The organism is Ancylobacter sp., assembly GCF_965249975.1.
Classification (GTDB): Bacteria; Pseudomonadota; Alphaproteobacteria; order Rhizobiales; family Xanthobacteraceae; genus Ancylobacter.
The window spans coordinates 1-56571 of record NZ_CBDFNE010000020.1; the positions used below are offsets into that span (position 1 = coordinate 1).

The window sequence follows — 56571 nt, forward strand, 5'->3', positions numbered from 1 at the left end:
TTCAATGAATGCAAAATCTAGTAGGGTAAGCCTGCCCAGTATAGTGCGCTCTAACAATATAAGTAAATAGATTTCAAGGAGTTCATGTATTTCATCACTTGAATAAATGACACTTCCTAGTACAACAGATCTTGATTCAAGGATTGTTGTTCAAATTTAAAGAAAATTAAATCTCGAAAATACAAACTATAACTAATATTCTGAGTGTGGTAAATTGATGAATTCATAATAAAAGGTATACTTACATAAATATTTATAGATAAATCAAGATTATTTGGCATCATTAATTTAGGAAATGTTTCAAATTCACATTGTTTGTGATGGTCATGGCTAGTTTGGACATATGGTATCAAAGTTTGTTTCAGAATCCATTTTATGTATACTTTTCAACATTATATCAAGAATATTTGGATCGAGCTTTCACTAATAATGCATAATTATTGCTATATCATACGCTTTTATATAAAACACTAATGCGTCATTCATTTGCACAGGCTGCAAAATCTCTCGAAATGTCAACAATTCCAACATATAGATCAGGAACTACTTGCAATATGGTAGTTCTTGTAAATTAATCTATACTTAGTGAAAATGATGATGATGAGCAAGAAACAGTTCTCTATTGCCTGAATGTTGGTGATTCAAGATCAATACTTATTTCAAACTCAGAATTTGACGATTTCAATATCACTTAACTTTCAATTGATCATAGACCTGATGATTCAGATGAAAAAAGAAGAATTATTTCAAAAGGTGGGATTATTGAAGCTATACCCTAAAATGGTCCTTTGAGAGTATGGGTTGAAGATAAATGTGGACCTGGTTTGGCTATGACTCGTTCATTCGGTGATAGACTTGGTTAGCACGCTGGAATTATATCAGATCCAAGTAAATTTTTTTATTTAAATCATCAATAGCGATATATGAATAAAGATTAACAGGAAATGATTTGTTTATTGTACAGGCTAGTGATGGTATTTGGGATTGTATGACTAATTAAGAAGTTGCTTAATTTGTTATGAATAATCACAATTCATAAGAACTTATTTAATTTGCTCGATTAAGATGGGAGGATAGAGGCACCCACATAGATGATATCTCATGTACAATCATTAAATTAAATTCTTGACCTTTTTGTTTATTTGTGTGTTTTACTGATTATATAATTACCAAAAAAAATTTAGAAAATTATGTTGCCATCTAGATCTCATAGGAGAGGATTGAATATAAAATAGTCCGCTCCTTCAAATACTTTGAGGAAGCTAACATTATCATCAATAGATACTAAGTTTAAGACCTTAAATTCAACAATGCCCTAGGCTCCACTCACAATGAGTCGATTTGGTTTGCATAAACTACCAAATATTAATCTTCAAAAATAAAGCTCTCTCCAAATTTCTAGAACATCGAGAATAGGGTCAAATTTTGGATCCCAACCTGTAATTAAAATAAAAACAGAATCGAATTCTCCACTTTTAGGATCTCCTAATAAAGAGACTATCTTACTGGATCCTTCAAAGATTGTTGTACATTTCCATACTGAGACAGGATGCCATAATAATATAAAAAAGTAACAGAATTAAGACTCTCTACTGTTATAATAAACGGATTAGTTTTAAATGTTCAATGTCTGCGATGGTCATGGATAAAATGGCCATCTTGTATCGCAGTATATTGCTCGACGTTTAGTAGGTATTAATTTAATAAATATAAGAGAAAAAATGAATTAAGCTCTAATTAGCAATCAATTTATGTTATAATTTAATCCACATCTCTATCAAAGTTTGATTAGAAATACTTTCTTAAAAGTGGATTAAGAATTAGAGAAATAGAATTTCTCAATTTTCAGAAGTGGTTCTACTGCCAATCTAGTACTATTAGTTCAATAAACGTTCATTAAAGATTATAATGATTAGTAAAATCAAGATAAGTATTCTACAATATTTTGTGCTAATGTTGGAGATAGTAGAGCCATTTTGGTGTCAAAATCATAGAACGATCTAAATTATTAAATAATTCAGTTATCATTTGATCATCGGCCAGATATTTAGGAAGAAAGAAATCGCATTGTATAAAAAGGTGGAATAATTGATACCTATACAGATTAAAAAGGATGCAAAATTGGACCAGCTAGAGTATGGTTAGAAGATATGAGTGGTCCTGGATTAGCTATGTCGAGATCTTTTGGAGATAGATAGGGTCATTCTGTTGGTGTAATATCTGAACCAAGTAATTATAATAAAATAACAAAAAATAGCAATTATTGAGCACAAAGTAAGAGCAAATGATAAATTTGTTATTATTTGTTCTGATGGAGTTTGGCAATATTTATCTAATAGTAAGGTGGCTCATATAGTTTGGCAATGTTATCAATAAAAATAATATGAAAAAGCGCCAAAATTAATAGTTGAAGTGGCAACACAAATGTGGAAAAGTAATGATGTTAGTATTGATGATATTTCATGTATGATTATCTATTTAAATTGATAATATATTCATTATTGATTTATTTCTGTGTGATAATAATTCAGGCTTGGATTCATATAAAAATCTAAAAGAATTTATCTCATTTATTCTTGTGTTCTTTCAGTAGGCAATTTAATTGCTAAATATTATTGAAAGTATTCTTAATTTATTTAATCATATTCTTCTTAGTTATTTTCTAAAAAAAAAATAAAAAACATAAAAATAAATATATTACTATTATCATTTATTATTTTTCCTCTTTCTTATTTATATATTTAGATAGCTTCTTCCTTAGATAAACGAATAAGGTTTATCAATAATTATTTTAATAAAAATCTCTTCTTATTTACTAAACATCTTGGAAATAATCTAAGTTTATCAATACTATCATATTCCTTTGTTATTCATAAATAATACTTCAATCTTATCAACAATATAAGTAGTATTATTTAAAAATGATTCTGCATATTCTAATAAAAAAACACCACAATCCACATAATTTACTTATCTAGGTACTAATGGCTAAAATGCCTAAATATTTTTAATAGGGGAATCATAGAATGATGATTATTCTTATGAATTTTAACACCACATTCTATGAAGATACCTAAAATCATCATAATACTTTTTACAGTTTTATCATTAATATAATTTTCTAATCAATAATCCCAAATGAATCCATATATATAATATAACATGGTTATTTCTTAAAAACATTGCCTGGTTTATAAACTATCTAATAATTAAAAAATAAAATTATAAATTAATTTTTTTTACAATTAATGACCAATGTTCAGGTAAATTGAGCGGGAACAATAAATAATCTTTAGCAAATAAATCTTCCTTGACCCATTTCTTAATTTATTCAAAACAATGATTAAATAGATCAGTTAATCTATTTATTTCTGATTTATCAATATTTGTGACTTTATCTTGTGGACATAATTTTTCCATAAAGTATGTATTAAATATGTATGTTTTCTCTCTCTTAATTCTTGATTAATAAGCTCATTTTCGAGAAATCTATATTGATTTTTTTTGATATGAATACTTTAAATAAAAGTTTATGATACTATCATTCAAATAGTTTGGAGGGTTTAATTTAAGTACATCAACGTATTTTACTTATATTGTCTTTCGTTTTCCATCTGCAGTATAGGATAAAGTGTATTCATATTTTTCATCAAGCAATTTATCTAACTCAAATATTTCCTCTTTTAATTGTTCGTCATTATATCTACTAAATTTCTCTTTTTAACTTATTCTAACTTAATCCCACATAATTTATGAGCTTATTACTCCTTTTTTTTTAGTTTTTTCTCCAATTAATTCTTGAATACTACATATATGAAAAATAATTTTACTAAGGCGCGGTGCGGTCATAGGCATGGGCCGCCGCCAGCGAATAGGCCGGCAACGACAGGCCGCCATAGAGCATGCCGAGCAGGCAGAGCCCGAGCAGGTCGAAGGGCAGCGCGCCCAGCGCCAGCCCGGCGAGTAGCGCCCCGACCAGCAGCGTGGCGAGGATGCGCCGGCGGTCCATGCGGTCCGAGAGATAGCCCACCGGCCACTGCGCCAGCGCCCCCGCCACCACCACGGCGCTCATGAAGGTCGCGGCGCCGTCGGAGGTGAGGCCGCGCCCGATGCCGAAGATCGGCCCCAGCGACCACAGCGAGCCATTGGTGAGGCCGATGGCGAAGCACCCGACCATCGCCACCGGCGCCGCCTTGAACAGGCGCGGCAGGCGGATACGGGCGGTTTCGATCGGCGCCGGCTGGGTGCTGGAGCCGATCGCCACCGGCAGCACCGCGAGCGAGAACAGAATGGCGGCGATGGCGAACAGATCGAAGGCCCGCACGGGATAGAGCGTGATCATCATCTGGCCGGCGGTGAGCGCGGCATAGTCGACGATGACATAGGCGCTCATGACGAAGCCGCGCGTCTGGTTGGTGGCGCGGTCGTTGAGCCAGCTTTCGATCACCAGATAGAGCCCGGCGAAGCAGAAGCCGGTGATGGTGCGCAGTCCGAACCAGGTGAACGGCTCGATGAACAAAGGATGCGCCATCATCGCCGCCACCACGCCCGAGGTGAGGGCGGCGAAGGCTCGGATATGGCCGGTGCGGCGCACCAGATGCGGCACGGCGAGGCAGCCGACCACGAAGCCGAGATAATAGCTCGACCCCAATATGCCGAGATTGATGGCGCTGAAGCCCTCGAAGGCACCGCGCAGCGGCAGAAGCGTGTTCTGCAGGCCGCTCCCGGTTACCAGAAAGAACACGCCGAGCAGGAGCGCGGCGACAGGGCCGAGAGTCTGGGCCATGATGGGAACCGGACGGTGAGGGTGGCGGGCGCGCGGAATCCTTGTTCCGCAAGGTCCGGTTAGACCTGATCTTTGGCGAAGTCGAGACGGGGATTGGTATGAGTGACGGTGCGGTACGGCTGAAGTCGGACTTCCTCGAAGTGGACATTTCGCCTCAGGGCGCGGAGATGGTGGCGCTGAGGGACCGGCACGGGCATGACCTGCTGTGGAATGGCGACCCGGCCTTCTGGACCGGCCGCGCGCCGCTGCTGTTTCCCATCGTCGGGCGCCTGCCCAACGACCAGCTTGTCCATGACGGCAAGGTCTACCCGATGGCGCAGCACGGCTTCGCCCGCCGCCGCGCCTTCACGCTGGAGGAGGCGACGGATCAGGCGGTGCGTCTGGCGCTGCATGACGATGAGGAGACGCGCAAGCAGTACCCGTTCCCGTTCTCGCTCACCGTCACCTACCGGCTGGAAGAGGCGACGCTGACCATCGAGGCCGAGGTGGCGAACACGGGCGCGGGCGTTTTGCCGGCGAGCTTCGGCTTCCACCCGGCCTTCCGCTGGCCGCTGCCCTATGGCGGCACGCGCGCCGACCACCGGCTGGTGTTCGAGAAGGCGGAAGCCGAAGCCATCCACCGGCCGGTGGGCGGGCTGCTCTCCGCCGCCACCGAGCCGAATCCGGCGGTGGACGCGATCCTTGAGCCGACCGATGCGCTGTTCGCGCGCGACGCGCTGATCCTCCTCGATCTGCGCTCGCACCATGTGCGCTTCGGCGTGCCGGGCGAGCCGGGGCTGGAAGTGGCCTTCCCGGACATGCCGCATCTCGGCATCTGGTCGAAGCCCGGCGCGCCCTTCCTGTGCATCGAGCCCTGGGCCGGCTATGCCTCGCCCGAGGAGGGGCCGGCCGAATTCATCGACAAGCCGGGCCTGTCGCTGCTGGCGCCGGGCGCCACCAAGCGCTTCGCCATGTCGGTCCGCTGGCTGCCCGATGTCGGCCGGCTGATCGGTTCGCATGAGGTGGAGGGGTAGCGATGCGCGGCGCGCCGATGCGGGGAGGAGCGGGCCGGAAGACCGTCTCGATGCTCGACCTGTTGCGTGGGGAGAACCTCCTTGGCATCAGCGTCGATGACAGCCGTGAGAAAGTATTAGCTGAACTTGGAGAGCCGAATACGCAAGATATCTATCTCGCATCTGGCAGCATTTTTTATCAATACAATGATGTTGAAATTACATTTTACGATGATAATGATAAGTTATGTTACGTTGTATTTTATGGAAAGGGGCAAAGAGGAAAGTTTCGCCTCCCGTGGTTTATTACGGATAAATATAGAATTAGGAGGGGTATAACCTATGAAAATATGATCCGTCTTCTTGAGAAAAACAATATCTGGTATGCACTCAGAGCGAGCGTTGGTGATGACGATAAGCGACTTTACGTCAAAAACGGAGAGATGTCATTCTACGATGCGTATGATGATGGAAATTTTATTCTATATGCATTGTTTCTTCACCACATATGACGAGAAAATACTCGGCTGAGGGCATCAATGCGTCGCGCTCAGCCGCCTCTGCGGGCTGCGGAGCGGCTGCCGGACGAGGGCCCCCCGCGTCGTCATTGCCTCCCGCACGGTGTTCTGAGACCATCGCCGCGCACGAAGGTTCGATGGTGAAGATGGCGCGTTACGGCCTTTATCGTCTCAAACTCCTGGCCGGTCTCGCCGTAGCGCTGGCCGGCTTAATCCTGCCGGTCCTTGCCCAGGCCGGGCCGCCGCCCTCGGCGCCCAGGCCCGTCATCGTCTGGGACGTTCCCGCCTTCAATGCCCTGCCGGACGATGAACAGGGTCGGCTCGCCCGCTATGGCCGCTCGGTCGTCGAGGCGACCTATGCCCATATCGGCCCGGCCGTCGCCGATCCTGCCGCCCGCTTCGCCGGCAATAATCTGGCGTGCGCGAACTGCCATTTGCAGGCGGGCCTGAAGAAATTCGGCCTGCCGCTGGTCGCCGCTTCCGCCGACTACCCCACCTATAGCAGCCGCTCCGGCGCGGTGAGTTCGCTGTTCGACCGCGTCAACCAGTGCCTGAAGCGCAGCATGAACGGCCGGCCGATGGGAGAAGACGACCGGCCGATGCAGGCGATCCTCGCCTATCTCGACGTTCTCGCGACCAACATCCCGCCCGATGCGACGATTGTCGGCGCCGGGGCGGGGGCGATCCCCGAATTGGACCGCGCGGCCGATCCGGTGCGGGGCGCGCCGATCTATGCTGCCAATTGCGCGGAGTGCCACCGCCGCGACGGGCTCGGCGTGCGGCGCAACGAGGCGCAGCCGGATATGGGGTATGCCTTCCCGCCGCTCTGGGGGCCGGACAGTTTCAATGACGGCGCGGGCACGGCGCGGCTGATCACGCTGGCCAATTTCGTCCATGACAACATGCCCAACGGCACCTCCTGGGTGGCGCCGACGCTCGCGCCGCAAGACGCCTGGGACGTGGCGGCCTTCGTGCTGTCGCAGAAGCGGCCACAACTGGCCGGCATCGACCGGGATTTTCCCGATCTGCTGCTGAAGCCGGTGGACGCGGCCTATCCGCCTTTCGCCGACAGCTTCCCGGCCGAGCAGCACCGCTACGGCCCCTTCGCCCCGATCCGCGCCGAGATCGCCCGCCTGAAGCAGGCGCGCGGGGCGATCCCCAATCCCAACACGCCCTGACACGACATGCCGGGCGCGGCGCGCCGTCAGAGCGGCCGGGCGCCGGCGCGCGGGTCGGCCGTCTCGCCGAACGTGTCGCCGATATGAGTCAGTTCGTCGATGAAGCGTTGGCACCAATGGTGGATGGTGTTGGTCTCCACCGTGTCCATATTGGTGCGCCAGCGCTCCTGACGTTCCTCGCGCGGCATGGTCAGCGCCCGGTCCATCGCCGCCGCCATGCCCTCGATGTCATAGGGGTTGACCAGCAGCGAACCTTTCAGTTCGTCCGCCGCGCCGGCGAAGCGCGAGAGCACCAGCACGCCGGGGTCTTCCGGGTCTTGCGCCGCGACATATTCCTTGGCGACGAGGTTCATGCCGTCCCGCAGCGGCGTCACCACGCCGACTCGCGCGCGACGGTAGATGGCGGCGAGCGTGGCGCGCTGGAACGGGCGGTTGAGATAGCGCAGCGGCACCCAGTCGAACTCGGCGAACTCGCCATTGATCGCGCCGCCCAGTTCCTCCAGTTCGCGACGCAGTGCCTGATACTCGGCCACCTCGCTGCGCGAGAGCGGCGCCACCTGCATCATCGTCACCTTGGAGCGATGTTCGGGATAGCTGCGCAGCAGCTCGCCAAAGGCCGCGAACTTGCCGGGCAGTCCCTTGGAATAGTCCAGCCGGTCGACGCCGACGGCGAGTGCACGGCCTGCCAGGCTCTCGTTCAGCCGCCGCTCGTCCTCGCTGCCGACCGACTTCCTGGCGTCCTTGACGAAGGCGTCGGCGTCGATGCCGATGGGGTAGGCGGCGACGCGGAAGCGCCGGTCTTTCAGCCCCACCGTGCCGCCCGGCGCGATCCAGCCGCGCACTTCGGAGGAGATGTAGGTCAGCAGCGCGCGGACATCGTTCTCGGTCTGCAGGCCGACGAGATCGTAGCGCGAGAGATCGTCGACCAGCGCCGCATGCGAGGGCAGGCTGAGATAGACCTCCGGCGTCGGCCAGGGAATGTGGTGGAAATAGCCGATCCGCCCCTCGAAGCCGAGCTTGCGCAGTTCCGCCGCCAGCGGGATGAAATGGTAGTCATGCACCCAGACGATGTCGTCGGATTTCAGCAGCGGCATCAGCGCGCGGGCGAAATGCTCGTTGACCCGGCGATAGCCTTCCCAGTCCGCCTTGCGGAAGGAGAGGAGGCCCAGCCGGTAATGGCACAGCGGCCACAGCGTGCCATTGGCATAGCCGGCATAATGGGCGCGCTGGTCTTCCGGGTCGAGGTTGAGCAGGGCATAGGTGACGCGGCCGGAACGGAAGACCTTGGGCGTGTCCGGCGGGTTGACCTCGGTTTCCCCGCTCCAGCCGAACCAGAGCCCGCCGCGCTGGCTCAGCGCCTCGCGCAGGGCCACCGCGAGTCCGCCCGCCTTGGCCGCGCGCTCCTTGGGCGACGCCACCCGGTTCGAGACGATTACGAGCCGCGCCAAAAGGCTTCCTCCCATGTCTTCGACAGACGCATGGCGGTGTCGATCAGGCCGACCATGGAATAGGTCTGCGGAATATTGCCCCACAGCTCCAGCGTCTGGTTGTCGATGTCTTCGGACAGCAGCCCGGCCGGGTTGCGCCGGGCGAGCAGGCTGGTGAACATCTCCCGCGCCTCGTCGCGGCGGCCGATCAGGTCGAGCGCGCCGGCGTACCAGAACGAGCAGATGGTGAAGGAGGTCTCCGGCAGGCCGAAATCGTCCTCGCCGGCATAGCGCATGAGGTAGCCATTGCGCTTGAGCTCGCGGCCGATGGTCTCCACGGTCGCGATGTAACGCGGATCGTCCGGCCGCACGAAGCCCAGTTCCGCCAGCAGCAGCAGGCTGGCGTCGAGCTGGCCGTCCTCCTCCGCATCGACAAAGCTGCCGCGCGCCTCGTCCCAGGCGAAGGCGAGGATGCGGGTGCGGATCTCGTTGGCGTGCTGGGTCCAGAACGCGGCGCGGTCGGGCAGTTCGAGCACCCGGGCGATGCGGGCCAGCCGGTCGCAGGCGGCCCAGCTCATCACGGCGGAGAAGGTGTGCAGCCGCCGCTTGCCGCGCAGCTCCCACAGGCCGGCGTCCGGCTCGAAGGCGAATTCCACCGCCCGCGCCCCGACCCCTTCCAGCAGCTCGAACAGCGCCTTGTCGCCGCGCTTGGGCAGGCGTTCGTCGAAGAACATCTGCGCCGCCGCCAGCACGACATGGCCATAGCCGTCATTCTGCACCTGCTCGCCGGCCTGGTTGCCGACGCGCACCGGCCCCATGCCCTGGAAGCCGGAAAGCGCCGGAGCGAAGCGCTCCTCCAGCGGCGTGCCCGGCACGATGGAATAGACGGGCGCTAGCCGCCCCGAAGGCTCGGAAGCGATCACTGTGGTGAGGTAGCGGATATAGTCTTCCATGGTGCGGGTGGCGCCGAGCATGTTCAGCGCCCGCACGGTGAAATAGGAATCGCGCAGCCAGCAGTGGCGGTAGTCCCAGTTGCGGATCGAATGCGGCGCCTCGGGAATCGAGGTGGTGAGCGCGGCGACGATGCCGCCGGTCTCCTCGAAGGCGCAGAGTTTCAGCGAAATGGCGGCGCGGATCACCGCGTCCTGCCACTCATAGGGAATGGAGAGGTAGCGCACCCATTCGTGCCAATAGTCGCGCGTCTTCTCCTCGAAGCCGCGCGTGGTGTCGGCGATGCTGGCGGGGAAGGGCTCGTCCGGCCCCAGCACCAGCGTCGCCGCCTTGCTGAGCACGAAGGGGCGCTCTTCCATCACATAGACGATGGGCAGGTCGGTGGTGGCGCGCAGCGTCACGTCGTCGCCGGCAAAGCGCATATGGTTGGAGCCGCGCACCGGCGCCGGGCGCTGTTCGCCCCAGTTGAAATGCGGGCGCAGGCGCAGCGTCACACGGCACATGCCGCTGATCGGCTCGATCCGCCGCACCAGCATGGCCGGGCGGTAGATGCGGTCATACAGCTTGAAGCGCGGGGCGAAATCGACGATGCGCAGCTTCGCGCCCTGGTCGTTCTCCAGAATGGTCTCAATGATCGCGGTGTTGGTCTGGTAGCGGCGCGTCGCCTTCACCTGTCCTTCCAGCACCACGTCGAAGAAGCCCGCCTCCGGCTCGGTGCCGCCGAGCAGCGAGGAGAACACCGGGTCGCCGTCGATGCGCGGCCAGCAGCACCAGCCGATGCGCCCGTTGCGGTCGATCAGCGCGGCGATGGTGCCGTTGCCGATGGCGGCCAGGTCGAGATGGGTGCTCACGAATTCACGCGCTCCAGTGCCGTGGGAAGGTCGGTCAGCCAGCGCCGCACCTCGGTGGGCGAGGCGAGCTTGTAATCGGCCTGATCGGTCGGGCGGGACCCGACGGCGAGGGCAAGGCCGCCGGCGGCGCGGACGGCGCGGAAGCCGTCCTCATCCGTCACATCGTCGCCGAGAAACACCGGCCGGCGGCCGGCGAACAGCGCCGAGTTCATCAGCTCCGCCACCGCCGTGCCCTTGTTGCGACCGGCCTGGCGGACTTCGATGACGTATTTGCCCTTGAGAAACTCGACCCCGCCATCGATGCCGGTGCCGAGCGCGATCACCCGGTCCATGATCGCCTCGCCGAACTGGGGTACGGCGCGGAAATGCACGGCCAGCGACAGCGGCTTGTGCTCGACGAACACGCCGGGCCAGGTGGCGAGCACCTCGTCCAGCGCCTGTTCCAGCGGCCGGCGCCATTTCGGCAAGGGGATAGGCACGGACGGCGCGTCCGGGGCCAGGCGTACCTCCGCCCCGTGCTGGCCGGAGGCGGCGAGGCGGGTGGGGGCGAAGCGGCGGTCCATCCAGTCAATGGTGCGCCCGGAGACCAGAGCCACCGCGCCGTCGAACGCGCTTTGCAGCCGCGCCAGCAGGTCGGGCAGGTCGTCGGGAACGCTTACGCCCTCGGGGTGGTCCGCATGCTCGATCAGGGTACCGTCAATGTCGAGGAAGAGAGCCCAGTCGGGGCGTGGAAGCAGGGGGAGGGATGCGCTGGGTGCTGTCGCCATGCTGTCGTTTATTCCGCCTGGGTCCGGCATAGTGAGGTCGAAAGAGCGGCATAGGCCGCCGGCACGGTCGCCGGCTGCCAACAACGCGCGAGAGCCGGAGGCGTTCCAATACCTCGGTGAAAAAGCCGCGAAAGCCCGCCTCTCGCGGGGCGGTTGGCGGGCGTCCGGCGCGTGACGGCCTTGCCGCTCAACGGCGCGCGGTTTACATAGCGCCCAACCCGCACCTTATGACGCCGCGGCAGCGCGGCATGTTACCGGCTCGCCCGCACGCGCAGGATTTGGACATGGCTTATCAATACATCTACCACATGCACGGCATGACCAAGGCCTATCCGGGCGGCAAGAAGGTGCTCGACAATGTGCACCTGTCCTTCTACCCCGACGCCAAGATCGGCATTCTCGGCCCCAACGGCTCGGGTAAGTCCACCCTGCTGAAGATCATGGCCGGCATGGACAAGGACTTCTCCGGCGAGGCCTGGGTCGCGGAAGGCGCCCGCGTCGGCTACCTGCCGCAGGAGCCGCTGCTCGACCCTAACCTCTCCGTGCGCGAGAACGTGATGCTCGGCGTCGCCAAGCAGAAGGCGATCCTCGACCGCTACAACGAACTCGCCATGAACTACTCCGAGGAGACGGCGGACGAGATGACCGCGCTCCAGGACGAGATCGAAGGCCAGGGCCTGTGGGACCTCGACAGCAAGATCGACCAGGCGATGGACGCGCTCGGCTGCCCGGAAGAGGGCTCGGACGTTTCCAAGCTCTCGGGCGGTGAACGCCGCCGCGTGGCGCTGTGCCAGCTGCTGCTCTCGCAGCCGGAACTGCTGCTGCTGGACGAGCCGACCAACCATCTCGACGCCGAGACCACCAACTGGCTGGAAGGGCATCTGCGCAACTATCCCGGCGCGATCCTGATCGTCACCCATGACCGCTACTTCCTCGACAATGTGACGGGCTGGATTCTCGAGCTCGATCGCGGCCGCGGCATTCCCTATGAGGGCAACTATTCCTCCTGGCTGACGCAGAAGGCCAAGCGCATGGCGCAGGAGAACCGCGAGGACGAGGCCCGCCAGCGTGCGATCGCCTCCGAGGCGGAGTGGATGGGGGCCTCCCCGAAGGCCCGTCAGGCCAAGAACAAGGCTCGTATCCAGCGCTATGACGAGCTGGTGAAGAAGGCGTCCGAAAAGGCGCCGACCACCGCGCAGATCGTCATTCCGGTGTCGGAGCGGCTCGGCAACAACGTCATCGAGTTCAACGGCCTCAGCAAGTCGTTCGGCGACAAGCTGCTGATCGACAACCTGTCCTTCAAGCTGCCGCCGGGCGGCATTGTCGGCGTCATCGGCCCGAACGGCGCCGGCAAGACCACCCTGTTCCGCATGATCAACGGGCTGGAGAAGCCCGATGCCGGCTCGATCACCGTCGGCGACAGCGTCCAGCTCGGCTATGTCGACCAGAACCGCGACGCGCTGAACGACAAGAAGACCGTGTGGGAGGAAATCTCCGGCGGCAACGAGGTGCTGTATCTCGGCAAGCGCGAGATCAATTCGCGCGCCTATTGCGGCGCCTTCAACTTCAAGGGCGGCGACCAGCAGAAGAAGGTCGGCATGCTCTCGGGCGGTGAGCGCAACCGCGTGCATCTCGCCCGCATCCTGCAGCAGGGCGCCAACGTTCTGCTGCTGGACGAACCGACCAACGATCTCGACGTGGAAACCCTGCGCGCGCTGGAAGAAGCGCTGGAAGACTTCGCCGGCTGCGCGGTCATCATCTCGCATGACCGCTTCTTCCTCGACCGTATCGCCACCCACATGCTCGCCTTCGAGGGCGAGGGCCATGTCGAGTGGTTCGAGGGCAACTTCCACGACTATGAGGAAGACAAGAAGCGTCGCCTCGGCGTCGACGAGATCGTCCCGCACCGGATGAAGCACAAGAAGCTGATGCGCTGACGCCATGACCGGACGGAGGGCGGCGATGACCGAAGACTGGAACCCCGCCCTCTACCTCACCTTCGAGGATGAGCGCACCCGCCCGCCGCGCGACCTGCTGGCGCGGGTGCCGCTCGCCCGTCCGCGCCGGGTGATTGATCTCGGCTGCGGGCCGGGCAATTCGACCGAGCTGCTGGCCCAGCGCTGGCCGCAGGCGGACGTGATCGGCGTCGACAATTCCCCCGCCATGCTGGAACAGGCCCGCGCCCGCCTGCCGGGCGCGCGCTTCGACCTGGTGGACCTCGCGTCCTGGACACCGCCCGAAGGCACCGACCTGCTGTTCGCCAATGCCGTGTTCCAGTGGGTGCCGGACCATCTCGACGTGCTGGCGCGGCTGCTCGACAAGCTGCCGCCGGGCGGCGTGCTGGCGGTGCAGATGCCGGACAATGTCAACGAGCCCTCGCATCTGCTGATGGAGGAAGCCGCCGCCGCCGGGCCATGGCACGCGCGCATCGCCGGCGCGGCGCGCGATGTTCTGCCGGCGGTGGGGGCCTATTACGACCGGCTCGCGCCGCTCGCTCGCCAGGTCGATATCTGGCACACGCTGTACAACCACCCGCTGGCGGGGCCGGCGGCCATTGCCGACTGGTTCCGCTCCACCGGCCTGCGAACCTATCTTGCGCCGCTCGATGAGGCCGAGCGCGCCGCCTTCCTCGCCGACTACACCGCGCGGCTGGCGCGGGCCTATCCCGCCCGCGTCGACGGCCGGGTGCTGCTGCGCTTTCCCCGGCTGTTCATTGTGGCGGTGCGCTGAGCGCGGCCGTCATTCGCAGCGGGGGCGATCTGCGCTATTTGAGGGGCATGATGTTGCACGCGCTTCGCCGCCCCCTTGTCGCCGCCGCTCTCTCGCTGCTCGTCCTCGCCAGCCCGGCCTTCGCCGATGCCGGCTTTGACCGCTGGCTGGCGGCGCAATGGCCGGCGGCGCAGGCCATGGGCATTTCCCGCGCCACCTTCGAGCGCGAGACCGCCGGGCTGGAGCCGGATTATGGGCTCCCCGACCTCGCCCTTCCCGGCAAGCCGAAGGCGCCCGACCGGCAGGCGGAATTCGTGCAGACCCCGGCGACCTATCTCTCCGACAAGGCGATCGCCAGCTATGCCGCGCGCGGGCGCAAGCTGGCGGCGCAGTATCGCGCGCAGCTCGATGCGCTGGAGCGGCAGTTCGGCGTGCCGGGGGAGATCCTGCTCGCCATCTGGGCGCGCGAGACCTCCTATGGCGGCGCCAAGCTGAACCATGACGCGCTGCGGGTGCTGGCGACGCAGGCCTATGTCGGGCGGCGAAAGGAGGAGTTCCGCGCCGAATTCCTCGCCGCGCTGAAAATCCTCGACGAAGGCCATGTCAGCCGCGCGGCGATGAAGAGCTCCTGGGCCGGGGCGATGGGGCTGACCCAGTTCATGCCCACCGGCTATCTCGCCTATGGCGTCGATCTCGACGGCGACGGCACCGCCAATATCTGGACCGACGTGCCGGAGGCGCTGGCTGCCACAGCGAGCCTTTTGAAGGAGAAGGGCTGGCAGGCGGGCCAACGCTGGGCCTATGAGATCACGGTGCCGCAAGGCTTCGACTGCACGCTGGCCGAGCCGGAGACGCGGCTGCCGATCGGCGAATGGCTCAAGCGCGGTGTGAAGATTGCCGACGGGCGCCGCGTGCCGCCCTCCGCGCTGAAGGACGAGGCGTCGATCATCATGCCGGCAGGGCCCTATGGGCCGGCCTTCCTGACGCCGGCCAACTATTTCGTGCTCAAGAGCTACAATTTCGCCGACCTCTACGTCCTCTATGTCGGCCATCTCGCCGACCGCATCGAGGACGACAGGCCCTTCGCCCGCGACTGGGCGGAGATCGCGCTGGTGAAGACGCGCGACCTCGAATTTATGCAGCAGGTGCTGACCCGCGAGGGCTTCTACGCCGAGAAGATCGACGGCAAGGCCGGGATGAAGACCCGCGCCGCGCTCGGGGCCTATCAGAAGGCCAACGGTCTGCCGCTCGACTGCTGGCCGGACGCCGCCGTGCTGGCGCATATGAAGAAGGGCGGCTGAACCTCAGCGCGGCATGCGGTTGATGACGCGCAGATCCGCGTTGACCTTGAGATCGGTGGCGGAGAGCCAGAACACCTCGCCTTCACTTTCTTCCGTATCGAGCCAGAGGAAGGGCAGATGCGGGTATTCCGCCTGCAAGATTTCCTTGCCGGTGCCGAATTCGCAGATGAGCCCGCCGCCGGGGCTGAGATGGGCCGGTGCCTCGGCGAGGATGCGGCGCACAATGTCGAGCCCGTCCGGCCCGCCGGCAAAGGCGAGGCTCGGCTCGTGGCGGTATTCCGCCGGCAGCGCCGCCATGGCCTCTTCATCGACATAGGGCGGGTTGGTGATGATGAGGTCGTAGACTTCGCTCTGGAGCGGACCGAACAGATCGCCCTCCAGCAGCCGCACCCGGTCTTCGAGCCCGTGCTCGGCGACATTCTCCGCCGCCAGAGTCAGCGCCTCGGGGGAGAGGTCCACCGCGTCGATCTCGGCATTGGGGAAGGTCATGGCGGCGAGAATGGCGAGGCAGCCCGAGCCGGTGCACAGGTCGAGCACGCGGCCGACCGTCTCCGGCTGCGGCACCAGCGAATAATCGCCGCCGGTGAAGAGTTCGCCCGCCATCAATTCGCCGATGAAGGAGCGCGGCACGATGGCCCGCTTGTCGGAGCGGAACGGCACGCCGCCAATATAGGTGCGGCCGAGCAGATAGGCGGCGGGCTGGCGGGTGGTGCAGCGCCGCTCGATGAGATCGGCGAGGCGCAGGCGCTCCTCATGGGTCAGGCGCGCGTCGAGCCAGGGCGAAAGGTCGTCCACCGGCAGGTTCAGCCCTTCCAGCACCATGAAGGCGGCCTCGTCCAGCGGCTCGCTGGTGCCATGGCCGAAGGCGATGCCGGCCTTGGCAAAGCGGCTCACCGCGTAGCGCACGAAATCCCTGACCGTCTTCAGATCGTCCGCCGCCGTCATCATGCCTCTCCCCATTGTCGCGCCAAGGGTCAGCACGGCAGGCCGCCGAATGCAAGCTGTGGGCTTGTCATCGCGGCGTGGCAAGCTGTGGGCTTGTCATCGCGGCGTGACAGCCGCGCGAAGCGGGGCTTGTCATCGCCCTGTGACGGGATGATAGGAAAGAGACAGGCTCGCAAGGGGACATGGAATGGCCGAGGCGCCGGACGACGAAATCACCTTGGTCATCGACCGCGCCGTCGCGGTCGTGCTGTTCGAGTTCCTCTCGCGCACGGTCGACGATGCCGATGGCGAGGCGATGGCCGAGTTCATCGAGGATGAGGCGGAGATTCCCGCGCTGTGGGCGCTGCTCGCCGGGCTGGAAAGCGTGCTCACCGAGCCGATGGCGGAGGATTATGAGCGCCGTGTGCTGAAAGCGCGCGAAGCGGTGATGAAGCGCTTCGGCGGCGCCTTCTCCGACAAGGGCGACGACTGAGCAAGGGCGACGACTGAGCGCGAGCCCTCGCCGCCAATCGCCGCCGTTCAGGGCGCAGCGGCGGCCGACACCGGCAGGGCGGCGGGCGCCGCCGGAAGCCCGGCGGACTTCGCCGCCGCACCGCCCGCATTGCCCACTTCCGCCGAGCGCTGCTGCGATTCCACATTGGCGACCACGGCGCGGCCGAGATCGCGCGCGAAGCAATTATAGCCCCAGTCGTTCATGTGGAACTTGTCCTTCCAGAGGAAGGAATCGAAGCCCATCGACGCCTTTTCGTGCCAGTCGCGCATCAGCGCGAAGCGGTGATAGACCGCCACGCCTTCCTCCGCTCCCACCTGGTCGATGAGGCGGACCATCGGCCCGCTATCGGCATCGGCGAGCACGCGCGGCGCATATTGCGGATCGACCAGCACCAGATCGGCGCCGATCGCCTTCACCCGGGCAATGGCTTCGTGCAGCAGATCGTCCGCGGAGGCGAGACCGCCTTCGCGGAACAGCGCGTTCACGCCCGATTGCCAGATCACCAGCGTGGGCTTCAGCGCGGCGACATCGCTGTCGAACCGAGCCAGCATTTCCGGTGCGTCCTGCCCGTTGACGCCGCGATTGAGCACGGTGATGTCCGCGGCGGGGAAGCGCTCGCGCAGCATGGCTTGCAGGCGGGCGGGATAGCTCGCCTCCTGGCTGCTGGCGCCGGCCCCGGCAGTGGAGGAGGAGCCGATGGCGACGATCACCACCTTCTCGCCCGCCCTCAGCGCCGCAGCGGTGCGGGCGAGCGGGGCGTTGAGCTTCGCCAGCGTCTTTGTGCTGGGGCAGCCGGCGGGGATCACCGTCTGGGCGCGGGCCGGCAAGGCGGCGGGCGCCAGGACGGCGGCGGCAAGGGCGAGGGGGAGAAGACGGCGCAGCAGCATTTAGCGGGAACCGAGCGTTCGCAGATCGACGCCATCGACGATCATGGTCACCAGCAGGCGGCCAATGCAACTATGCACATCGTCGAACAGCGTGGGGGAGGGGCGGGCAGTGTCGAGATCGAAAACGCCATCGTCTTCCCAGAACCGCATGATGGCGTAGCGGTCGAAGAACGGCACCCCTTCGAGCCGCGCGGTCCAGCGCATGGCGTTGGTATAGGCGCCGATATCGAAGGCGAGGGCGGTGCGCGGGCTGTATTGCGGGCTGACGAGAATGACATCGGCGCCGGCCGCGCGGGCATAGCCGATGCCGGTGCCGACCGCGTCGGAGAACATGGACGTCTCGGCGCCGAGAATGGCGTCGTAGGTGCCGGTCTGCCAGATCATCAGCGCCGGCTTGGTTTCCGCCAGCATGGCGGGCAGATCGGCGAGCATCGCCTCGGCGGTGGCGCGTGGCTGGCTACGGGTGGTCACCACCACGCCGCCATCGGGATAGCGGGCGCGCAGCGTCTCCTCGATGTAGCTCGGGAAGCTGCGGCGGGCGACCGCCTTGCCGCCGTCAGAGGTGGAAGGCGGCTTGGCGGTGCTGGCGCTGTTGACCACCAGAATGGTGGTCGGTTCCTTCTTCTCCAGCGAGCGCGCGAGGCGCGGCAGGGCAAAGCCGGCGCGGGTGAGGGCGGATGGCGCCGCGCACACCTTCCCCGTCTCGGCGGCGGCCACGGGGCCGCCGTCCCAGGCAAGGACGCTTGCGAAGACAACACCCAAAATCCAGCGTTTCACGTCGAACCGCGCTAGCCAGCCTTCTTGCGCGCCATACGGTCGCGCTCGGCGCGAGCATACCACGACAGCAATGCCGAGAGACCTACCATTAAGGCGATGCCGGACACGCTCATGGTCAATTGCATGAGCACCGTGCCGGAGACCTCGTTCAGCACGAAATGTGCGGCAAAAGAAAGGAAGACGCCGAAACAGAACACCTCAAGTGAGTGCTGGCCGCACATGATGAGCGGTTTCAGCAAATCCCAGCGCAGAAAGGCGGCGTGCACCGGTATCAGCCTGACGATCACCACCGCCAGCGCCAGAAAATGCACGAAGCGCAGCACGGAGAGATCGGTCTTGCTGATGGGGTAGATGATGTCGCCGATGACCGGAGGTACGAAACCTTCCATCGGCGGCCAGTACCAGCTGGTGACCACCGCCAGCGACAGCGCGAGATAGAGCACGGACAGCGCCAGCACGAGCCGCGAATGCACCAGAACGGACAGCCGGTCGCTGCCGCCGAGGCCACACCACCCGCCGAACACGAACATCAGCTGCCAGGCGAAGGGGTTGAAGAACCACATCCGGTCGTCGGGATAGCCCGGCAGGTTGAAGCCGAGGAACTGCACGGCGAGCCAGAGCAGGAAAGAGGCGAACAGCGTGGCGTCGGGCCAGCGCTTCAGCGCCCACAGGATCGGCGGAAAGGTCGCCAGCAGCACGATGTAGAGCGGCAGCACGTCCATATTGGCCGGCCGGAACTTCAACAGCAGCGCCTGCACCAGCGCCACGTCCGGCTCGGCCAGGAACTGCAGCGCGCCCATCTCCTCGGCATAGAGCGGGTTCTCGAAGCTGCCGACGACATAGGAGATTTCGGCGAGGTAGATGACGAACAGGAAGATGAAGGCGACATAGAGCTGCCACGCCCGGCGCAGGATGCGCGCGGAGGTCACCATCACGCCGCTGGAATCCAGCTGGCGCCCATAGACCATGGCGGCGGTGTAGCCGGAGATGAAGACGAAGATCTCAGTGGCGTCGGAGAAGCCGAAATTGCGGTTGGTGATCCAGTTGCCGACATTGTTAGGCACATGGTTCAGGAAGATGAACCACAGCGCCAGCCCGCGGAACAGGTCGAGCCGCAGATCGCGCCCGGAGGCGGGCGGGGGCGGGGCCGGCCGGTCGGCCGGCTCCGCGTGCGTGTTCGCCGTGGCGGCGAGGGGCGCAGGCACCGTTCCGCGCTACTTCTTCAGGCCGAAGCCGAGGAACAGCACGGCGATGCCGTTGAACACCAGGTCGATGCCGAGCAGCAGGCCGAGCACCCACAGCCCGCTCACCGGCCAGCCAGCGATGATCTCGATGCCGAGCAGAATGGCGATGACGGCGGAAAAGGCGATCCAGCCCCAGCCCTCGGCCGGGCGCAGCCGGAAGGCGGCGACCAGGCGGAACACGCCGCCGACGATCAGCGACACGCCGAGGAACAGGGTGAGGAACTCGGCCGCCACCATCGGCACGAAGATGCAGACGAGGCCGGCGGCGAGGAACAGCAGGCCGTCGAGCAGCCAGAAGGCGAAGGCGCCCCAGGTCTTGACCTGGAAGGCGTGGATGACCTGCGCGCCGCCGGAAATGGCCATCATCACGCCGATATACAGCACCGAGACCACGGTGCTGAGCACGAGATTGCCAAGTGCGATGGCGCCGGCCATGACCATGAGCAGGCCGAGCGCGACAAACCAGCCCCATTTGGCGCGCAGTTCGGAAAGATGCCCGGCGACCATGCCGCCCGGCGTCGGCGAGAGGGAACCCGATTGCGAAGACATGTGGTCGATCCTCATTCTTGCCCGCCACGCCGGCAGCGCGGTAACGCAATCCCGCCTCCCGGAGTTCCAGCGACTCGTGTTGAACGAGCGCCCTAACGTATAGGCTGGCACTGCCCTGTCGTCATGGAAGAACCGGATGCCCTCCCGATCCCCCGCGCCGCCGGCGCCTGACCTGTTCGGCGCGCCCCTCGCGCGGCCCGGCCGCCGCCTTACCGCGCAGCTCGCGCAGGCGCTGATTGCCGACGGGCCGGGCTTCGCCACCCGCGCGGTGGCAGAATTCGCGGTCACGCTTGAGGGCATTGAAGGCGATCGTCATGCCGGCTTTGCCCGCCGGGCGGATTCGCGCGTGCCCTGGTATCCGCGCGGGGCGCCGATCCGCAACAGCCGGCAGCTGTCGCTGGTGGCGCCCGACGAACTCGCCGAGATCGCCCGCCGGCTCGGCGTGCCGGCGGTGGCGCCGGAATGGATCGGCGCCAATCTGGTGATCGCGGGCGTGCCGGATCTCACCGGCCTGCCGCCGGGCACGCGGCTGCATTTCACGGGCGGCGCGGCGCTGGTGGTGGAGGGGGCGAACGCGCCTTGCCGCCATGCCGGCGCGGCGATCGCGGCGGCGACCGGGAACAGCGCGGCGGAGCTGGAGTTCGCCAAGGTGGCGAAGGGACTGCGCGGGCTGGTCGCCTGGGTCGAGCGCGCCGGCCCGCTCACGGCCGGCACCGAGGTGAGCCTGCGCGTTCCGCCCCAGCGCCTTTGGGGCGGCTAAACGACAATGGCCAGATCGCGTGGGCGATCCGGCCATTTTAACATCGGGATGGTGGTGCGCGGCGTCCGCTCAGCGGACGGCGAAGCCGGTCTCGGCAACGGGCGCTGTGGCGGTCGGCGGCACGCCGCCGGCATTCGCGGTGGCCGGCGAGTTGCCCGGCAGCACCACCACCTTGGTGCCGACCTTCACCTTGTCGTACAGCGCTTCCACATCCTCGTTCAGCATGCGGATGCAGCCCGACGACATGAACTGGCCGATGGTGGAGGGCTGATTGGTGCCGTGGATGCGGTAGATCGTGCCGCCGAGATACATGGTGCGGGCGCCGAGCGGGTTACCCGGGCCGCCGGCCATGAAGCGCGGCAGATAGGGCTGGCGCTCGATCATTTCCGCCGGTGGGCGCCAATCGGCCCATTCCGCCTTGCGGCTGATCTTCTCCGTGCCGGCCCAGGTGAAGCCTTCGCGGCCGACGCCGATGCCGTAGCGCTCGGCCTTGCCGCCGGGCAGCACGTAATAGAGGTAGGTGTTCGGGGTGTCGATGACGATGGTGCCCGGGGGCTCCTTGGTCACATAGTCCACCACCTGGCGCTTCAGATTGGCGGGAAGCTCCTTGGGCGGGCCTTCTTCCGGCTGGTCCTCAGGCGGCAGCATGGCGACGCTGGAACCGTTGGCGCCATTGGTGTTGGCGCCATTGCTCACCGGCGCCGGCGGCTGGCCATAGGCCGGCGGCTGGCCGTAATTGGGCTGGCTGTAGGCCGGCTGCGGCGCGGCGGCCTGGTTGCCATAGGGCGAGGCCATGCCGGCCGGCGGCTGGCCGGAATAGGCGCCGGCGGGATAGCCGGAGGGCTGGCGCGACGGGTCCGAATAGGGCGCATTGGCCACCGGCGGCACGCCGGGCGCCTGCGGCTGGCCGGGGACGCCGGGCGCCGCCGGGGCATAGGGATCGCGCACGCCGGGAGGCGTGCCATAGGCCGCCTGCGGCTGGCTATAGGCACCCGAGGGCGCCGCCGTGCCGGGGGCCTGCGCCCCATAGGGGTCATAGGCGGCCGGCACCTCGACATTCTCATTCGCGCGGCTGCCTGCCGCGTCATAGGCCGACCCACCCTGCGCGGCCGGGTCCTGGCCTTCGACGGGGTAGTACTGGGCTGCGGCGGTGCCGACCGATGCCAGTACCGTGAAGGCGACAGCGGGAACGAAACCGAGGCGAACGACCATCATCAAGCCTTAATCGAATCTGTCGGCGCGGAAATGCGCAGAAATGTTCTGCCGTGGGACATGACGCAGGATCAAGGCAGGTTCAAGACCATAAGTCCTCACGAAAACGCGGGTTCCGCCCTGCCATGCGCGTAGCGCGGGGCTGATGCAGCGGTGCCACAGGTCACCCAGCGGCAGGGCCGGCCGTGTCCGTGCGCGCGCGCCGCCAGCCGACGGTCGCGTCGGGGTGGCAGTCGGTGGAGGCGAAATAGGGCTTGATGTCGAGCAGCGGCGTGCCGTCGAGGCAGTCAGGGCCGATCACGGTGAGCCTGCCGCCGTCGATCCCGAGCAGCCGCACTGCGCTCAGCGCGATCGGGTTGGGCCGGGCCGGGCTGCGCAGCGCGAAGGTGCCATGGGCGGTGCCGGAGCGCCGCGGCACCTGCATCACAAGGTTGCGCGGCGCCTGATCCATGAAATAGAGCAGCCAGAGATGGGTGGTTCCCTCAAGTCCCTGCAGCGCGGGGCGAAATGGCGGGTCGATCTCCACCGTGCACACGTGCTGCCGCGCCATCGCCTCGCCGGCATTTTTCGGGCAGTCGGCGCGCTGCGTCCACGGGGTGCGGATGCGGCCGATGAAATAGAGCCCGGCATCAGCCTGCGCCGGCAGGTCCACCGTCACCTCGCCGGGGCGCACGCCGAAATCGCCGGCTGTGCCGGTCATCCCGGGTGCGGTGTCGTCATTCTCAACGCTCATGATGCGGCGCGGCCCCTTGCGTTGGGTCGGGATAAGACATAAACATATCTTTATATCTTTCTTGGAGGTCTCTTTGTCCGCTTCCCCGCTCGGTTTCGCGTTGCTGCTCGACGGCCTCAAGGCGGCCGGCGAGGACACGCGGCTGCGCCTGCTGGCGCTGATCGGCGAGGGCGAACTGACCGTTTCCGAGCTTACCGAGATTCTGGGCCAGTCGCAGCCGCGAATCTCGCGCCATCTCAAGCTGCTGGCCGAGGCCGGGCTTGTCGAGCGCTTCCGCGAGGCGAGCTGGGTATTCTACCGCCGCGCCGTCGACGCGCCCGGTGCCGCGCTCACCGATGCGCTGCTGGAACTGATGGCGCCGGATGACGAGGTGCTGCTGCGCGACCGTGAGCGGCTGGAGGCGGTGCGCGCCGCCCGTGCCGCCCATGCGCAGGCTTATTTCCGCGCTCATGCCCATGAATGGGACGCCATCCGCCGGCTGCACGCGCCGGAGGCGCAGGTGGAAGCCGCGATCCGGCAGGCGCTGGCGGGCGGACGCATCGGCAGCCTGCTCGATCTCGGCACCGGCACCGGGCGCATTCTGGAACTGTTCGCGGGCGAGATGGAGCGCGGCGTCGGCATCGACCTCTCCGCCGAAATGCTCGCGGTGGCGCGCGCCAATCTCGACCGCGCCGGCGTGCGCAACGCCACGGTGCGCCAGGGCGACATTTACAGCCTCGCTTTGCCGCGCGACGCCTTCGACGTGGTGATCGTGCATCAGGTGCTGCATTTCCTCGAAGACGCGCCGCGCGCGATCAAGGAAGCCGCGCGGGTGCTGCGACCCGGCGGGCGGCTGCTGGTGGTGGATTTCGACCCGCACGATCTCGAATTCCTGCGCGAGCAGCACGCCCATCGCCGGCTCGGCTTCGCGCCGGAAATCATGGAGAGCTGGCTCGCCCAGGCCGGCCTCGTGCCGCAATCCCATCGCCTGCTCGCCCCCAAGGACCATGGAACGTCCGGGGAGGGCCGGCTCACCGTGTCGCTCTGGCTCGCCCGCGATCCCCGCATCGTGCGGGCGGAAGCCCAACACAACAAGGAGGTCGCCTGATGTCGTCGGATGTCGAGCGCCGCAGCCGCCGCGCCGGCGGGCGGCCCATTTCGGTGTCGTTCGAGTTCTTCCCGCCGAAGACGGCCGAGATGGAGACCACGCTGTGGAACTCCATCACCCGCCTCGCGCCGCTGGCCCCGAAATTCGTCTCGGTGACCTATGGCGCCGGCGGCTCCACCCGCGAGCGCACCCACGCCACGGTGGAGCGCATCGTCAAGGAAACCCGCCTCGCGCCGGCGGCGCATCTCACCTGCGTCTCCGCCACCAAGGGCGAGGTCGACGAGGTGGTGCGCGGCTATTGGGACGCCGGGGTCCGGCACATCGTGGCGCTGCGCGGCGATCCGCCGGGCGGGGTCGGCCATCATTATGAGCCGCACCCGGACGGCTACCGCACCACGGCGGAACTGGTTGCCGGCATTCGCCGCATCGCCAATTTCGAAGTGTCGGTCTCGGCCTATCCCGAAAAGCACCCGGAGAGCCCCTCGCTCGACACCGATCTCGACATTCTCGCCGCCAAGGTGGAGGCCGGGGCGACGCGGGCCATCACCCAGTGCTTCTTCGACAATGATCTCTACTTCGCCTATCTCGACAAGGTGCGGGCGCGCGGCATTGATGTACCGATCGTGCCGGGCATCCTGCCCGTCTCGAACTTCAAGCAGGCGAAGAACTTCTCGGAGAAGACCGGCACCTTCATGCCGGACTGGCTGGCCGCCCGTTTCGAGGGGCTGGACAACGACCCCGAGACCCGCAAGCTGATCGCCGCCGCTGTCGCGGCCGAGCAGGTGTTCGATCTGGTCGACCGCGGCGTCACCGAGTTCCATTTCTATACGCTCAACCGCGCCGATCTCGTCTACGCCGTGTGTCACCTCCTGGGCATCCGCCCGCCGCAGGAGGTCAATGGCGCGGGCGACGGCAAGGGACAGGCGGCGGCGTGAGAATTTCGCTGTGGGATGCCCTATAGTAGGGGCCTTCCACGGAGACGGTCGATGAGCGAGCCGGACAACTTCATCCTGACGCTGCTGCGCGAGATCCGCGCGGAGATGAAAGAGGGCTTCGAGCGGGTGGATCGCAAGCTGGTGGAGCACGATCTTCGCTTCGAGGGTCTGGATAAAAAAATCGAAAGCCTCAAGCAGGCCATGCATGGTGAATCCGTGCTCGGCCGCTACGCCTCCGGAGTTTGACGACCGTATCGAAGCCATCGAGAAGCGTCTCGAAAAGCTCGAAAAAGGTCATTGACCTGCAACGCGACGGGGTGATGGCATCGGCCCCATGGGTTCGCGCCGCAGCCCCTCACCCCACCCCTCTCCCCGCCGGGGAGAGGGAGTAGAAGGTTGGTCGAAAGCTGATTTAACCTCTCCCCGTTGGGGAGAGGTCGGCGCGCAGCGCCGGGTGAGGGGAGATGAATGGCAGCATTTCGAGAGCGCGGCGGCTGAGACGAGACCACACGGACGCCGAAGCTCTCCTCTGGTCGCGGTTGCGCGACCGCCGCCTCGACGGATGGAAGTTTCGCCGGCAGGCGCCGGTTGATAAATACATCGTCGATTTCCTCTGCGTCGACGCGAAGCTGGTAATCGAACTCGACGGTGGTCAGCATACGGCCACGACCGACGAGGCGAGGACGCGGGTGATCGAAGCCTGTGGCTATCTGGTCATCCGTTTCTGGAATAACGACGTGCTGACAAACATGGACGGTGTCCTGCTGACCATCGTTGACGCGATGCGCGCAGGTACCCCTCACCCCAACCCTCTCTCCGACAGGGAGAGGGAGTAGAAAGTGCTCTGTCATGGCCAACGCCCCGACCTTGACCTCCGACACCCTCGACGCCCTGCATCAGGCCGCGCGCGAGCGCATTCTTGTGCTCGACGGCGCCATGGGAACGATGATCCAGCAATTGAAGCTGGATGAGGCGGGCTATCGCGGCGAGCGGTTCAAGGCGTGGAACCGCGACCTCAAGGGCAATAACGACCTGCTCAACCTCACCGCGCCCGACGCGGTGCGCGACATCCACCTCGCCTATTTCATGGCCGGGGCGGATATCGTCGAGACCAACACCTTCTCCGGCACCACCATCGCCATGGCCGATTACGGCATGGAGAGCCTCGTCTACGAGATCAATTTCGAGGGCGCCAAGCTCGCCAAGGACGCCGCCCGCCTCGCGCAAGCGAAGGATGGCCGCCGCCGTTTTGTCGCCGGCGCCATCGGCCCGACCAACCGCACGGCCTCGATCTCGCCCGACGTGAACGATCCCGGCTTTCGCGCCACCTCCTTCGACGAACTCGCCACCGCCTATGGCGAGCAGGCGGCCGCGCTGCTGGATGGCGGGGCGGACCTCTTACTGATCGAGACCATTTTCGACACGCTGAACGCCAAGGCGGCGGTGTTCGCCATCGAGCGGCTGTTCCAGGAACGCGGCATCCGCGTGCCTGTCATGATCTCCGGCACCATCACCGACCTCTCGGGCCGCACCCTGTCGGGCCAGACGCCGGCGGCGTTCTGGAACTCGCTGCGCCACGCCCAGCCCTTCTCCATCGGGCTCAACTGCGCGCTCGGCGCCAAGGAGATGCGCGCCCATATCGACGAGCTCTCGCGCCTCGCCGACACGCTGGTCTGCGCCTATCCCAATGCCGGCCTGCCCAACGAATTCGGCCTCTATGACGAGAGCCCGGCGGCGATGGCGAAGCTGGTCGGCGAATTCGCCGCCTCCGGCCTCGTCAACATCGTCGGCGGCTGCTGCGGCACGACGCCGGACCATATCCGCGCCATTGCCGAGGCGGTCGCGCCGCACGCGCCGCGCGTCGTTCCTGAGATCGAGCCGATGCTGCGGCTGTCGGGGCTGGAGCCGTTCGAGCTGACCCCGATCATCCCCTTCGTCAATGTCGGCGAGCGCACCAACGTCACCGGCTCGGCCCGCTTCCGCAAGCTGATCACCAATGGCGACTACACCGCCGCGCTGGCGGTGGCGCGCGACCAGGTTGAGAACGGCGCGCAGGTCATCGACATCAACATGGATGAGGGCCTGCTCGATTCCGAGAAGGCGATGGTGACCTTCCTCAACCTGCTCGCCGCCGAGCCGGACATCGCCCGCGTGCCGGTCATGGTCGACAGTTCCAAATGGAGCGTCATCGAGGCCGGGCTGAAGTGCATCCAGGGCAAGGGCATCGTCAATTCCATCTCGATGAAGGAAGGCGAGGAGGCGTTCCGCCACCATGCGCGCCTCGTGCGCGCCTATGGCGCGGCCGTGGTGGTGATGGCCTTTGACGAGAAGGGGCAGGCCGACACATTCGAGCGCAAGATCGAGATCTGTTCGCGCGCCTACCGCATCCTTGTCGACGAGGTCGGCTTTCCGCCCGAGGACATCATCTTCGATCCCAACATCTTCGCGGTGGCGACGGGCATCGAGGAACATGCGGGCTATGGCGTCGCCTTTATCGAGGCGACCCGCGCCATCCGCCAGCAGCTGCCGCACGCCCACATCTCCGGCGGCGTCTCCAACCTGTCCTTTTCGTTCCGCGGCAATGAGCAGGTGCGCGAGGCGATGCACGCCGTGTTCCTGTACCACGCCATCGCGGCGGGCATGGACATGGGCATCGTCAATGCCGGCCAGCTCGCGCCCTATTCCGAGATCGAACCGGAACTGCGCGAGGCCTGCGAGGATGTGGTGCTCAACCGCCGCGAAGACGCCACCGAGCGTCTTCTGGCGCTGGCGGAGCGCTTCAAGGGCGGCGGGCGCGAGAAGAGGGAAGCCGATCTGACGTGGCGGACATGGGCCGTGGAGAAGCGGCTGGAGCACGCGCTGGTCAACGGCATCACCGATTTCGTCGAGGTGGACACCGAAGAGGCGCGCCAGTCCGTCGCCCGGCCGCTGCACGTCATCGAAGGCCCACTGATGGCCGGCATGAACGTGGTCGGCGACCTGTTCGGCTCCGGCAAGATGTTCCTGCCGCAGGTGGTGAAGTCCGCCCGGGTGATGAAGCAGGCGGTGGCCTATCTCATGCCCTTCATGGAGCAGGAGAAGATCGACAACGGCACGACCGGGGATTCCTCCGCCGGCAAGGTGCTGATGGCGACCGTGAAGGGCGATGTGCACGACATCGGCAAGAACATCGTCGGCGTCGTGCTGCAGTGCAACAATTACGAGGTGATCGACCTCGGCGTCATGGTGCCGGCGGCAAGGATTCTTGAGGTGGCCAAGGCCGAGAAGGTGGACGTGATCGGCCTGTCCGGCCTCATCACCCCCTCGCTGGACGAGATGGTGCATGTCGCCGCCGAGATGGAGCGCGAAGGCTTCGAGGTGCCGCTGCTGATCGGCGGCGCCACGACCTCGCGCGTGCACACGGCGGTGAAGATTGCCCCGCAATATGTGCGCGGGCAGGCGGTCTACGTCACCGACGCCAGCCGCGCGGTGGGCGTCGTCTCCAATTTGCTCAACGACAACACCCGCACCGACTACGTCGCCAACCTGCGTGCCGAATATGCCAAGGTCGCCGACGCCCACGCCAAGAGCGACCGCAACAAGGTGCGGGTGAAGCTGGCGGACGCCCGCGCCAACCGGCTGGCGCTGGACTTCGCCAGCTATACGGCGCCGGTGCCGACCTTCCTCGGCACAAAGGTGTTCAGCGACTACGACCTCGCCGAACTGGTTCCCTATATCGACTGGACGCCGTTCTTCCAGTCCTGGGAACTCGCCGGCCACTACCCCGCCATTCTCGACGACCCCAAGGTCGGCGTGGCCGCGCGCGCGCTCTATGACGATGCGCGCAAGATGCTGGACAGGATCGTCACGGAGAAATGGCTCACCGCCCGCGCCGTGGTCGGATTCTGGCCGGCGGGTGCGGTGGGCGACGACATTGTGCTGTTCGCGGATGACAGCCGCTCGGCCGAGCGCGCCACGCTGCACACGCTGCGCCAGCAGATGGCCAAGCGCGAGGGCCGCACCAATCTGGCGCTGGCCGATTTCATCGCCCCGACCTCGACCGGCGTGCCCGACTATATCGGCGGTTTCTGCGTTTCCACCGGCTTTGGCGAGCAGGAGCGCTCCGACGACTTCAAGGCCGCGAACGACGACTATTCCTCGATTCTTCTCAAGGCCTTGGCGGACCGTCTTGCCGAAGCGTTTGCGGAGCGCATGCATGAGCGGGTGCGCACGGAATTCTGGGCCTATGCGCCGGATGAACGGCTGGAGAATGAGAACCTCATCCAGGAGGCCTATCGCGGCATCCGCCCCGCGCCGGGCTATCCCGCGCAACCCGACCACACGGAAAAGGCGATTCTTTTCAATTTGCTCGACGCCACGGCTGAGATCGGAGTCGAGTTGACGGAAAGCTTCGCCATGTGGCCGGGGGCGGCGGTGTCGGGGCTGTATTTCGCCCATCCCGAGGCCGCCTATTTCGGCGTCGGCCGCATCGAGCGCGACCAGGTCGAGGATTATGCCGCGCGCAAGGGCATGAGCGTGGAGGAGGCCGAGCGCTGGCTGGCCCCGGTGCTCAATTATGACCCGCTCAGCCTGCGGTCGCAGGCGGCGGAGTAGGGGCGGTGAGCGTGCTGGATGGCGAGACGCGCAAGGTGCTGATGTGGGCGCTGGTCGCGCTCGTCATCTGGGCCGCGCTCGCCTATGTGATGCTGCCGCGGCTGTGGACGCATCACGAGCACCAGCCCGGCATCAAGCACATGCCGATGGTGACGCAGACCAAGCAGGGCATTCCCGGCGACCCGATCGATGTCGGGCTCGTCGGCACAAGGGAGGATATCCTCCACGCCATGAACGCGGCCGGCTGGCTGCCGGCGGACCCGATCACGCTGAAATCGAGCCTCGCCATTGTCGGCTCGGTGCTGCTGCGCCGGCCCGATCCGCAGGCGCCGGTGAGCCCGCTCTATTATGACGGGCGGGTGGAAGACCTCGCCTTCGAGAAGGAGGTCGGCCGCAGCGCCGACCGGCGCGACCATGTGCGCTTCTGGAAGGTGCTGGACAGCGGCAAGGAGGGCGCCCCGGTGTGGCTCGGCTCGGCCACCTATGACAAGGGCGTCGGGCTCAGCCATTACACCGGCGCCGTGACCCACCATATCGGCGCGAATGTCGATGCGGTGCGCGACCTGCTGATCGACGACCTCAAGGCCGCCGGTATGGTGCGCACGGTCTATCAGGTCACCGGCCTCGGCCCCACCTTGTTCGGCCGCAATGGCGGCGGCGACCGCTACTATACCGATGGGGAAGTCACCTTCGCCCGGCTGACCACCAATGGCGAGAAGAACCCCAACCCGCCCACCATCGTCGCCTCGCCGCCCGGCGTCGGGGTGAAAAACGCGGTGTGGAGCGCGGCGGCGTCGCTGCTCGGGGTGGACTGAAGAAGTGCCGGCGACGAGGTGGATCGTCGCCGGCTCCGGCGCTGCGGCCTGACAGGCTACTGGCTGGCGGGCTGCCAGATCACCACGGCGCTGGTATCGACGGCACGGGGCAGCAGCTTTTCCGCGAGGAAGGCATCGGCGATCTTCTGCTGCTCGGCGAGCCCGTTCTTGGTGACGGCCCCCACCTTGTAGCTGCGCCGCCCATTCGCGACCTCGACGGCGGCGGGATCGATGCCCCACAGCGTGGCGAGTTCGGCGGCGGCCGCCTTCGGGTTGGCCTTCACCCAGTCGCCCTTCGCCTTGAGCTGGTCGAACAGCAGGGCGATGACCGGGGCGCCCTTGGCGGCGAACTCTTCCGAGGTGAGGTAATAGCGCTTGTAGCTCGCCAGCCCGTTCGTGCCGTCGGCGAGAATGCGCGCCTTGGACTGCGCCTGCGTGGTGGCGAGGAAGGGGTCCCACGCCACCCAGGCGTCCACATTGCCGCCGACAAAGGCGGCGCGGCCATCCGCCGGCGTCAGATAGGCGGGCTCGATGTCCTTGAAGGTGAGACCGCCCTTGGCCAGCGCGGCGAGCAGCAGATAGTGGCTGCCGGCACCCTTGGTGACGGCGATCTTCTTGCCCTTCAGCTCGGCGAGGCTCGCGATGGGCGAGCCCTCCGGCACGAGAATGGCCTGCGCCGACGGGGAGGGCGCCTCCTCGGCGAAGAACACCAGCTTGGCGCCCGCCGCCTGGGCGAAGACCGGCACCGTGTCGGCGACATCGGCCGTCACGTCGATCTTGCCGAGATTGAGCGCCTCCAGCAGCGGCAGCCCGCTGGTGAATTCATGCCAGCTGACTTTCACGCCGAGCGGCGCCAATGCCTTCTCGAGCGAGCCATCCGCCTTGAGCAGGGCGATGAGCGTCGACGAGCGCTGATAGCCAATCCGTACCGTTTCCGGCGATTGGGCGTGGACCGGCAGGGTCGCGGCCAGTGTCACGGCGGCGGCGGCCGCTCCGGCCACGCGGATGAGGGAACGACGGGAAAAAATGCGGGACATCAACGAAATATCCATTAGTATATAGATTTAATATAATAATGGATGACCTGTCCAGCTTCGCTCGAACCATAATGCAAAAAGCCCCGGACGTTGCCGTCCGGGGCCTTGTGGCAGACAGGGCTGCGGCGATCAGAACTTGTAGTTCACGCCGGCCTTGAGGGTGGACATGGACATGTCCAGCTTGGTGCCCGAAGCGCCGTCCCAGGTGATGTCGCCGAGGTCGATGTAGAGATACTCGGCCTTCACGGTCCAGTTGTCGGTGATGGCGTATTCCACGCCGCCGCCCAGCGTCCAGCCCCACAGCGTGTCGCTGCGCGAGTTGCCGCCGAACGCGGAGAGGTTGCCGTCGCTATAGCTGTTCCAGCCTTCGCTGACCTTCACATTGCCCCAGGCGAGACCGCCCGTGACATAGGGGAGGAAGCGGTCCATGGAATAGCCGACGCGGGCGCGCACGGTGCCGAAGGACTCGATCTTGGTGTCGATCGAGCCGAACTGCCGTATAGTCGGGGTGCCGATGTCGGTGGCTGTGTAGTTCAGCGTGTCACTCATCGAACCGAAGTTGAAATCGGCTTCACCGCCGAGAACGACATTGTTCGCCAGCTGGTAGTTGTAGCCGATCTGCGCGCCGCCGAACCAGCCGGTGGGGTTGGAACCGCCATTGGCGACGATGGAATCATAGCCGCTGTGGTTGAACAGCAGATAGTTGTTCCACGGCGCGGAGCCATCGCCCCAGCCATAGCCGACATTGCCGCCGAGATAGACGCCGGTCCAGGTGAAGGCCGGCACGTAAGCGGCGACGGGCGCCGCCTTGACGGGGTAGGAGAGGTCGGCCGCGAGAGCCGGAGCGGCGAGAGCCGCCACTGCGACGGTGCCGAGGAGGAGAGACTTGATACGCATGAGGAACGCCCCCGAAGGAAATGGAATGGGGGCAACCTAGTCCTGCGTACTTAACAAAGCCTCTGCCGGTGTCGTTAACAAACCGTTTTCTGCGACAGAAACGGCGTCAACTTTTTGTCAGGCCGCAGGCGCTTGGGCCGGAAACCGGTCTCATGCGGCGACGATGGCCCGCTCCAGGAACCGGCCGATCTGCATCAGCTCGCGGTCGCGGCCGAAGCGGCCGACGAGCTGCACGCCGATCGGCAGTCCGGTGGCGCCGGTAAGGCCGGTAATGTTGAGGCACGGGCTGCCGGTCAGCGTCCACAGGCGGTTGAACGCCGGCGAGCCGGTGCTGGCCAGGCCCTCTGGTGCCTCGCCGGCCACCGAGAAGGTGAGCAGCGCGTCATAGTCGGTGTAGAGGTCGGCGAGCGCGTGACGGCCGCGCCGGGCGGTGCGCCGGGCGGAATCATACTGCTCCGGGGTGAGGGCGGCGGCGCCTTGCAGATAGGTCGAAAGCGTCGGCGACAGCGCGTCGCGGTGGCGGTCCCATTCGTCGGCGAAAGCGAGCGCGGCCTCATAGCCCTGCACCACCCCATGCGCCTCGTCCGCCGCCTCGACCGCGTCCGGCAGATCGAGCACCGTGACCTGCGCACCGGCCTTGCCGGCGGCAGCGGCGGCGGCCTCGAGCGCGGCATGGGCGTCGGCCGCGGCCAGCGCCGCGCGCGCCGTCTTCACCACGGCGATGCGCGGGGCCGGCATGTCGTCGGTGAGCGCGAAGTCGCGCCCGGTCAGTGCCCCGGCGGCGAAGGCGACATCCGCGACATGGGCGCCGAACAGGCCGATCGTGTCGAGCGACCAGGAAAACGGCTTGAGCCCCAGCACGGGCAGCAATTTGAAGGACGGCTTGTAGCCCGTGACGCCGCAAAAGGAGGCCGGCCGAATGATCGAGCCGCCGGTCTGGGTGCCAATCGTCACCGGCAGCATGCCCGCGGCCACCGCCGCCGCCGATCCGGCGGACGAGCCGCCCGGCGTGTGGGTGACGCGACGCGGGTTGCGGGTAACGCTCGGCTGCAGGAAGGCGAATTCCGTCGTCACCAGTTTGCCGGCTATGAGCCCGCCCGCCCGCGCCGCCATACGTACAATGGCTGCATCGGTTGTGGGTCGGTAGCCGGCAAAGAGTTTCGAGCCGCGCTCGGTGGGAAAGTCCACCGTATCGAGAATATCCTTGACCCCAACGGGCAGCCCGGCCAGCGGCGTCTGCGCGAGTCCCGGCCGCGCGGCGGCCTCCAGCAGCCCCGGCAGGTCGAGGCTGGCGAAGGCCCGCACCTCTTCCTCGCGGGCGCGGATCGCCTCGGCGCAGCGTTCGGCGACATCGACCGGGGAGAGGCGTCCGGCGTGGACGGCCTGGGCGAGGGCGGCGGCGGAGAGCATCTCTGTCATGGCCTTAAGCCTGTCGCATGGGCGGGGATTCGCGACAAGAGCCCGCGTGCCGGCGACGCATCGATTCCGCTTATGGGAGCCGCGCGGAATTTCGTTTGAGCGCTTGCCTTCGGGGCGCTAAGCGCGGATCGTCAGTAAAGGTGGGGCGCGTCGTATGAATATTCTGTCGATCCAGTCCTGGGTGGCCTATGGGCATGTCGGCAATGCGTCCGCCATGTTTCCCATGCAGCGGCTCGGGCATGAGGTGTGGGGCCTGCACACGGTGCAGTTCTCCAACCACACCGGCTATGGCGCCTGGCGCGGCGAGGTCTTCGGCGCCGATCTGATCCGCGAACTGGTCGGGGGGCTGGAGGATCGCAACGTTCTGCCGCGCTGCGACGGCGTGCTCTCCGGCTATATGGGCTCGGCCGAGATCGGCGATGCCATTCTCGACACGGTGGGCCGCGTGAAGGCGGCGAATGCCGAAGCGCATTATTGCTGCGATCCGGTGATCGGCGATGTCGGGCGCGGCGTGTTCGTGCGGCCGGGCATCCCTGAATTCATGCGCGACCGGGCGGTGCCGGCGGCCGATCTCATCACCCCCAACCAGTTCGAGCTGGACTATCTCTCCGGCCGCTCCTCCACCACGCTCAATGAGGCGGCGGCGGCCTGCGACGCGGTGCATGCCAGCGGGCCGCGCGTCATCATGGTCACGAGCCTGCACACCGAGGACACGCCGGAGGATTCCATCGACCTGATGGCGTCCGGCCCGGACGGGCGCTTCCGCCTGCGCACCCCCAAGCTCGACATTTCGGTGAACGGCGCGGGCGACGCCATCGCGGCGCTGTTCTTCGTGCACTGGAAGGCGACCCATTCCACCGCCGAGGCGCTCGCCAAGGCGGCGTCGTCCGCCTATGGGCTGCTCGCCCGCACCGCGGCGGCGGGCTCGCGCGAAATCCTCACCGTCGCCGCCCAGGACGAATTCGTCACCCCGTCCCGCCTGTTCACCCCGGAGAAGATCTGACCCCATGGCCCGCCGCTTCGTTGTGCTCGACGTCTTCACCGACCGGACACTCTCCGGCAATCCGCTGGCCGTCGTGCTCGACACGGAGGGGCTCGACGGCAACCACATGCAGGCGATCACCCGCGAGTTCAATCTCTCGGAGACGGTGTTCATCCTGCCGCCGCAGGACGAGGCGAACCGGGCGCGGCTGCGCATCTTCACCACCAGCCATGAACTGCCCTTCGCCGGCCATCCGACTGTGGGCGCGGCGGTGCTGCTGGCGCTGCGCGACGGCGTGACCACCAGCGACGATTTCGTGCTGGAGGAGAATGTCGGGCCGGTGGCCTGCCATGTTGCCGTGCGGAGCGAGCGTTCCGGCAGCGCCACCTTCACCGTGCCGCGCATCCCGGAAATCCTCGACGCCGCGCCGATGACGCGCGAGGCCTGCGCCCAGGCGCTGGGCCTCGACACGTCCGATATCGGCTTTGATGGCTATGGCCCGGTGATCGCCTCCGCCGGCGTGCCCTTTGTCTGCGTGCCGCTGGCCTCGCGCTCGGCGCTGGCGCGCATCAGCCCGAGCGCAGCGCGGCTCATCTCCACCTTCGGCGGCGGCGCCGATTCCGTCTATGTGTTCTGCCGCGACGAGGATGGCGAGGGCGATTTCCGCGCCCGCATGTTCGCCGCCAATATGGGCATCGACGAAGACCCCGCGACCGGCTCCGCCGCCGCTTCGCTGGCGGCGGCGCTGCTGGCCGGCGAGCAGCCGGGTGATGGCTTCCATGCCTATGACATCCTGCAGGGCGTCGAGATGGGCCGTCCCAGCCTGGTGCGGCTCGGCCTCAAGGTGGAAGACGGCGCGCTGACCGCCGTGACCATCGGCGGCGGCGCGGTCATCGTCTCCGAAGGCGTGCTGCATGTCTGAGCCGGCTGGCCGCCCGGAACGCTGGTGAGCATGGCGGCGGCGCCGGATGGGCTGACGCTGCGCACGCTCGACCATGTCGAGGCGCGGCTCGCGCCAGCGCCGCTCATTTTCACGCCGGAGGAGCGGTCGGCCATCGACGCGCATTACGCCGCCCGCAAGGCGGCCAATCCGGCGCTGTGGAACGGCCGCGTGCTGCTGCTCGACGCCCACCGCTTCGAGGAGCGGCGGCTGGTGGCGGACTATGCCGAGGCCGATTATGCCGCGCTGCTCTGGCTGCTTGGGGGCGAGCGCGCGCATCCGAGCCTGCGCGTCTCCTTCGCCATGGGCGCGCTGCGCGGGGCGGATGGCGGCTTCGTCATGATCCGCATGGCGCAATGGACCGCCAATGCCGGGCGCATCTATTTCGCCGCCGGCACGCCGGACCTCACCGACCTCACCCCCGAGGGAACGGTCGATCTCGAGGGCAGCGTGCGGCGCGAGCTCACCGAGGAGACCGGCCTCACTGCCGCCGACATCACGCTCGCCCCCGGCTGGACGGCGTTGCACGATGAGCGCCGGCTGGCGCTGCTGCGCGAGGTGCGCGCCCATGAGGAGGCGGAGGCGCTCGCCGCCCGCATCCGGCGCTTCGGCGCGGGTGATGAGAGGCCGGAATTCGACGAGGTGCTGGTGGTGCGCGGGCCGCAGGACCTGGCCGAGGGCATGTCGCCCCTCATTCGCCGCTATCTCGCGCAGGCTTGGGCAGACCAACCGGCGGCCATGGGAACAGGGCAGGGGACAGGGTAGAATGAGGCCGTGACTTTTCGGACCAATCAGTTCGAAAATGGCATGGCCCTCGCATGGGCAGGGTCATCGCGGCGCTGAGCTGGGGCCGGTCGCCGGAGCTTATTCGGGGAGTACAGGAAATGCTGCGCAAGTCGTCTGGAAGCCTGCCGCTTTTTTCGTCAGGTATGCTCGATCGGCGGCAATTGCTGGCGCTCGGCGCGGGCGCGCTGGCGCTGACCGCCGCCGGCCGCGAGGCCTTCGCCGCCGGCAAGGCCAAGCCGATCAAGGTTGCCGCCATCTACACCGTGCCGGTGGAGCAGCAATGGGTGTCGCGCATCCACAAGGCGCTCAAAGCCGCCGAGGCGCGCGGCGACATCACCTACAAATTCTCCGAGAACGTCGCCAACACCGATTATGAGCGCGTGATGCGCCAATATTCGGAAGAGGGCGCCGACCTCGTGGTCGGCGAAGTGTTCGCGGTGGAGCGCCCGGCCCGCAAGGTGGCGGCGGACTACCCCAAGACCGCCTATCTCATGGGCTCCTCCTTCGGCCCGACCAAGCCGAACTTCTCGGTGTTCGACAATTTCATCCATGAGCCGTCCTTCCTCACCGGCATGGTGGCGGGCAAGGCGACCAAGTCGAACATCATCGGCCTTGTCGGCGGCTACGCGATTCCCGAGGTGAACCGGCTGATGCAGGCCTTCATGGAAGGCGCGGTCTCGGTGAACCCGAACGTCAAGTTCATCGTCACCTTCATCAACTCCTGGTACGACCCGCCCAAGGCCAAGGAGGCCGCCTTCGCCCAGATCGACAAGGGCGCGGACGTGCTCTACGCCGAGCGCTTCGGCGTCTCCGACGCCGCCAAGGAGCGCGGCGTGAAGGCGATCGGCAACGTCATCGACACGTCGAGCCAGTACCCCGGCACGATCATCGCCTCCGCCCTGTGGCAGATGGAGCCGACCATCGACAAGGCGATCAAGGAAGTGACCGAGGGCACCTTCGTCGCCGCCGATTACGGCCCCTACAGCTACATGGCCGAAGGCGGCGCCAGCCTCGCCCCGCTCGACCCCAAGCTGGTGCCGCCTGAGGTGATCGAGATGGTGCTGGTGAAGGAAAAGGAGATCAAGGACGGTCTCTTCCGCGTCAACGTCAACGATGCCGAGCCCAAATCGACGCTGTGAGGCGGCATCACAGTGCCGCCTTCTTCCCTCTCCCCGTCGGGGAGAGGGTCAGGGTGAGGGGTTTGGAACCTCGCCCAAACAGCGGTCACTCCGGACGTTCATAAGTCGTTCCGGGAGCGCTGACCGACCGCCCTTCCTCCCTCATCCCCGGGCTTGACCCGGGGATCCAGGGGGCTGGGTCGGCATCCCCACTGGGTGCCCGGGTCAAGCCCGGGCATGAGGGCCCGTCAGTAGGGCCGCTTTCCTCACATGGACGCTCCATGCACCCCGATTCTCGGCATCCCGATCCCCGCCCGCTCGTCCTTTCGCTCAATGGCATCACCAAGCGGTTCGGGCCGCTGGTGGCGAATGACCACATCGACCTCGATGTGCGCGCCGGGGAGATCGTGGCGCTGCTGGGCGAGAACGGGGCCGGCAAGACCACGCTGATGAGCATCCTGTTCGGCCATTACATCGCCGATGAGGGCAGCGTCGCGATCGCCGGCGCCGACGGGCAGCTGAGCCCGCTGCCGGGCGGCTCGGCGCAGGCGGCGCTGGCGGCGGGCATCGGCATGGTGCACCAGCATTTCGCCCTCGCCGAAAACCTCACCGGCTTCGAGAACATCGTGCTCGGCACGCAATCGCTGTGGAGCCTCAAGCTGCGCGGGCGCGGCGCGCGGGCGAAGATCGCCCGGCTGATGGAGGAGAGCGGCCTTGCCGTCGATCTCGACGTGCCGGTGGCGCGGCTGTCGGTGGGCGAACAGCAGCGCATCGAAATCCTCAAAGCGCTTTATCGCGACGTGCGGGTGCTCATCCTCGACGAGCCGACCGCCGTGCTCACCCCGCAGGAGGCGGACAGCCTTGCCGCCACGGTGCGGGCGCTGGCGGGGAAGGGGCTGGCGGTCATTTTCATCAGTCACAAGCTGCACGAGGTTCTGGCGCTGTGCGAGCGGGTGGTGGTGCTGCGCGGCGGCGCCAAGGTCGCCGACAGGCCCACCGCCGGCGCCGACCGCGCGACCTTGGCCGAACTCATGGTGGGCCGCGCCATTCCCGCGCGCGAGCGCCCGCCATCGACCCCCGGCGCGCCGGTGCTGAGCCTGAGCGGCGTCAGCGTTGGCGCTCCCTCCGCGCGCGACCGGCTGGAAGCCGCCGACCTTGAGGTCTGCGCCGGCGAGATCGTCGGCATCGCCGGCGTCTCCGGCAATGGGCAGGGGGCGCTGGCGGCGCTGGTCGCGGGTCTTGCCGCGCCCCGTGCCGGGGAGGCGCGGCTCGACGGCGCGCGCCTCGCCGCCGCCGATCCGGCCGGACGTGTGGCCGCCGGGGTCGGCCGTATTCCCGAAGACCGCCACCGCGACGGCACCATCGGCGCGCTGACCGTGGCGGAGAATTTCGTGCTGGAGACCATCGCCGCGCCGGAGAACCAGCGCGCCGGCCTCCTCCGCCGCGCCGCCATCCGCGCCCGCGCCAGGGAGGCGATACAGGCCTATGACGTGCGCTGCCCCGGCCCGGACGCGGCGATCCGCGCCCTGTCGGGCGGCAATATGCAGAAGGTGGTGCTGGCCCGCGTGCTGGAGCGCGCGCCGCGCCTCGTCTTGGCCCACCAGCCGACGCGGGGCCTCGACATCGGCGCCACCACGGATGTGCACCGCCGGCTGATCGCCGCGCGCGGGCGCGGCGCGGCGGTGCTGCTGATCTCCGAGGATCTCGACGAACTCTTCGCCCTTTCCGACCGCATCGCCGTGGTCCATGCCGGGCATTTGTCGCCGGCGCTGCCGGCCGAGGGGCTGGATGTGCGCACGGTCGGGCTCATGATGGCCGGCCATGGCGTGGGGGAGGCGGCGTGATGGCGTTCGATGACAACGAGCATCCTTCGAGGCCCGGCTTTGCCGGGCACCTCAGGATGACGGCAATCGGTGAGAGCCACGTCATCCTGAGGTGCGAGCGGAGCGAGCCTCGAAGGATGCTCGTTGTGTCACTTGGAAGGCCCGGAGCCCGCGCATGATCCGCTTCGTGCCCCGCGCCCGCACCCCGCTCTGGCTCACCCTTGCCGTCTCCATCGGCGCCGGGCTGGCGGCGCTGGCGCTGACCGCAATCCCTCTGGCGCTCACCGGCGCCCCGGTGTTCACCGCCTTCGCGCTGATGGCGCAGGGCGCGGCCGGCAACGGCTTCGCGCTGGCGGAAACGCTGACGCGGGCGACGCCGCTCATCTTCACCGGCCTCGCCGCCGCCGTCGCCTTCCGCGCCAAGCTGTGGAACATCGGCGCCGAGGGCCAGCTCTATGCCGGGGCGCTCGCCACCGTGGCGCTGGGCGCCGGGCTGATCGAGGCGCCGTCCTATGTGCTGGTGCCGCTGGTGCTGATCGGCGCCGCGCTGGCCGGGGCGGTGCTGCTGCTGGTGCCGGTGCTGTTCAAGACCCGCTTCGGCGCCGATGAGGTGGTGGTGACGCTGCTGCTCAATTTCATCGTGCTCCTGTTCGTGCAGATGATGCTGGAAGGGCCGATGAAGGACGAGATGGCGCTCGGCTGGCCGCAATCGGCGCCGGTGCTGGACGAGGCGACACTGCCGAAGCTGGTGGCCGGCTGGCGGCTGCATTGGGGGCTGGTGCTCGCCATCCTCGCCGCTGTGCTGCTGCACGTCTTCATCACCCGCACCGTCTGGGGTTTCCGCCTGCGGGCGGTGGGCGAGAATGCCCGCGCCGCGCGCTATGCCGGCCTGCCCGTGGGCAAGGCGATGGCGCTGGTCGGCCTGCTCTCCGGCGGACTTGCGGGCCTTGCCGGGGCGAGCGAGGTGGCGGGGCTGAAGGGGTACCTGACCGCCGATCTCTCGCCCGGATTCGGCTATGCCGGCATCGTGGTGGCGACGCTGGCCAATCTCTCGCCGCTCGGCGTCATTCCCGCCGCGATCTTTGTCGCCGGCGTGTTCGTCGGCGCGGATTCGATGAGCCGGGCCATCGGCGTCTCCAACTATCTCGCCGATCTCGTCGTCGCCTTCGCCCTGCTCAGCGTGCTGGTGGGCGGGCTGCTGACGCGCTTTCGCATCGTTTTCGTCCGCCGGGGGACCGCCTGATGTGGGAGGCGCTGGACATTCTCACCCAGGCCAATTTCTGGGCCGCGACGCTGCGCATCGCCACGCCGCTGATCTTCGGCGTGCTCGGCGCCCTGCTGTGCGAGCGGGCCGGCGTGCTCAATCTCGGCATTGAGGGCATCTTCGTCGCCGGCGCGCTGTCGGGCTGGCTGGCGGTCTATCTCGGTCTGCCGCTCTGGGGCGGGGTGGCGGTCGCGGCCGGCGTGGGGGCGGCGTTCGGCCTGCTGCATGGCGTGCTCACCGTGCCGCTCGGCCTGTCCCAGCACGTCACCGGCATCGGGGTGACGCTGCTCGCGACGTCGCTCGCCTATTTCGGCTACCGAGTCGCCTTTCCCAATGTGGCGACGCCGCCGCGCATCGAGCCCTTCGCCCCGCTCGACGTGCCGGTGCTGGGCGATCTGCCCTTCATTGGGCCGATTCTCGCCCAGCAGACCGGCTTCACCGTGCTGGCCTTCGCCTGCGTCGGCGGGCTCGCCTTCGTGCTTGCGCGCACGCCGCTCGGCCTCGCGCTGCGGGCGGTGGGCGACAATCCGGAGGCGGTGGAGGCGCAGGGGCTTTCCGTGGTCGGGCTGCGCATCGGCGCGGTCATGGCCGGCTCGGCGCTGATGGCGCTGGGCGGGGCGTTTCTCACCCTTTCCGCCTTCAACGCCTTTTATTTCGGCATGATCAACGGGCGCGGCTGGGTGTGCATCGCGCTCACCGTCTTCGCCTCCTGGCGGCCGGGCAAGGCGCTGCTGGGCGCGCTGCTGTTCGGCGCGCTCGATGCCTACCAGCTGCGGGTGCAGACCATCGCCGGCGGCGTGGTGCCGAGCCAGATCTTTCTCATGCTGCCCTATATCTTCTCCATCGCCGCGCTGGTGCTGGTGGCCCGACGTGCGGACTACCCGCGCGCGCTGATGAAGCCCTATTTCAAGGGCCAAAGGTGAGTCTGGAGTTCCCATGAGCATCGACCTTCTCGTCAAGAACGCCCGCCTACCGGATGGCCGCGCGGGCATCGACATCGCCTGCGAGGGCGGGCGCATCACCGCCGTCGAGCCGGGCATCGAGGCCGAGGCCGGGCGCGTCATCGAGGCCGATGGCCGGCTGGTGACGCCGCCCTTCGTCGATGCGCATTTCCATATGGACGCCACGCTCTCGCTCGGCCTGCCGCGGCTCAACCAGTCCGGCACGCTGCTGGAAGGCATCGCTTTGTGGGGCAAGCTGAAGCCGCTGCTGACGCATGAGGCGGTGATCGAGCGGGCGCTGCGCTATTGCGACCTCGCGGTGACCCAGGGCCTGCTCGCCATCCGCAGCCATGTCGACATCTGCGACGACCGGCTGCTGGCGGTCGAGGCGCTGCTCGACGTGAAGGAGCGGGTGAAGGACTATATCGACCTGCAACTCGTCGCCTTCCCGCAGGACGGCTATTACCGCTCGCCCAACGCGGCGGAGAACCTCAACCGTGCGCTCGACATGGGTGTCGATGTCGTCGGCGGCATCCCGCATTTCGAGCGCAGCATGGCCGACGGCGCCGCCTCGCTGAAGACCCTGTGCGAGATCGCCGCCGCGCGCGGGCTGCGGGTCGATATCCATTGCGACGAAAGCGACGATCCGCTGTCACGCCATATCGAGACGCTGGCCTATGAGACGCAGCGGCTGGGGCTGCAGGGCCGGGTGGCGGGATCGCACCTCACCTCCATGCACTCCATGGACAATTACTATGTGTCCAAGCTCATCCCGCTGATCGCGGAAGCCGGCGTGCACGCCATCGCCAACCCGCTGATCAACATCACCCTGCAGGGCCGGCACGACACCTACCCCAAGCGGCGCGGCATGACCCGGGTGCCGGAATTGCGCGCGGCGGGCGTCAATGTCGCCTTCGGCCATGACTGCGTGATGGACCCCTGGTACTCGCTCGGCTCCGGCGACATGCTGGAAGTGGCGCATATGGCGCTGCATGTCGGCCAGATGACCTCGCGCGAGGCGATGACCTGGTGCCTGGAAGCCGTCACCACCAATCCCGCCCGCATCATGGGGCTGGAGGGCTACGGTATCGCGCCCGGCTGCAACGCCGATTTCGTGCTGTTGCAGGCGGCCGATGCGATCGAGGCGATCCGGCTCAAGGCGGTGCGGATGTTCGTGGTGCGGCGCGGCCGGGTGATCGCCGAGGGCATGCCGCGCGTCAGCGTGCTCGATCTGCCCGGCCGGCCGGGGCTGGTCGATCCGGCGGCTTATGCGCCGGTGGCGGCGGGCGGTTAGGTGACTGACGGACGAACGCCGTCATCCTGAGGCGCTCGCGCAGCGAGCCTCGAAGGATGCTGTTCATCCAACAGGGCGAGTAGACGGCTACCCGCCTCACCCGCCCGGCGGCAGCACGATCACCGTCGGCTTCTTCGGCAGCGTCGCGCGCGAGAGCACGAGTTCGGGGCTCTCGCGCCGCTCGATCACATAGTCCCGCCCGGCGAAGCGGGTGAGGAAGTGGTTCAGCGTGCCCTCGTTGAAATAGTGCATGGGGATGATGACGGGGGCTTCCAGCGCTTTCAGCACCTCGATCATGCCGTCAATGTCGAGCGTGTAGCTGCCATCGACCGGCGCCAGCACCACGTCGAGCCGGCCGAGCGCGCCGATATCCTCCTGGGTGAGCGTGTGATGCAGATGGCCGAGATGGGCGATGCACAGATCGGCGGCGCGGAAGACGAAGATCGAATTGCCGTTGCGGATCGTCTCGCCCTGCCAGTCGCGGATATTGGTCGGCAGGTTGCCGACCCAGAGGTCGCCGATATCGAGATCGTAATGCACGGGGTCGCGGTCCTCGCGCCAGCCCTTGAGCACATGTTCGATGCCGGGATCGGGATTGAGCGAGTAATGGGTTGAGTGCGCCCGGTTCATGGTGGCGATGCGCGGCACCAAAGCGGGGCGGACATAGTCGTTATAGTCGGTCGCCACCGTCACCCCGCCGGCGGTCTCGATGAGAAAGGTGGAGTGGCCGATATAGGTCAGCCCCACCTGGCGCGGCGCGACATAGGCGGCGGGCAGGGCGCGCGGCGCCAAATGCTGCAGGAAGGGATTGTTCGCCACCAGCTTGGGGCAACGCTCGGCCTGGGCGTGGGCGGGGCTTGCGGCGACGAGCGCGGCGAGGCCGAGGAGCAGGGCGGAGCCGAGAGAGGCGATACGCGACAGGGGGCACGGCATGGGCGGGGCTCCGGGCTGGCGTCCGGAGCATCATCGACCCTCCCTTGCGTCAGGGCGAGTCACAGTTCCGTGGCGGGAGGGCGTGGCCGGTTCCGGCCGCCCTCCGGCCGCCGCTCAGCGCAGGAACGGGTTGGTGCGCTTTTCCAGCGCGATATTGGTGGCGCTGCCATGGCCTGGCAGCACGGTGAAGGCGTCGCCGAGCGGCAGGATCTTCTCCTTGATGCCCTTGATGAGCAGCGGCCCGTCGCCATAGGGGAAATCGGTGCGTCCCACCGAGCGCTGGAACAGCGTGTCGCCGACAATGGCGAGCTTGTTCTCCCGGCTGACCAGCACGATATGGCCCGGCGTGTGGCCGGGCACATGCAGCACCTCGAACACCACGCCGCCGATATCGACCGTCTCGCCTTCCTCCAGCCAGCGGTCCGGCGTCACCACCCGGCCGGGAATGCCGGTGCGCTCGCCATCGGCGGGAAGGTTGTCGAGCAGGAATTTGTCGCCCTTGTGCGGGCCTTCCACCGGAATCTTCAGCGTTTCCGCCAGTTCCGCCGCGCCGGCGGCGTGGTCGATATGGCCATGGGTGAGCACGATCTTCTCGGCCGTGACTTCCAGTTCCTCCAGCGCCGCGAGAATGCGCGGCAGGTCGCCGCCGGGATCGATCACAGCGCCACGCTTGCTGGTTTCGTCCCAGACGATGGAGCAGTTCTGCTGGAACGGGGTGACGGGAACGAGGGCGACCTTGAGTTCGGGCATGGGGGCTCCTTGGCGACAGGCGGCGCGAATGTGGTCGAACACGCCCCGCCGCGCAAGGCGGCGCCTTGTGGCGTAACGGCGCCAATGCTATCCCGCCCGGCATGAGCACCGAGCCGATTTCCAACATCCGCAACTTCTCCATCGTCGCCCATATCGACCATGGGAAGTCGACCCTTGCCGACCGCCTGATCCAGATCACCGGCGGATTGTCGGAACGCGAGATGTCCGAGCAGGTGCTCGACAATATGGATATCGAGCGCGAGCGCGGCATCACCATCAAGGCGCAGACGGTGCGCCTGTCCTACAAGGCCAAGGATGGGCAGGATTATGTGCTCAACCTCATCGACACGCCCGGCCATGTCGACTTCGCCTATGAGGTGAACCGCTCGCTCGCCGCCGTCGAGGGCTCGCTGCTGGTGGTCGACGCCAGCCAGGGCGTCGAGGCGCAGACGCTGGCCAACGTCTACCAGGCCATCGACAATAATCACGAGATCGTGCCCGTCCTCAACAAGGTCGACCTGCCTGCCGCCGAGCCGGAAAAGGTGAAGGCGCAGATCGAGGACGTGATCGGGCTCGACGCTTCCAACGCCATCCTCATCTCGGCCAAGACCGGCATCGGCATTCCGGACGTGCTGGAAGCCATCGTCACCCGACTGCCGCCGCCCAAGGGCGACCGGGAGGCGCCGCTGAAGGCGCTGCTGGTCGACAGCTGGTACGATGTCTATCTCGGCGTCGTCGTGCTGGTGCGCATCGTCGACGGCGTGATGAAGAAGGGCATGCGCATCAAGATGATGCAGACCGGCGCCGTCTACGAGGTCGACCGCGTCGGCGTGTTCACGCCCAAGCTCACCGTGATGTCGGAACTCGGCACCGGCGAGATCGGCTTCCTCACCGGCTCTATCAAGGAAGTGGCGGATACTCGGGTCGGCGACACCATCACCGAGGAAAAGCGCCCCACCGCCGAGGCGCTGCCGGGCTTCAAGCCGGCGCAGCCGGTGGTGTTCTGCGGCCTGTTCCCGGTCGACGCCGCCGATTTCGAGGATCTGCGCGCCGCCATGGGCAAGCTGCGGCTCAACGACGCCAGCTTCTCCTTCGAGATGGAGACCTCGGCCGCGCTCGGCTTCGGCTTCCGCTGCGGCTTCCTCGGCCTGCTGCATCTGGAAATCATCCAGGAGCGGCTGGAGCGCGAGTTCAATCTCGACCTGATCGCCACCGCCCCCTCGGTCATCTACGAGATCGAGATGAACGACGGCAGCGTGCTGGAACTGCACAACCCAGCCGACATGCCGGATGTGGTGAAGATCAAGGAAATCCGCGAGCCGTGGATCCGCGCCACCATCCTCACCCCGGACGACTATCTCGGCTCGGTGATCAAGCTGTGCCAGGACCGGCGCGGCAACCAGATCGAGCTGACCTATGTCGGCGCGCGGGCCATGCTGACCTATGACCTGCCGCTGAACGAAGTGGTGTTCGACTTTTACGACCGGCTGAAGTCGATTTCCAAGGGCTACGCCTCGTTCGACTACCACATCACCGATTACCGGGTCGGCGATCTCGTGAAGATGTCGATCCTGGTCAATGCCGAGCCGGTGGACGCCCTCTCCATGCTGGTGCACCGCACCCGCGCCGAATATCGCGGACGCGCCATGTGCGAGAAGCTGAAGGACCTGATCCCGCAGCATCTGTTCCAGATTCCGATCCAGGCCTCGATCGGCGCCAAGATCATTGCCCGCGAAACCATCCGCGCGCTGCGCAAGGACGTGACCGCCAAGTGCTATGGCGGCGACATCACGCGTAAGCGCAAGCTTCTGGAGAAGCAGAAGGAAGGCAAGAAGAAGATGCGCCAGTTCGGCCGCGTCGAGATTCCGCAGGAAGCCTTCATCGCCGCACTGAAGGTCGACGACTGAGCCGTACCCGACGCGCCGCAATCGGCTCGTTATTTCCGTGAATGCTGATACGTTGAATGTCCGAGCGATAATGCGCGAAGGGCAATTCGTTCGTGTGCGTATTAATTACGAAAATAAACGGAGGGCTAACAGTGATTACTATTACGGTCAGCAAGAACTCTGCGTCGGCATCCATATCCGGGGGCGATGGTGGTCCGGGAACCATCATGAACACGGTGGGGATTTCGTATAGCTGGTCTCTTCCCATCGGCCAGTTAACCAATGACACCAATAGCGCCATGGTGGTTCAGACCTTGAACAGCGTCATGGAAACGGTGGGCGGCGTGGCGCAGACCACCTCCCAGTCGCTGCCGCTGGACGCCGCGGGCGGCTATGACGGTGACGGCATCACGCTCGGCGGCACGGGTCTCGGCGCCAATCCCGGCGGCGGGCAGTTGCAGGTTCATGGAAGCTATATCGACCTCTCCGACGTGTTCGATCCGAATTTCGCTGATTTGTCCTGTCTTCCCGTCGGCAGTTTCTTCGCAACGCCCGTCGCCGGCGTCACGAAGCACAATGTCGTGCTTGTCATCACCGAGTGAATCCCGAGGGAGTACCTCTGAAAACGACGCGGCCGGGCTTGCGCCCGGCCGCTGCGTTTCGTGAGTGCCGCCGTCAGATCACGTAGGGCGGCACGTTGTAATAATCGTCGACCGCGCGGCCCCACTCGCGGTTCTTCCAGGAACGCTCGTCCGAAGTGGCGTGGTGCGGCGCGCCCTGCAGCTGCTCGTCGCTGATATCGATGACATAGCCGTCGAGCTGCTCGTCATATTTCAGCAGCGACCAGGGCAGCGGGTAATAGTCCTCGCCGAAGCCGAGGAAGCCACCGAAGCTCATCACCGCATAGGCGGTCTGGCCGGTCAGCTTGTCGATCATCACCCGCTCAATGGTACCGATACGCTCGCCATTGGGGCGATAGACGGCGGTACCTTCCACCTTGTCACTGCCGATCAGCGTGCGGGTCTCGCGCGCGTCGACATTCTGCTGCGTCGTCTGCATGTTGGCCTCCCATTGTTGACAGTCTCGCAGGGTCAACGGCTTGGGTGCGCGCCGGTTCCCGTTCGGTCAGGATGGGCTGGCGAGCGATCGGACCAGAAATCGGCGGTTGGCGGCGCCGGCCCATGCCCGATATCGTCGCGCGGCTTCAGCACAGGGAGAATCACCATGACGGACGGGACGAGCGGCTGGCGCGCGGATCGCCGTGCGGTGCTGTTGGGTGGCGCGGCGGTCCTGCTGACGGCGGCCGGGGGCTGGCCGGCGCAGGCCCAGCAAGTGGCCGAGACCGAGGTCGACAAGCTGAAGCCCGGCCAGTTCGCCTGGTTTCCCGACCGCGCGCCGGAGGGCTTCGTCGCCATCATCGTCTCACTGCCGGACCAGCGCTGCTATGTCTACCGCAACGGCGTGCGCATCGGCGTCTCCACCGTCTCGACCGGGCGGGAAGGGCACGAAACCCCGGTCGGCGTCTTCGTCATCCTGCAGAAGGATGTCGATCACCATTCCTCGCTCTATAACGACGCCTCCATGCCCTACACGGAAATGCTCACCTGGTCCGGAGTGGCACTGCATGCGGGCGGGCTGCCGGGCTACCCGTCCTCGCATGGCTGCGTGCACCTGCCGCTGGAATTCGCCAAGCTGCTGTTCTCGATCACCCATTACGGCACGCCGGTCATCATCGCCGATTCGCATTCCGAGCCGGTGGACGTGCTGCATCCCGGCCTCGTGATGCCCGTCGATGCCACGGCGGCGATCGCCAAGGCCGACCCCAAGAACAGCAACGGAACCCCGGACACCGAGGCGGCGCCCGACCCGGCGCAGGACGCGGTGACGATGATCGTCAGCCAGGCCGACATGGCGTTGACCGTGCTCAAGGACGGCGCGGTGGCTTTCACCGCCCCGGTGACGATCCGCGACCCGCAGACGCCGCTCGGCAATGTCGTCTATGTCTTGAAGAATGTCAGCGGCGAGGTGTCGTGGACGGCGCTGTCCTTCGAGGGCTATGGCGCCGCCGGTGGCAAGGCCGCTTCCGCCATCGACCGCGTGACCGTGGCGGCGAGCGCCAACCAGCAATTGGCCAAGCTGCTCGTGCCCGGCTCGACCCTGTTCGTCACCGAGCTTTCCGCCAAGCCGGATACGCGCTCGGACAAGAACTTCGTCATCCTCTCGCAGGCGGCGAACTGATGCGGCGGCGCGCGGGGCTCGCGGCGCTGGCCCTGCTCCTCGCAGCAGGGGCGGCGCAGGGGCAGACGCAGGACGCCGGCCGGCTCGACACGCTGCCGGCCAAGCAGGTCTTCGGCGCAGCCAAGGCGCCGGCGCCGCTGCAAGCGCGCGCGATCGGCTTCTATTCCAAGGGCTGTCTCGCCGGCGCGCAGGCGCTGCCGGTGAACGGCGCGACCTGGCAGGCCATGCGCCTGTCGCGCAACCGCAACTGGGGCCATCCGAACCTTATCGCCTTCCTGGAGCGCTTCGCCGCCACCGTGCCCAGCGTCTCGCAATGGCCGGGCATATTGGTCGGCGACATGTCGCAGCCGCGCGGCGGGCCGATGCTCACCGGCCATGCCTCGCACCAGATCGGCCTCGACGCCGACATATGGCTCACGCCTATGCCGAAGCGCGAATTCACCCGCGACGAGCGCGAGAAGGTCGCCGCCACCATGATCGTGCGGAAAGACCGGCTCGACGTGGATGCGGCGGTGTGGACGCCCTCGCACATCGCCGTCATCAAGGCGGCGGCGCAGGACCCTGAGGTCGAGCGCGTGCTGGTCAATGCCGCGATCAAGAAGGCGCTGTGCCGCGATGCCAAGGGCGACCGTTCATGGCTGCAGAAGGTGCGGCCCTATTGGGGGCACGATTACCACATGCATGTGCGGCTCTCCTGCCCGGAAGGCGCAAAGGATTGCCGCCCGCAGGATCCGGTGACGCCCGGAGAGGGCTGCGGGCCGGAGCTGGACTGGTGGTTCTCCGACGAGAACCTCCACCCCAAGCCCCCGGCGACCCCGCCCAAGCCCAAGCCACCCATGCTGATGAAGGACCTGCCCGACGCCTGCCGGCAGGTGGTGCTGGCGCCGTAGGACATCTCAGCAAGGCTGCCGGCGCAGATGGAGGTCGTCGCTCCCTCTCCCCGTCGGGGAGAGCGGTGGGGTGAGGGGGATCTGAAGCTCGCCGGACCGTGGCCCCTCACCGACCCGCTTCGCGGGCCACCTCTCCCCAATGGGGAGAGGGAGAGCGATCCGGTCTGACCGGAAGGGGCGGCCACTACCCCCGCGCGTCCGCCAGGATCATCCCCGCCGCCTTCTCCGCGATCATGATGGTGGGCGAATTGGTGTTGCCGGAGACGATGGTCGGCATGATCGAGGCATCGGCGACGCGCAGGCCCCGGATGCCGAACACACGCAGCCGCGCATCGACCACCGCCGTCGGGTCGGAGGGCAGCCCCATCTTCGCCGTGCCGACGGGGTGGAAGATGGTGGTGCCGATATCGCCGGCGGCGCGGGCCAGCGCCTCCTCGCTGTCGTCGATGGTCGGGCCGGGCAGAAACTCCTCCGGCGTAAACGGCGCCAGCGCCGGCTGGCGGACGATGCGCCGGCCGGTGCGCAGGCTGTCGGCGGCGACGCGCCGGTCCTCCTCGGTGGCGAGATAGTTCGGCTGGATGCGCGGCGGGGTGGCGCTGTCGGCGCTCGCCAGCGTCAGCGTGCCCCGGCTGGTGGGGCGCAGATTGCACACGCTCATGGTGAAGGCGGGGAAATTGTGCAGCGGCTCGCCGAACTTGCCGAGCGAGAGCGGCTGGACGTGGAATTCGAGGTCGGCGCGCTCCAGCTCGTCACGCGAGCGGGTGAAGATGCCGAGCTGCGAGGGCGCCATGGTCAGCGGCCCGCGCTGGAACAGCGCGAAGTCGAGCCCCATCTTCGCCCGGCCGAACAGCGAGTGATATTGCTCGTTCAGCGTCGGCACGCCCGAGACCTTGTAGATCATCCGCAATTGCAGATGGTCCTGCAGATTGGCGCCGACGCCCGGCAGCGCCTGCGTCACCGTGATGCCGTGGCGCGCCAGTTCCTCGCCCGGCCCGATGCCGGAGAGCTTGAGCAGATGCGGCGAGCCGATGGCGCCAGCGGCGAGGATCACCTCGCCCCGCGCCCGCGCCACCTTGGTGACGCCGTTCTGCCGGTAGACCACGCCGGCGGCGCGGCCATCCTCGATCAGCACCCGCTCGGTGTGGCAGGAGGTTTCCAGCCGCAGATTCGGGCGGGAGAGCACGGGTTTCAGGAAGCCGCGCGCCGCGCTCCAGCGAAAGCCGCGCTTCTGGTTCACCTGGAAATAGGACGAGCCCTCATTGTCGCCGGTGTTGAAATCCGGGATCGGCGGAATCCCCGCCTGCTCGGCCGCCACCCGCACCGTGTCCAGCAGCTTCCAGGTGAGGCGCGGCGCCTCCACCCGCCATTCGCCGCCGCCGCCATGGAATTCGGCCGTGCCGAGATAATGGTCCTCATGCCGCTTGAACACGGGGAGCACATCGTCCCAGCCCCAGCCGGGCAGGCCGAGCTGGCGCCAATGGTCGTAATCCGCCGCCTGGCCGCGCATATAGATCATGGCGTTGATGGCGGAGGAGCCGCCAATGGTCTTGCCGCGCGGGTAGTTCAGCGCCCGCCCATTCAGCCCGGCTTCGGCCTCGGTCTTGAAGCACCAGTCGGCGCGGGGATTGCCGATGGCGAAGAGATAGCCGACCGGGATGTGAAACCAGATCCAGTTGTCGCGCCCGCCCGCCTCCAGCACCAGAACCCGGTTCTTCGGGTCGGCGGAAAGCCGGTTCGCCAGCACGCAGCCGGCCGAGCCGGCGCCGACCACGATGTAGTCATAGGTTTCGGAAGAGGCGGGGCTGACGGCGGACATGAAACACCTGCGGGGGAAAGTGGTGTCGGCAACCTGCCGCCCGCCACCGCCCCCCGCAATGTGAAAATCCGCGCAACCGCTGTGGTCGGGGCCGTGTCGCCCCGTCGGGCGTCAGAACTTGTAGCTCACGCCAAGACGCACGTCGTTGGTGGTGTAGGCGTGGTCCACGGTCAGCGAGTAGTAGTACGGCAGGTACGAGGAAACATCGCCATAGTCGGTGTAGCGATACTCGATACGGGCCAGGATGTTGTCGGTGAAGGCGTATTCCAGCCCGCCGCCGACCGTCCATCCCGACACGTTTTCCGAAGGCGACACCCGCTCGTTCGACGCCATATAGGAGGTCTGGACCGAGCCGAAGGCATAGCCGGCGGTCACGAAGGGCAGGAAGCGGTCGAAGGCGTAGCCGACGCGCGCGCGCACCGAACCGAACCACTCAAGCTCGTGCTTCGCGAAGACCTCCGCGATCTCGACGCCGTAGAAGGTGACTGAATTGGTGGAGTCGAGGCTGCCGCCATTGACGTCCGCCTCAATGCCGACGACCAGATTGGAGGCGAACTGGTAATTGTAGCCGACGAAGCCGCCGCCGAAGACGCCGTTCGGGCTGCCGGAGGAGGTGGCATAGTCGGGGGAGCCAGGGATCGACAGGGAGCTTTCGGCATCGGCCCAGCCATAGCCCACCTCACCGCCGAGATAGAGGCCGGTCCAGCTGAAGGCGGGCACATAGGCCACAGCCTTCAGCACCGGCGCGGGCGCCGACGGCAGGTCCGCCGCGAAAGCGGATCCTGAGGCAACAAGCAACGTCGCAACGATAGCCAAGGCCTTCATGACGTCCCCCCACACCGTTCGGCGGCTCCTTGCGGCGCCCGCACGTCCAGCCACCCGACAGCGCCTGTGCCGGTATCATGTTGGCAGCAAGAACCTCCTCGGGCCCAACGTCAAGCGACGGCCGGCCGTTTGCGCCTTTTCTGGTGCGTCTGGCTTCTACCGTGACGGGCGGGCAACGCGTAGAGGTATCAGGATGGCTTGCGCCGGCGGTCTCGCCGCTAGATCATTTCACCGTTTCACGGAAACAGTGAAATGATCTAATTCTTCGTTTTGTCGCGCTTTCTTCACGCGAACCGGTATCCACTTCGCTCGAAAACGCTCTCGGCCGTGTCCGCCGCCCTATTGCTTCAGCTTGCTGGCGAACAGGCCGATGGTCTTCACATAGACCTCCGCCTTGTTCCAGCCGAGCAGCGCTTGATAATTCGGCTCGCCCGGGCCCCAGCCGGCGCCGGGCTTCCAGCCATGGCCGCGCAGATAGTTGGCGGTGGAAGCCAGCACGTCCGGGGCGCTGCGCACGAGGTCGGCGCGGCCATCGCCGTCGAAATCGACCGCGTATTTCACGTAAGATGAGGCGAGGAACTGGGTCTGACCGATCTCGCCGGCCCAGGCGCCGCGCATCTCGTCCAAGGTGAGGTCGCCATGCTGATAGATGCGCAGCGCGTCGAGCAACTGGCCTGTGAAGAAATCGGAGCGCCGGCAGTCATAGGACAGGGTGGCGAGCGAGCGTAGGATCGGCATCTTGCCCTTGTTGACCCCGTAATCCGTCTCCAGCCCCCAGATCGCCACCAGCACCTCGCCGGGCACGCCATAGCGCTGCTCGATGCGGGCGAGGGTGGAGGCGTATTGCTGCATCTTCTTCTTGCCGGTGGCGATGCGCCCGGCGCTGATGCGGCTGGCGGCGAACTGCTCGAAGCTGACCTTGAAGTGCTTCTGGTTGCGGTCGAGCTGGATAACGGTCGTGTCGTAGGTCACACCGTCCAGCGCCCGCAGCGCGGCGGGCGAAATGCCCTGTGCCTGCGCCTCCCGCTTGAAGGCCGGCAGCCAGGCGGCAAAGCCCGAGGCGTCATTGCCGCAGGGCGCGGCCTGCGCCGGGGCGAGCGCCACGGGAACAAGACACAGGGCGGCGAGGCCACCCTGCCAGAACCGCTTGAACATGCCTGCGCTCATCCTCGTCCCCCACGCGTCGCCACGCCCCAGCATGGCGCAGGGGAGTGAACGTGTGGTTTCACCTTGGCGTCAACCGTGGCCCGGCACCCGTCAAATGCCGATCCGCCCGAAACCCGGCAGCTTGATGCCCGGCCGGCGCAGGTCGAGCCCGGCGACGGCGCCGAGGAAATTGAGCTCGATGCCCTCCACCCAGGCGACGGTGAGGCCGAGATAGCCGTCGAGCGTCACCCGGAGGCCGGTGCGCGAGGGCGCGAGCCCGAACCAGCCGCCATCGACTGGATAGTCCTTGCCGATGGCGGTGGGCGGCAGGGTGACGCCAAGTTCCGGCACCTGGCCGATCACATGGGCAATGAAGCTGTTGGAGTTCGGCCCCGGCCAGACATGGTAGTCGCCGGCCTTGCCATAGGGATAGGAGGCGACCGCCGCCCGCAGCTTCGGAATCAGCCGCTCGGCCTCCGCGCCGGTGGCGTCGAACACGATCTCTGGGTCGTTGCCATACCAGCGCCCGTCCGGCGCATAGCCATTATGGCGGATCGGCCGGCCCCAGCCGACCTTGTCGTAGCGCTCATAGGCCCCGGCGCCCGGCTCCTTGAACACGAGCCAGCTATGCACGGCGAAGATGCCGCGCCAGCGCCCGACGCGGGCGGCATAGATGCGCACCATCGCCTCCGGGTGGGCATCGGCTGCCGGCAGCGTGCCGGTGCTGGACCAGTCGGCGCTGCCCCAGCTGCGCGACCAGTCGGCCGTCTGCCACTGCACCAGCGCATGCGCGCCGAGCGGCAGGATGAAGAGCAACAGGAAACCGAGGAGCATGAGACGGAGGGCTTTCAGCATCGGCCGCGAACATGGCTCCTAAGCCTAGGCATTTAAAGGGGAAGCACCGGCCGCGCGCGAAAACGTGTCCACGCCGTCCGCCTTTGCCGCTGCCGCGCGTGGCGCCGCTGTCTTGCGCGCGTCGCCCCATAGGGGTCAGATGGCGCGGCGTGCGCATCGAAAGGGGAGGCGGCATGAACGGCGGAACCAGCTTCTTCGGCGAGCTTCTCGGCAGCATTGCCGAGCGCGGGCGTGCGCTGCTGGACCTCGGCCGTGAGCGCCGACCCACCGGCGAGGCCCGCACCGCCAGCGTCGCCGAACTGTGCGAGCGGTTGCTCTCCGGGCAGGGTGAAGCCTCCGGCGTCGCACTGGCGCAGGAAATCCTCGCCGCCTATGCCGGGCTGCGCAGCGGCGAGCGCATCGCCTTCTTCGAGACGCTGGCGCAGGATTTCGGCCCCGATGCCGCCCGGCTGGACAAGGCGCTGGCGGCCTACGCCGCCCATCCCGGCGCGCGCAGCGTGGCGGAGATTCACTTTGCCAGCGAGCCGCGCCGGCAGGAACTGATCCGCCGCTTCAACCTTGCCCCCGGCGCCACCGCCCGGCTGGTGGCGATGCGGGCCGATCTGCTCGGCTTCCTGCGCCGCCGCCCCGACCTCGCCGAGGTCGATCGCGACTTCGTTCACCTCTTTGCTTCCTGGTTCAATCGGGGGTTCCTCGTGCTGCGCCGGATCGACTGGTCGACCCCCGCCAATGTCCTGGAAAAGATCATCCGCTACGAGGCGGTGCATGAGATCCGCGACTGGAACGATCTGCGCGCCCGCGTCGATAGCCCCGACCGGCGCTGCTACGCCTTCTTCCATCCCGCACTGGTCGACGAGCCGCTGATCTTCGTCGAAGTGGCGCTGACCCGCGAGACGCCTTCCGCCATCGCGCCGATCCTCGACACGGCACGCACGCCGCTGGCGCCGGAGAGCGCGCGCACCGCCGTGTTCTATTCCATCTCCAACTGCCAGACCGGGCTCGGCGGGGTCAGCTTCGGCAATTTCCTCATCAAGCAGGTGGTGGCGGAAATCTCCCGCGAATTCCCCAATCTGAAGGAGTTCGTCACCCTCTCCCCCGTGCCCGGCTTCCGCGCCTGGGTGGAGGGGCAGCTCGCCGACCCCGCCTCCACCGTTCTCACGGCGGGGCAGCGCACCGCGCTCGCGGGCCTTGCGGCTAAGGAGGCGCCCGATGTCCCGGCACGTGAGGCGCTGCGCCCGGTGATCGAGGCGCTGGCGGCGCATTATTTCCTGATCGCACGGTCTCCGAAGGGCAAGCCGGTGGACCCGGTGGCGCGCTTTCATCTTGGCAATGGCGCGCGGCTGGAGCGCCTCAACCCGTTTGGCGACCTCTCGGCGCGCGGCATGGCCCAGTCCTACGGGCTGATGGTGAATTACCGCTACATCGCCGAGGACATCGAGAAGAACCACGAGGCGTTCTTCGATCGCGGCACCATCGTCGCCAGTCCGCAGGTGCGCAAACTCGCCCGCGCCGAGGAGACGCCGAAGCCGCCGGCGCTGCGCGAGGTGGCCGGTTAACGAAAGGCGGCGCCCGCCCCGCGCGCTTGACAGGGCGGCAGCCCTTATGCCCGATGCCGCGAGGCGGACCGGCGGGGGCTCGCCGGGCAGGCGGAGCGTTCCATGCGGTTTCTACCCCATCTCCTCAAGCGGTTCGTCCATAAGGGCCAGCTGACGGTCATCGAGCCCAATGGCACGCGCACCGTCTTCGGCAGCGGCGAGGACGGGCCGAATGTGGTGATGCGGCTGAAGGACGAAAAGCTCGACCGCGAGCTGTTCTTCAACCCCGAACTCGTGTCGGCCGAGGCCTATATGGATGGCCGGCTGACCTTCGAGGACGGCTCCACCGTCTATGATTTCCTCATGCTGTTCTCGGTCAACCGGCGCGGCCTCGCCTCGCATCCGGTGCAGCAGGCGCTGCGGCGCTCCTGGCGCGCGCTCAAGCGCTGGCACCAGTCCAACCCGCTCGCCCGCTCGGCCAGCAATGCCCAGAGCCATTACGACCACCCGCCGGAATTCTACCGGCTGTGGCTCGATTCGCGCATGATCTATTCCTGCGCCTATTTCCCCACGCCCGACGCCTCGCTGGAAGAAGCCCAGGAAGCCAAACTGCGCCACATCGCCGCCAAGCTGAAGCTGGAACCCGGCATGCGGGTGGCGGAGATCGGCTCGGGCTGGGGCGCGCT

At 64.7% G+C, this 56571-nt stretch carries 51 protein-coding genes and 1 pseudogene (1 of these 52 only partly in view); 30 read left to right on the forward strand and 22 right to left on the reverse strand.

Going from position 1 to position 56571, the window contains the following annotated elements; all coding sequences use genetic code 11:
* Positions 1–1934 precede the first annotated feature (1934 nt).
* Together ACP2AH_RS18170 and ACP2AH_RS18175 are read left to right on the forward strand one after the other, a co-directional pair.
* A pseudogene (locus tag ACP2AH_RS18170) lies at positions 1935–1994 on the forward strand (hypothetical protein); the annotation flags it as partial.
* Between the two features lie 268 nt (positions 1995–2262).
* Complete coding sequence (locus tag ACP2AH_RS18175; RefSeq protein ID WP_425107490.1) at positions 2263–2376, forward strand: hypothetical protein; 114 nt, start codon at positions 2263–2265, stop codon at positions 2374–2376.
* 846 nt (positions 2377–3222) lie between these two features.
* Here ACP2AH_RS18175 and ACP2AH_RS18180 read toward each other — a convergent pair.
* Together ACP2AH_RS18180 and ACP2AH_RS18185 are read right to left on the reverse strand one after the other, a co-directional pair.
* Positions 3223–3327 (reverse strand): Ulp1 family isopeptidase, encoded by a 105-nt coding sequence (locus ACP2AH_RS18180; protein ID WP_425107491.1) that lies wholly within the window; start codon positions 3325–3327, stop codon positions 3223–3225.
* A gap of 502 nt (positions 3328–3829) precedes the next feature.
* Complete coding sequence (locus tag ACP2AH_RS18185; protein WP_425107099.1) at positions 3830–4786, reverse strand: MFS transporter; 957 nt, start codon at positions 4784–4786, stop codon at positions 3830–3832.
* Positions 4787–4884: 98 nt separating this feature from the next.
* Here ACP2AH_RS18185 and ACP2AH_RS18190 point away from each other — a divergent pair, with 98 nt between their 5' ends.
* From ACP2AH_RS18190 to ACP2AH_RS18200, 3 genes are all read left to right on the forward strand, one after another.
* Positions 4885–5799 (forward strand): aldose 1-epimerase family protein, encoded by a 915-nt coding sequence (locus ACP2AH_RS18190; protein WP_425107100.1) that lies wholly within the window; start codon positions 4885–4887, stop codon positions 5797–5799.
* A 2-nt stretch (positions 5800–5801) separates the two neighbouring features.
* A complete protein-coding gene (locus tag ACP2AH_RS18195) occupies positions 5802–6290 on the forward strand; it encodes a hypothetical protein (protein WP_425107101.1) in 489 nt (162 codons plus the stop codon).
* Between the two features lie 152 nt (positions 6291–6442).
* On the forward strand, positions 6443–7474 hold the full coding sequence (locus ACP2AH_RS18200) for a c-type cytochrome (protein ID WP_425107492.1): 1032 nt from the start codon (positions 6443–6445) through the stop codon (positions 7472–7474).
* 26 nt (positions 7475–7500) lie between these two features.
* Here ACP2AH_RS18200 and otsA read toward each other — a convergent pair whose 3' ends face one another.
* The 3 genes from otsA to otsB are packed head-to-tail and all read right to left on the reverse strand — an operon-like array spanning position 7501 to position 11470.
* Complete coding sequence (gene otsA, locus ACP2AH_RS18205) at positions 7501–8922, reverse strand: alpha,alpha-trehalose-phosphate synthase (UDP-forming) (RefSeq protein WP_425107102.1); 1422 nt, start codon at positions 8920–8922, stop codon at positions 7501–7503.
* A complete protein-coding gene (locus ACP2AH_RS18210; protein WP_425107103.1) occupies positions 8907–10703 on the reverse strand; it encodes a glycoside hydrolase family 15 protein in 1797 nt (598 codons plus the stop codon). Before ACP2AH_RS18210 ends, otsA begins: the two co-directional genes overlap by 16 nt.
* Entirely contained in the window at positions 10700–11470 is a 771-nt protein-coding gene (otsB, locus tag ACP2AH_RS18215) for a trehalose-phosphatase (protein WP_425107104.1), read from the reverse strand. The genes ACP2AH_RS18210 and otsB overlap by 4 nt, the downstream gene beginning before the upstream one ends.
* A 284-nt stretch (positions 11471–11754) precedes the next feature.
* Between otsB and ettA the strand changes: the two genes are divergently transcribed.
* From ettA to ACP2AH_RS18230, 3 genes are read left to right on the forward strand one after another with little or no spacing between them, the layout of a single operon-like run.
* Positions 11755–13407: an energy-dependent translational throttle protein EttA gene (gene ettA, locus ACP2AH_RS18220; protein WP_425107105.1), complete on the forward strand. Its 1653-nt coding sequence runs from the start codon at positions 11755–11757 to the stop codon at positions 13405–13407.
* 25 nt (positions 13408–13432) lie between these two features.
* Entirely contained in the window at positions 13433–14200 is a 768-nt protein-coding gene (tam, locus tag ACP2AH_RS18225) for a trans-aconitate 2-methyltransferase (RefSeq protein WP_425107106.1), read from the forward strand.
* A gap of 47 nt (positions 14201–14247) precedes the next feature.
* A complete protein-coding gene (locus ACP2AH_RS18230; RefSeq protein WP_425107107.1) occupies positions 14248–15480 on the forward strand; it encodes a lytic murein transglycosylase in 1233 nt (410 codons plus the stop codon).
* Between the two features lie 3 nt (positions 15481–15483).
* On the opposite strand, the gene prmB is transcribed toward ACP2AH_RS18230, so the two are convergent.
* Positions 15484–16425: a 50S ribosomal protein L3 N(5)-glutamine methyltransferase gene (gene prmB / locus ACP2AH_RS18235; RefSeq protein WP_425107493.1), complete on the reverse strand. Its 942-nt coding sequence runs from the start codon at positions 16423–16425 to the stop codon at positions 15484–15486.
* Between the two features lie 187 nt (positions 16426–16612).
* On the opposite strand from prmB, the gene ACP2AH_RS18240 reads away from it, so the two are divergent.
* Entirely contained in the window at positions 16613–16897 is a 285-nt protein-coding gene (locus ACP2AH_RS18240) for a hypothetical protein (RefSeq protein WP_425107108.1), read from the forward strand.
* A 47-nt stretch (positions 16898–16944) separates the two neighbouring features.
* Here the strand turns inward: ACP2AH_RS18240 and ACP2AH_RS18245 are convergent, their stop codons facing one another.
* The 4 genes from ACP2AH_RS18245 to ACP2AH_RS18260 all read right to left on the reverse strand — a co-directional run bounded on the left by ACP2AH_RS18245 (position 16945) and on the right by ACP2AH_RS18260 (position 20375).
* Positions 16945–17805 (reverse strand): SGNH/GDSL hydrolase family protein, encoded by an 861-nt coding sequence (locus ACP2AH_RS18245; RefSeq protein WP_425107109.1) that lies wholly within the window; start codon positions 17803–17805, stop codon positions 16945–16947.
* On the reverse strand, positions 17806–18522 hold the full coding sequence (locus ACP2AH_RS18250) for an SGNH/GDSL hydrolase family protein (protein WP_425107110.1): 717 nt from the start codon (positions 18520–18522) through the stop codon (positions 17806–17808).
* Between the two features lie 71 nt (positions 18523–18593).
* Positions 18594–19787 carry an OpgC family protein gene (locus tag ACP2AH_RS18255; RefSeq protein ID WP_425107111.1) on the reverse strand — a complete coding sequence of 398 codons (1194 nt, stop codon included), beginning with the start codon at positions 19785–19787 and terminating at the stop codon, positions 18594–18596.
* Positions 19788–19796: 9 nt separating this feature from the next.
* The gene (locus ACP2AH_RS18260; RefSeq protein ID WP_244375884.1) at positions 19797–20375 is read right to left on the reverse strand and encodes an HdeD family acid-resistance protein; all 579 of its coding nucleotides are present in this window, start codon (positions 20373–20375) and stop codon (positions 19797–19799) included.
* A 136-nt stretch (positions 20376–20511) separates the two neighbouring features.
* Here ACP2AH_RS18260 and ACP2AH_RS18265 point away from each other — a divergent pair, with 136 nt between their 5' ends.
* Positions 20512–21135, forward strand: coding sequence for an MOSC domain-containing protein (locus ACP2AH_RS18265; RefSeq protein ID WP_425107112.1), 624 nt, complete (start codon positions 20512–20514; stop codon positions 21133–21135).
* Positions 21136–21204: 69 nt separating this feature from the next.
* Here the strand turns inward: ACP2AH_RS18265 and ACP2AH_RS18270 are convergent, their stop codons facing one another.
* Both ACP2AH_RS18270 and tsaA read right to left on the reverse strand, forming a co-directional pair.
* Positions 21205–22350, reverse strand: a complete 1146-nt coding sequence (locus tag ACP2AH_RS18270) for a L,D-transpeptidase family protein (protein WP_425107113.1) — start codon at positions 22348–22350, stop codon at positions 21205–21207.
* 160 nt (positions 22351–22510) lie between these two features.
* On the reverse strand, positions 22511–23080 hold the full coding sequence (gene tsaA / locus ACP2AH_RS18275) for a tRNA (N6-threonylcarbamoyladenosine(37)-N6)-methyltransferase TrmO (RefSeq protein WP_425107114.1): 570 nt from the start codon (positions 23078–23080) through the stop codon (positions 22511–22513).
* 73 nt (positions 23081–23153) lie between these two features.
* Between tsaA and ACP2AH_RS18280 the strand changes: the two genes are divergently transcribed.
* From ACP2AH_RS18280 to ACP2AH_RS18305, 6 genes are all read left to right on the forward strand, one after another.
* Positions 23154–24167: an ArsR/SmtB family transcription factor gene (locus ACP2AH_RS18280; protein ID WP_425107115.1), complete on the forward strand. Its 1014-nt coding sequence runs from the start codon at positions 23154–23156 to the stop codon at positions 24165–24167.
* A complete protein-coding gene (gene metF, locus ACP2AH_RS18285) occupies positions 24167–25102 on the forward strand; it encodes a methylenetetrahydrofolate reductase [NAD(P)H] (RefSeq protein ID WP_244375891.1) in 936 nt (311 codons plus the stop codon). The genes ACP2AH_RS18280 and metF overlap by 1 nt, the downstream gene beginning before the upstream one ends.
* A 51-nt stretch (positions 25103–25153) precedes the next feature.
* The gene (locus ACP2AH_RS18290; RefSeq protein WP_425107116.1) at positions 25154–25348 is read left to right on the forward strand and encodes a hypothetical protein; all 195 of its coding nucleotides are present in this window, start codon (positions 25154–25156) and stop codon (positions 25346–25348) included.
* 218 nt (positions 25349–25566) lie between these two features.
* On the forward strand, positions 25567–25938 hold the full coding sequence (locus tag ACP2AH_RS18295; protein WP_425107117.1) for an endonuclease domain-containing protein: 372 nt from the start codon (positions 25567–25569) through the stop codon (positions 25936–25938).
* A gap of 13 nt (positions 25939–25951) precedes the next feature.
* A complete protein-coding gene (gene metH / locus ACP2AH_RS18300) occupies positions 25952–29695 on the forward strand; it encodes a methionine synthase (protein WP_425107118.1) in 3744 nt (1247 codons plus the stop codon).
* Positions 29696–29700: 5 nt separating this feature from the next.
* Positions 29701–30510: an LssY C-terminal domain-containing protein gene (locus tag ACP2AH_RS18305; RefSeq protein ID WP_425107119.1), complete on the forward strand. Its 810-nt coding sequence runs from the start codon at positions 29701–29703 to the stop codon at positions 30508–30510.
* Positions 30511–30566: 56 nt separating this feature from the next.
* On the opposite strand, the gene ACP2AH_RS18310 is transcribed toward ACP2AH_RS18305, so the two are convergent.
* The 3 genes from ACP2AH_RS18310 to ACP2AH_RS18320 all read right to left on the reverse strand — a co-directional run bounded on the left by ACP2AH_RS18310 (position 30567) and on the right by ACP2AH_RS18320 (position 33863).
* Entirely contained in the window at positions 30567–31547 is a 981-nt protein-coding gene (locus ACP2AH_RS18310) for an aliphatic sulfonate ABC transporter substrate-binding protein (RefSeq protein WP_425107120.1), read from the reverse strand.
* A 129-nt stretch (positions 31548–31676) separates the two neighbouring features.
* Positions 31677–32444 carry an outer membrane protein gene (locus ACP2AH_RS18315; RefSeq protein WP_425107121.1) on the reverse strand — a complete coding sequence of 256 codons (768 nt, stop codon included), beginning with the start codon at positions 32442–32444 and terminating at the stop codon, positions 31677–31679.
* A 150-nt stretch (positions 32445–32594) separates the two neighbouring features.
* On the reverse strand, positions 32595–33863 hold the full coding sequence (locus ACP2AH_RS18320; RefSeq protein ID WP_425107122.1) for an amidase: 1269 nt from the start codon (positions 33861–33863) through the stop codon (positions 32595–32597).
* 154 nt (positions 33864–34017) lie between these two features.
* On the opposite strand from ACP2AH_RS18320, the gene pdxY reads away from it, so the two are divergent.
* From pdxY to ACP2AH_RS18360, 8 genes are all read left to right on the forward strand, one after another.
* The gene (pdxY, locus tag ACP2AH_RS18325; RefSeq protein WP_307019974.1) at positions 34018–34866 is read left to right on the forward strand and encodes a pyridoxal kinase PdxY; all 849 of its coding nucleotides are present in this window, start codon (positions 34018–34020) and stop codon (positions 34864–34866) included.
* A gap of 4 nt (positions 34867–34870) precedes the next feature.
* Positions 34871–35767 carry a PhzF family phenazine biosynthesis protein gene (locus tag ACP2AH_RS18330; protein ID WP_425107123.1) on the forward strand — a complete coding sequence of 299 codons (897 nt, stop codon included), beginning with the start codon at positions 34871–34873 and terminating at the stop codon, positions 35765–35767.
* Between the two features lie 30 nt (positions 35768–35797).
* Complete coding sequence (locus ACP2AH_RS18335) at positions 35798–36550, forward strand: NUDIX hydrolase (RefSeq protein ID WP_425107494.1); 753 nt, start codon at positions 35798–35800, stop codon at positions 36548–36550.
* 119 nt (positions 36551–36669) lie between these two features.
* Positions 36670–37710, forward strand: coding sequence for a BMP family protein (locus ACP2AH_RS18340; protein ID WP_425107124.1), 1041 nt, complete (start codon positions 36670–36672; stop codon positions 37708–37710).
* A gap of 260 nt (positions 37711–37970) precedes the next feature.
* Positions 37971–39533, forward strand: a complete 1563-nt coding sequence (locus ACP2AH_RS18345) for an ABC transporter ATP-binding protein (protein ID WP_425107125.1) — start codon at positions 37971–37973, stop codon at positions 39531–39533.
* A 154-nt stretch (positions 39534–39687) separates the two neighbouring features.
* A complete protein-coding gene (locus tag ACP2AH_RS18350) occupies positions 39688–40755 on the forward strand; it encodes an ABC transporter permease (protein ID WP_425107126.1) in 1068 nt (355 codons plus the stop codon).
* Complete coding sequence (locus ACP2AH_RS18355) at positions 40755–41699, forward strand: ABC transporter permease (protein ID WP_425107127.1); 945 nt, start codon at positions 40755–40757, stop codon at positions 41697–41699. Before ACP2AH_RS18350 ends, ACP2AH_RS18355 begins: the two co-directional genes overlap by 1 nt.
* Positions 41700–41712: 13 nt before the next feature.
* The gene (locus ACP2AH_RS18360; RefSeq protein ID WP_425107128.1) at positions 41713–43011 is read left to right on the forward strand and encodes an amidohydrolase family protein; all 1299 of its coding nucleotides are present in this window, start codon (positions 41713–41715) and stop codon (positions 43009–43011) included.
* A gap of 96 nt (positions 43012–43107) precedes the next feature.
* Here ACP2AH_RS18360 and ACP2AH_RS18365 read toward each other — a convergent pair whose 3' ends face one another.
* Together ACP2AH_RS18365 and ACP2AH_RS18370 are read right to left on the reverse strand one after the other, a co-directional pair.
* Positions 43108–43944 carry an MBL fold metallo-hydrolase gene (locus ACP2AH_RS18365; protein WP_425107129.1) on the reverse strand — a complete coding sequence of 279 codons (837 nt, stop codon included), beginning with the start codon at positions 43942–43944 and terminating at the stop codon, positions 43108–43110.
* Positions 43945–44058: 114 nt separating this feature from the next.
* On the reverse strand, positions 44059–44694 hold the full coding sequence (locus tag ACP2AH_RS18370) for an MBL fold metallo-hydrolase (RefSeq protein ID WP_421700388.1): 636 nt from the start codon (positions 44692–44694) through the stop codon (positions 44059–44061).
* Between the two features lie 101 nt (positions 44695–44795).
* Between ACP2AH_RS18370 and lepA the strand changes: the two genes are divergently transcribed.
* Positions 44796–46601, forward strand: coding sequence for a translation elongation factor 4 (gene lepA, locus ACP2AH_RS18375; protein ID WP_425107495.1), 1806 nt, complete (start codon positions 44796–44798; stop codon positions 46599–46601).
* A gap of 206 nt (positions 46602–46807) precedes the next feature.
* On the forward strand, positions 46808–47182 hold the full coding sequence (locus ACP2AH_RS18380; protein WP_425107130.1) for a hypothetical protein: 375 nt from the start codon (positions 46808–46810) through the stop codon (positions 47180–47182).
* Between the two features lie 73 nt (positions 47183–47255).
* Here the strand turns inward: ACP2AH_RS18380 and ACP2AH_RS18385 are convergent, their stop codons facing one another.
* Positions 47256–47639, reverse strand: coding sequence for a PRC-barrel domain-containing protein (locus ACP2AH_RS18385; RefSeq protein ID WP_425107131.1), 384 nt, complete (start codon positions 47637–47639; stop codon positions 47256–47258).
* Between the two features lie 165 nt (positions 47640–47804).
* Between ACP2AH_RS18385 and ACP2AH_RS18390 the strand changes: the two genes are divergently transcribed.
* Positions 47805–48818: a L,D-transpeptidase gene (locus tag ACP2AH_RS18390; protein WP_425107132.1), complete on the forward strand. Its 1014-nt coding sequence runs from the start codon at positions 47805–47807 to the stop codon at positions 48816–48818.
* Positions 48818–49708 (forward strand): penicillin-insensitive murein endopeptidase, encoded by an 891-nt coding sequence (gene mepA / locus ACP2AH_RS18395; protein ID WP_425107133.1) that lies wholly within the window; start codon positions 48818–48820, stop codon positions 49706–49708. The genes ACP2AH_RS18390 and mepA overlap by 1 nt, the downstream gene beginning before the upstream one ends.
* Positions 49709–49892: 184 nt before the next feature.
* On the opposite strand, the gene ACP2AH_RS18400 is transcribed toward mepA, so the two are convergent.
* From ACP2AH_RS18400 to ACP2AH_RS18415, 4 genes are all read right to left on the reverse strand, one after another.
* Positions 49893–51524, reverse strand: a complete 1632-nt coding sequence (locus ACP2AH_RS18400; RefSeq protein ID WP_425107134.1) for a GMC family oxidoreductase — start codon at positions 51522–51524, stop codon at positions 49893–49895.
* A gap of 111 nt (positions 51525–51635) precedes the next feature.
* Positions 51636–52349, reverse strand: coding sequence for an outer membrane protein (locus ACP2AH_RS18405; RefSeq protein ID WP_425107135.1), 714 nt, complete (start codon positions 52347–52349; stop codon positions 51636–51638).
* Positions 52350–52688: 339 nt separating this feature from the next.
* The gene (locus ACP2AH_RS18410; RefSeq protein ID WP_425107136.1) at positions 52689–53504 is read right to left on the reverse strand and encodes a lytic murein transglycosylase; all 816 of its coding nucleotides are present in this window, start codon (positions 53502–53504) and stop codon (positions 52689–52691) included.
* 102 nt (positions 53505–53606) lie between these two features.
* The gene (locus tag ACP2AH_RS18415) at positions 53607–54350 is read right to left on the reverse strand and encodes a DUF3750 domain-containing protein (protein WP_425107137.1); all 744 of its coding nucleotides are present in this window, start codon (positions 54348–54350) and stop codon (positions 53607–53609) included.
* A 173-nt stretch (positions 54351–54523) separates the two neighbouring features.
* Here ACP2AH_RS18415 and ACP2AH_RS18420 point away from each other — a divergent pair, with 173 nt between their 5' ends.
* Together ACP2AH_RS18420 and ACP2AH_RS18425 are read left to right on the forward strand one after the other, a co-directional pair.
* Positions 54524–55906, forward strand: a complete 1383-nt coding sequence (locus ACP2AH_RS18420) for a malonyl-CoA decarboxylase (RefSeq protein ID WP_425107138.1) — start codon at positions 54524–54526, stop codon at positions 55904–55906.
* A 102-nt stretch (positions 55907–56008) separates the two neighbouring features.
* Positions 56009–56571, forward strand: the 5' end (the start) of a protein-coding gene (locus ACP2AH_RS18425) for a class I SAM-dependent methyltransferase (RefSeq protein WP_425107139.1). It continues 679 nt past the right edge of the window; only the first 563 of its 1242 coding nucleotides appear in the window; it begins with the start codon at positions 56009–56011; its stop codon lies off the right edge, out of view.

What these genes read in the sequence shown, in the direction of transcription:
- ACP2AH_RS18185 (WP_425107099.1), bottom strand. Translation starts at nt 4,786, where the DNA reads ATGGCCCAGACTCTCGGCCCTGTCGCCGCGCTCCTGCTCGGCGTGTTC.
- ACP2AH_RS18190 (WP_425107100.1), top strand. Translation starts at nt 4,885, where the DNA reads ATGAGTGACGGTGCGGTACGGCTGAAGTCGGACTTCCTCGAAGTGGAC.
- ACP2AH_RS18195 (WP_425107101.1), top strand. Translation starts at nt 5,802, where the DNA reads ATGCGCGGCGCGCCGATGCGGGGAGGAGCGGGCCGGAAGACCGTCTCG.
- ACP2AH_RS18200 (WP_425107492.1), top strand. Translation starts at nt 6,443, where the DNA reads ATGGCGCGTTACGGCCTTTATCGTCTCAAACTCCTGGCCGGTCTCGCC.
- otsB (WP_425107104.1), bottom strand. Translation starts at nt 11,470, where the DNA reads ATGGCGACAGCACCCAGCGCATCCCTCCCCCTGCTTCCACGCCCCGAC.
- ettA (WP_425107105.1), top strand. Translation starts at nt 11,755, where the DNA reads ATGGCTTATCAATACATCTACCACATGCACGGCATGACCAAGGCCTAT.
- tam (WP_425107106.1), top strand. Translation starts at nt 13,433, where the DNA reads ATGACCGAAGACTGGAACCCCGCCCTCTACCTCACCTTCGAGGATGAG.
- ACP2AH_RS18230 (WP_425107107.1), top strand. Translation starts at nt 14,248, where the DNA reads ATGATGTTGCACGCGCTTCGCCGCCCCCTTGTCGCCGCCGCTCTCTCG.
- prmB (WP_425107493.1), bottom strand. Translation starts at nt 16,425, where the DNA reads ATGACGGCGGCGGACGATCTGAAGACGGTCAGGGATTTCGTGCGCTAC.
- ACP2AH_RS18240 (WP_425107108.1), top strand. Translation starts at nt 16,613, where the DNA reads ATGGCCGAGGCGCCGGACGACGAAATCACCTTGGTCATCGACCGCGCC.
- ACP2AH_RS18245 (WP_425107109.1), bottom strand. Translation starts at nt 17,805, where the DNA reads ATGCTGCTGCGCCGTCTTCTCCCCCTCGCCCTTGCCGCCGCCGTCCTG.
- ACP2AH_RS18260 (WP_244375884.1), bottom strand. Translation starts at nt 20,375, where the DNA reads ATGTCTTCGCAATCGGGTTCCCTCTCGCCGACGCCGGGCGGCATGGTC.
- ACP2AH_RS18265 (WP_425107112.1), top strand. Translation starts at nt 20,512, where the DNA reads ATGCCCTCCCGATCCCCCGCGCCGCCGGCGCCTGACCTGTTCGGCGCG.
- ACP2AH_RS18270 (WP_425107113.1), bottom strand. Translation starts at nt 22,350, where the DNA reads ATGATGGTCGTTCGCCTCGGTTTCGTTCCCGCTGTCGCCTTCACGGTA.
- tsaA (WP_425107114.1), bottom strand. Translation starts at nt 23,080, where the DNA reads ATGAGCGTTGAGAATGACGACACCGCACCCGGGATGACCGGCACAGCC.
- metF (WP_244375891.1), top strand. Translation starts at nt 24,167, where the DNA reads ATGTCGTCGGATGTCGAGCGCCGCAGCCGCCGCGCCGGCGGGCGGCCC.
- ACP2AH_RS18290 (WP_425107116.1), top strand. Translation starts at nt 25,154, where the DNA reads ATGAGCGAGCCGGACAACTTCATCCTGACGCTGCTGCGCGAGATCCGC.
- ACP2AH_RS18295 (WP_425107117.1), top strand. Translation starts at nt 25,567, where the DNA reads ATGAATGGCAGCATTTCGAGAGCGCGGCGGCTGAGACGAGACCACACG.
- metH (WP_425107118.1), top strand. Translation starts at nt 25,952, where the DNA reads ATGGCCAACGCCCCGACCTTGACCTCCGACACCCTCGACGCCCTGCAT.
- ACP2AH_RS18310 (WP_425107120.1), bottom strand. Translation starts at nt 31,547, where the DNA reads ATGTCCCGCATTTTTTCCCGTCGTTCCCTCATCCGCGTGGCCGGAGCG.
- ACP2AH_RS18315 (WP_425107121.1), bottom strand. Translation starts at nt 32,444, where the DNA reads ATGCGTATCAAGTCTCTCCTCCTCGGCACCGTCGCAGTGGCGGCTCTC.
- ACP2AH_RS18320 (WP_425107122.1), bottom strand. Translation starts at nt 33,863, where the DNA reads ATGACAGAGATGCTCTCCGCCGCCGCCCTCGCCCAGGCCGTCCACGCC.
- pdxY (WP_307019974.1), top strand. Translation starts at nt 34,018, where the DNA reads ATGAATATTCTGTCGATCCAGTCCTGGGTGGCCTATGGGCATGTCGGC.
- ACP2AH_RS18330 (WP_425107123.1), top strand. Translation starts at nt 34,871, where the DNA reads ATGGCCCGCCGCTTCGTTGTGCTCGACGTCTTCACCGACCGGACACTC.
- ACP2AH_RS18335 (WP_425107494.1), top strand. Translation starts at nt 35,798, where the DNA reads ATGGCGGCGGCGCCGGATGGGCTGACGCTGCGCACGCTCGACCATGTC.
- ACP2AH_RS18340 (WP_425107124.1), top strand. Translation starts at nt 36,670, where the DNA reads ATGCTGCGCAAGTCGTCTGGAAGCCTGCCGCTTTTTTCGTCAGGTATG.
- ACP2AH_RS18345 (WP_425107125.1), top strand. Translation starts at nt 37,971, where the DNA reads ATGCACCCCGATTCTCGGCATCCCGATCCCCGCCCGCTCGTCCTTTCG.
- ACP2AH_RS18350 (WP_425107126.1), top strand. Translation starts at nt 39,688, where the DNA reads ATGATCCGCTTCGTGCCCCGCGCCCGCACCCCGCTCTGGCTCACCCTT.
- ACP2AH_RS18355 (WP_425107127.1), top strand. Translation starts at nt 40,755, where the DNA reads ATGTGGGAGGCGCTGGACATTCTCACCCAGGCCAATTTCTGGGCCGCG.
- ACP2AH_RS18360 (WP_425107128.1), top strand. Translation starts at nt 41,713, where the DNA reads ATGAGCATCGACCTTCTCGTCAAGAACGCCCGCCTACCGGATGGCCGC.
- ACP2AH_RS18365 (WP_425107129.1), bottom strand. Translation starts at nt 43,944, where the DNA reads ATGCCGTGCCCCCTGTCGCGTATCGCCTCTCTCGGCTCCGCCCTGCTC.
- ACP2AH_RS18370 (WP_421700388.1), bottom strand. Translation starts at nt 44,694, where the DNA reads ATGCCCGAACTCAAGGTCGCCCTCGTTCCCGTCACCCCGTTCCAGCAG.
- lepA (WP_425107495.1), top strand. Translation starts at nt 44,796, where the DNA reads ATGAGCACCGAGCCGATTTCCAACATCCGCAACTTCTCCATCGTCGCC.
- ACP2AH_RS18380 (WP_425107130.1), top strand. Translation starts at nt 46,808, where the DNA reads ATGAACACGGTGGGGATTTCGTATAGCTGGTCTCTTCCCATCGGCCAG.
- ACP2AH_RS18385 (WP_425107131.1), bottom strand. Translation starts at nt 47,639, where the DNA reads ATGCAGACGACGCAGCAGAATGTCGACGCGCGCGAGACCCGCACGCTG.
- ACP2AH_RS18390 (WP_425107132.1), top strand. Translation starts at nt 47,805, where the DNA reads ATGACGGACGGGACGAGCGGCTGGCGCGCGGATCGCCGTGCGGTGCTG.
- mepA (WP_425107133.1), top strand. Translation starts at nt 48,818, where the DNA reads ATGCGGCGGCGCGCGGGGCTCGCGGCGCTGGCCCTGCTCCTCGCAGCA.
- ACP2AH_RS18400 (WP_425107134.1), bottom strand. Translation starts at nt 51,524, where the DNA reads ATGTCCGCCGTCAGCCCCGCCTCTTCCGAAACCTATGACTACATCGTG.
- ACP2AH_RS18405 (WP_425107135.1), bottom strand. Translation starts at nt 52,349, where the DNA reads ATGAAGGCCTTGGCTATCGTTGCGACGTTGCTTGTTGCCTCAGGATCC.
- ACP2AH_RS18410 (WP_425107136.1), bottom strand. Translation starts at nt 53,504, where the DNA reads ATGTTCAAGCGGTTCTGGCAGGGTGGCCTCGCCGCCCTGTGTCTTGTT.
- ACP2AH_RS18415 (WP_425107137.1), bottom strand. Translation starts at nt 54,350, where the DNA reads ATGCTGAAAGCCCTCCGTCTCATGCTCCTCGGTTTCCTGTTGCTCTTC.
- ACP2AH_RS18420 (WP_425107138.1), top strand. Translation starts at nt 54,524, where the DNA reads ATGAACGGCGGAACCAGCTTCTTCGGCGAGCTTCTCGGCAGCATTGCC.